The 57,671-nt window shown below is 46.2% G+C and carries 57 protein-coding genes and 2 tRNA genes (1 of these 59 running past the window's edge); 23 read left to right on the top strand and 36 right to left on the bottom strand.

What is annotated here, in order from left to right; all coding sequences use genetic code 11:
• The 3 genes from PSI17_RS17400 to PSI17_RS05275 all read left to right on the top strand — a co-directional run.
• On the top strand, positions 1–170 hold a 170-nt coding region (locus PSI17_RS17400), incomplete at its 5' end, for a DUF7823 domain-containing protein (RefSeq protein WP_443256002.1).
• Positions 171–385: 215 nt separating this feature from the next.
• Positions 386–622 carry a TA system antitoxin ParD family protein gene (locus tag PSI17_RS05270; protein WP_273550970.1) on the top strand — a complete coding sequence of 79 codons (237 nt, stop codon included), beginning with the start codon at positions 386–388 and terminating at the stop codon, positions 620–622.
• On the top strand, positions 591–926 hold the full coding sequence (locus tag PSI17_RS05275; RefSeq protein ID WP_273550971.1) for a type II toxin-antitoxin system RelE/ParE family toxin: 336 nt from the start codon (positions 591–593) through the stop codon (positions 924–926). The genes PSI17_RS05270 and PSI17_RS05275 overlap by 32 nt, the downstream gene beginning before the upstream one ends.
• 186 nt (positions 927–1,112) lie before the next feature.
• On the opposite strand, the gene PSI17_RS05280 is transcribed toward PSI17_RS05275, so the two are convergent.
• Positions 1,113–2,018 carry an Rpn family recombination-promoting nuclease/putative transposase gene (locus PSI17_RS05280; RefSeq protein WP_273550972.1) on the bottom strand — a complete coding sequence of 302 codons (906 nt, stop codon included), beginning with the start codon at positions 2,016–2,018 and terminating at the stop codon, positions 1,113–1,115.
• Positions 2,019–2,306: 288 nt separating this feature from the next.
• On the opposite strand from PSI17_RS05280, the gene PSI17_RS05285 reads away from it, so the two are divergent.
• Positions 2,307–2,543 carry a toxin-antitoxin system HicB family antitoxin gene (locus tag PSI17_RS05285; protein ID WP_273550973.1) on the top strand — a complete coding sequence of 79 codons (237 nt, stop codon included), beginning with the start codon at positions 2,307–2,309 and terminating at the stop codon, positions 2,541–2,543.
• 58 nt (positions 2,544–2,601) lie between these two features.
• On the opposite strand, the gene PSI17_RS05290 is transcribed toward PSI17_RS05285, so the two are convergent.
• Positions 2,602–3,462 carry a DMT family transporter gene (locus PSI17_RS05290; protein WP_273550974.1) on the bottom strand — a complete coding sequence of 287 codons (861 nt, stop codon included), beginning with the start codon at positions 3,460–3,462 and terminating at the stop codon, positions 2,602–2,604.
• A 208-nt stretch (positions 3,463–3,670) separates the two neighbouring features.
• On the opposite strand from PSI17_RS05290, the gene nhaA reads away from it, so the two are divergent.
• Together nhaA and nhaR are read left to right on the top strand one after the other, a co-directional pair.
• The gene (gene nhaA / locus PSI17_RS05295; RefSeq protein WP_273550975.1) at positions 3,671–4,849 is read left to right on the top strand and encodes a Na+/H+ antiporter NhaA; all 1,179 of its coding nucleotides are present in this window, start codon (positions 3,671–3,673) and stop codon (positions 4,847–4,849) included.
• A gap of 275 nt (positions 4,850–5,124) precedes the next feature.
• Positions 5,125–6,051 carry a transcriptional activator NhaR gene (nhaR, locus tag PSI17_RS05300; RefSeq protein WP_273550976.1) on the top strand — a complete coding sequence of 309 codons (927 nt, stop codon included), beginning with the start codon at positions 5,125–5,127 and terminating at the stop codon, positions 6,049–6,051.
• Between the two features lie 75 nt (positions 6,052–6,126).
• Here nhaR and rpsT read toward each other — a convergent pair whose 3' ends face one another.
• Positions 6,127–6,387, bottom strand: a complete 261-nt coding sequence (rpsT, locus tag PSI17_RS05305; protein WP_047961479.1) for a 30S ribosomal protein S20 — start codon at positions 6,385–6,387, stop codon at positions 6,127–6,129.
• 348 nt (positions 6,388–6,735) lie between these two features.
• Between rpsT and ribF the strand changes: the two genes are divergently transcribed.
• From ribF to ispH, 5 genes are all read left to right on the top strand, one after another.
• Positions 6,736–7,680, top strand: coding sequence for a bifunctional riboflavin kinase/FAD synthetase (gene ribF, locus PSI17_RS05310; protein WP_273550977.1), 945 nt, complete (start codon positions 6,736–6,738; stop codon positions 7,678–7,680).
• Positions 7,681–7,706: 26 nt separating this feature from the next.
• Positions 7,707–10,520: an isoleucine--tRNA ligase gene (gene ileS / locus PSI17_RS05315; RefSeq protein WP_273550978.1), complete on the top strand. Its 2,814-nt coding sequence runs from the start codon at positions 7,707–7,709 to the stop codon at positions 10,518–10,520.
• Positions 10,520–11,032, top strand: coding sequence for a signal peptidase II (gene lspA, locus PSI17_RS05320; protein WP_273550979.1), 513 nt, complete (start codon positions 10,520–10,522; stop codon positions 11,030–11,032). The genes ileS and lspA overlap by 1 nt, the downstream gene beginning before the upstream one ends.
• Before the next feature lie 125 nt (positions 11,033–11,157).
• Positions 11,158–11,628 carry an FKBP-type peptidyl-prolyl cis-trans isomerase gene (gene fkpB, locus PSI17_RS05325; RefSeq protein ID WP_273550980.1) on the top strand — a complete coding sequence of 157 codons (471 nt, stop codon included), beginning with the start codon at positions 11,158–11,160 and terminating at the stop codon, positions 11,626–11,628.
• On the top strand, positions 11,609–12,562 hold the full coding sequence (gene ispH, locus PSI17_RS05330) for a 4-hydroxy-3-methylbut-2-enyl diphosphate reductase (protein WP_273550981.1): 954 nt from the start codon (positions 11,609–11,611) through the stop codon (positions 12,560–12,562). The genes fkpB and ispH overlap by 20 nt, the downstream gene beginning before the upstream one ends.
• Positions 12,563–12,688: 126 nt before the next feature.
• Here the strand turns inward: ispH and PSI17_RS05335 are convergent, their stop codons facing one another.
• Both PSI17_RS05335 and PSI17_RS05340 read right to left on the bottom strand, forming a co-directional pair.
• Entirely contained in the window at positions 12,689–13,351 is a 663-nt protein-coding gene (locus PSI17_RS05335) for a hypothetical protein (protein ID WP_273550982.1), read from the bottom strand.
• Between the two features lie 281 nt (positions 13,352–13,632).
• Positions 13,633–14,274, bottom strand: coding sequence for an alanyl-tRNA editing protein (locus PSI17_RS05340; RefSeq protein ID WP_273550983.1), 642 nt, complete (start codon positions 14,272–14,274; stop codon positions 13,633–13,635).
• A gap of 95 nt (positions 14,275–14,369) precedes the next feature.
• On the opposite strand from PSI17_RS05340, the gene PSI17_RS05345 reads away from it, so the two are divergent.
• The 4 genes from PSI17_RS05345 to carB all read left to right on the top strand — a co-directional run bounded on the left by PSI17_RS05345 (position 14,370) and on the right by carB (position 21,197).
• The gene (locus PSI17_RS05345; RefSeq protein WP_273550984.1) at positions 14,370–15,302 is read left to right on the top strand and encodes a LysR family transcriptional regulator; all 933 of its coding nucleotides are present in this window, start codon (positions 14,370–14,372) and stop codon (positions 15,300–15,302) included.
• A gap of 195 nt (positions 15,303–15,497) precedes the next feature.
• Positions 15,498–16,319 carry a 4-hydroxy-tetrahydrodipicolinate reductase gene (dapB, locus tag PSI17_RS05350; protein ID WP_273550985.1) on the top strand — a complete coding sequence of 274 codons (822 nt, stop codon included), beginning with the start codon at positions 15,498–15,500 and terminating at the stop codon, positions 16,317–16,319.
• Positions 16,320–16,755: 436 nt separating this feature from the next.
• Complete coding sequence (gene carA, locus PSI17_RS05355; protein WP_273550986.1) at positions 16,756–17,955, top strand: glutamine-hydrolyzing carbamoyl-phosphate synthase small subunit; 1,200 nt, start codon at positions 16,756–16,758, stop codon at positions 17,953–17,955.
• 17 nt (positions 17,956–17,972) lie between these two features.
• Positions 17,973–21,197 (top strand): carbamoyl-phosphate synthase large subunit, encoded by a 3,225-nt coding sequence (gene carB, locus PSI17_RS05360; protein ID WP_273550987.1) that lies wholly within the window; start codon positions 17,973–17,975, stop codon positions 21,195–21,197.
• 59 nt (positions 21,198–21,256) lie between these two features.
• On the opposite strand, the gene PSI17_RS05365 is transcribed toward carB, so the two are convergent.
• The 17 genes from PSI17_RS05365 to PSI17_RS05445 form a co-directional block, all read right to left on the bottom strand.
• Positions 21,257–21,532, bottom strand: a complete 276-nt coding sequence (locus tag PSI17_RS05365; RefSeq protein ID WP_273550988.1) for a helix-turn-helix domain-containing protein — start codon at positions 21,530–21,532, stop codon at positions 21,257–21,259.
• 24 nt (positions 21,533–21,556) lie between these two features.
• Positions 21,557–22,396: an MrpH family fimbial adhesin gene (locus tag PSI17_RS05370; RefSeq protein ID WP_273550989.1), complete on the bottom strand. Its 840-nt coding sequence runs from the start codon at positions 22,394–22,396 to the stop codon at positions 21,557–21,559.
• Positions 22,397–22,460: 64 nt separating this feature from the next.
• Positions 22,461–23,024 (bottom strand): fimbrial protein, encoded by a 564-nt coding sequence (locus tag PSI17_RS05375; protein WP_273550990.1) that lies wholly within the window; start codon positions 23,022–23,024, stop codon positions 22,461–22,463.
• A gap of 115 nt (positions 23,025–23,139) precedes the next feature.
• Positions 23,140–23,910, bottom strand: coding sequence for a fimbria/pilus periplasmic chaperone (locus PSI17_RS05380; protein ID WP_273550991.1), 771 nt, complete (start codon positions 23,908–23,910; stop codon positions 23,140–23,142).
• A 130-nt stretch (positions 23,911–24,040) separates the two neighbouring features.
• Positions 24,041–26,722 (bottom strand): outer membrane usher protein, encoded by a 2,682-nt coding sequence (locus PSI17_RS05385; protein WP_273550992.1) that lies wholly within the window; start codon positions 26,720–26,722, stop codon positions 24,041–24,043.
• Positions 26,723–27,193: 471 nt separating this feature from the next.
• Positions 27,194–27,772: a fimbrial protein gene (locus PSI17_RS05390; protein WP_273550993.1), complete on the bottom strand. Its 579-nt coding sequence runs from the start codon at positions 27,770–27,772 to the stop codon at positions 27,194–27,196.
• A gap of 725 nt (positions 27,773–28,497) precedes the next feature.
• Positions 28,498–29,214, bottom strand: coding sequence for a purine-nucleoside phosphorylase (gene deoD / locus PSI17_RS05395; RefSeq protein ID WP_273550994.1), 717 nt, complete (start codon positions 29,212–29,214; stop codon positions 28,498–28,500).
• A gap of 86 nt (positions 29,215–29,300) precedes the next feature.
• Complete coding sequence (gene deoB / locus PSI17_RS05400) at positions 29,301–30,524, bottom strand: phosphopentomutase (protein ID WP_273550995.1); 1,224 nt, start codon at positions 30,522–30,524, stop codon at positions 29,301–29,303.
• Positions 30,525–30,602: 78 nt separating this feature from the next.
• Positions 30,603–31,970 carry a thymidine phosphorylase gene (deoA, locus tag PSI17_RS05405; RefSeq protein WP_273550996.1) on the bottom strand — a complete coding sequence of 456 codons (1,368 nt, stop codon included), beginning with the start codon at positions 31,968–31,970 and terminating at the stop codon, positions 30,603–30,605.
• A gap of 98 nt (positions 31,971–32,068) precedes the next feature.
• Positions 32,069–32,848, bottom strand: a complete 780-nt coding sequence (gene deoC, locus PSI17_RS05410; RefSeq protein WP_273550997.1) for a deoxyribose-phosphate aldolase — start codon at positions 32,846–32,848, stop codon at positions 32,069–32,071.
• Positions 32,849–32,953: 105 nt separating this feature from the next.
• Positions 32,954–34,219, bottom strand: a complete 1,266-nt coding sequence (locus tag PSI17_RS05415; RefSeq protein ID WP_273551025.1) for a NupC/NupG family nucleoside CNT transporter — start codon at positions 34,217–34,219, stop codon at positions 32,954–32,956.
• A gap of 340 nt (positions 34,220–34,559) precedes the next feature.
• Entirely contained in the window at positions 34,560–35,330 is a 771-nt protein-coding gene (locus PSI17_RS05420; RefSeq protein WP_273550998.1) for a TatD family hydrolase, read from the bottom strand.
• A complete protein-coding gene (locus PSI17_RS05425) occupies positions 35,331–36,518 on the bottom strand; it encodes a patatin-like phospholipase family protein (RefSeq protein WP_273550999.1) in 1,188 nt (395 codons plus the stop codon).
• A gap of 395 nt (positions 36,519–36,913) precedes the next feature.
• Entirely contained in the window at positions 36,914–37,315 is a 402-nt protein-coding gene (locus tag PSI17_RS05430) for a BON domain-containing protein (RefSeq protein ID WP_273551000.1), read from the bottom strand.
• A 196-nt stretch (positions 37,316–37,511) separates the two neighbouring features.
• Positions 37,512–39,101 carry a peptide chain release factor 3 gene (gene prfC, locus PSI17_RS05435; protein ID WP_273551001.1) on the bottom strand — a complete coding sequence of 530 codons (1,590 nt, stop codon included), beginning with the start codon at positions 39,099–39,101 and terminating at the stop codon, positions 37,512–37,514.
• 269 nt (positions 39,102–39,370) lie between these two features.
• A complete protein-coding gene (gene rimI, locus PSI17_RS05440) occupies positions 39,371–39,826 on the bottom strand; it encodes a ribosomal protein S18-alanine N-acetyltransferase (RefSeq protein ID WP_273551002.1) in 456 nt (151 codons plus the stop codon).
• Positions 39,795–40,205 carry a DNA polymerase III subunit psi gene (locus PSI17_RS05445; RefSeq protein ID WP_045968666.1) on the bottom strand — a complete coding sequence of 137 codons (411 nt, stop codon included), beginning with the start codon at positions 40,203–40,205 and terminating at the stop codon, positions 39,795–39,797. The genes rimI and PSI17_RS05445 overlap by 32 nt, the downstream gene beginning before the upstream one ends.
• Before the next feature lie 136 nt (positions 40,206–40,341).
• On the opposite strand from PSI17_RS05445, the gene rsmC reads away from it, so the two are divergent.
• Entirely contained in the window at positions 40,342–41,355 is a 1,014-nt protein-coding gene (gene rsmC, locus PSI17_RS05450; protein ID WP_273551003.1) for a 16S rRNA (guanine(1207)-N(2))-methyltransferase RsmC, read from the top strand.
• Between the two features lie 9 nt (positions 41,356–41,364).
• Here rsmC and PSI17_RS05455 read toward each other — a convergent pair whose 3' ends face one another.
• The gene (locus PSI17_RS05455; RefSeq protein WP_273551004.1) at positions 41,365–41,526 is read right to left on the bottom strand and encodes a hypothetical protein; all 162 of its coding nucleotides are present in this window, start codon (positions 41,524–41,526) and stop codon (positions 41,365–41,367) included.
• Positions 41,527–41,581: 55 nt separating this feature from the next.
• Here PSI17_RS05455 and PSI17_RS05460 point away from each other — a divergent pair.
• Together PSI17_RS05460 and PSI17_RS05465 are read left to right on the top strand one after the other, a co-directional pair.
• A tRNA-Leu gene (locus PSI17_RS05460) sits at positions 41,582–41,668 on the top strand.
• A gap of 46 nt (positions 41,669–41,714) precedes the next feature.
• Positions 41,715–41,801, top strand: a tRNA-Leu gene (locus tag PSI17_RS05465).
• Between the two features lie 102 nt (positions 41,802–41,903).
• On the opposite strand, the gene PSI17_RS05470 is transcribed toward PSI17_RS05465, so the two are convergent.
• The 5 genes from PSI17_RS05470 to PSI17_RS05490 form a co-directional block, all read right to left on the bottom strand.
• Entirely contained in the window at positions 41,904–42,185 is a 282-nt protein-coding gene (locus tag PSI17_RS05470; RefSeq protein ID WP_273551005.1) for a DUF1435 family protein, read from the bottom strand.
• 136 nt (positions 42,186–42,321) lie between these two features.
• A complete protein-coding gene (gene phoA / locus PSI17_RS05475; protein WP_273551006.1) occupies positions 42,322–43,758 on the bottom strand; it encodes an alkaline phosphatase in 1,437 nt (478 codons plus the stop codon).
• Between the two features lie 154 nt (positions 43,759–43,912).
• Positions 43,913–45,406, bottom strand: coding sequence for an aldehyde dehydrogenase family protein (locus tag PSI17_RS05480; RefSeq protein ID WP_273551007.1), 1,494 nt, complete (start codon positions 45,404–45,406; stop codon positions 43,913–43,915).
• A 15-nt stretch (positions 45,407–45,421) separates the two neighbouring features.
• Positions 45,422–45,802 (bottom strand): cupin domain-containing protein, encoded by a 381-nt coding sequence (locus PSI17_RS05485; RefSeq protein ID WP_273551008.1) that lies wholly within the window; start codon positions 45,800–45,802, stop codon positions 45,422–45,424.
• Positions 45,803–45,836: 34 nt separating this feature from the next.
• Positions 45,837–47,138: an NAD(P)/FAD-dependent oxidoreductase gene (locus PSI17_RS05490; RefSeq protein WP_273551009.1), complete on the bottom strand. Its 1,302-nt coding sequence runs from the start codon at positions 47,136–47,138 to the stop codon at positions 45,837–45,839.
• A 305-nt stretch (positions 47,139–47,443) separates the two neighbouring features.
• On the opposite strand from PSI17_RS05490, the gene uriH reads away from it, so the two are divergent.
• The gene (gene uriH, locus PSI17_RS05495) at positions 47,444–48,394 is read left to right on the top strand and encodes a uridine-preferring nucleoside hydrolase UriH (RefSeq protein ID WP_273551010.1); all 951 of its coding nucleotides are present in this window, start codon (positions 47,444–47,446) and stop codon (positions 48,392–48,394) included.
• Positions 48,395–48,469: 75 nt separating this feature from the next.
• On the opposite strand, the gene PSI17_RS05500 is transcribed toward uriH, so the two are convergent.
• Both PSI17_RS05500 and PSI17_RS05505 read right to left on the bottom strand, forming a co-directional pair.
• On the bottom strand, positions 48,470–49,258 hold the full coding sequence (locus PSI17_RS05500) for a sulfite exporter TauE/SafE family protein (protein ID WP_273551026.1): 789 nt from the start codon (positions 49,256–49,258) through the stop codon (positions 48,470–48,472).
• Between the two features lie 224 nt (positions 49,259–49,482).
• On the bottom strand, positions 49,483–49,653 hold the full coding sequence (locus PSI17_RS05505) for a helix-turn-helix domain-containing protein (protein ID WP_337927203.1): 171 nt from the start codon (positions 49,651–49,653) through the stop codon (positions 49,483–49,485).
• Between the two features lie 219 nt (positions 49,654–49,872).
• Here PSI17_RS05505 and PSI17_RS05510 point away from each other — a divergent pair, with 219 nt between their 5' ends.
• Entirely contained in the window at positions 49,873–50,085 is a 213-nt protein-coding gene (locus PSI17_RS05510; RefSeq protein WP_273551012.1) for a helix-turn-helix domain-containing protein, read from the top strand.
• Positions 50,086–50,123: 38 nt separating this feature from the next.
• On the opposite strand, the gene sugE is transcribed toward PSI17_RS05510, so the two are convergent.
• Positions 50,124–50,438, bottom strand: coding sequence for a quaternary ammonium compound efflux SMR transporter SugE (gene sugE / locus PSI17_RS05515; RefSeq protein ID WP_273551013.1), 315 nt, complete (start codon positions 50,436–50,438; stop codon positions 50,124–50,126).
• 217 nt (positions 50,439–50,655) lie between these two features.
• Positions 50,656–51,222 (bottom strand): elongation factor P, encoded by a 567-nt coding sequence (efp, locus tag PSI17_RS05520; protein ID WP_273551014.1) that lies wholly within the window; start codon positions 51,220–51,222, stop codon positions 50,656–50,658.
• A gap of 41 nt (positions 51,223–51,263) precedes the next feature.
• Between efp and epmB the strand changes: the two genes are divergently transcribed.
• Positions 51,264–52,283, top strand: coding sequence for an EF-P beta-lysylation protein EpmB (epmB, locus tag PSI17_RS05525; protein ID WP_273551015.1), 1,020 nt, complete (start codon positions 51,264–51,266; stop codon positions 52,281–52,283).
• 141 nt (positions 52,284–52,424) lie between these two features.
• Here the strand turns inward: epmB and PSI17_RS05530 are convergent, their stop codons facing one another.
• The 4 genes from PSI17_RS05530 to PSI17_RS05545 all read right to left on the bottom strand — a co-directional run bounded on the left by PSI17_RS05530 (position 52,425) and on the right by PSI17_RS05545 (position 55,582).
• Positions 52,425–52,766, bottom strand: coding sequence for a DUF4156 domain-containing protein (locus PSI17_RS05530; protein ID WP_273551016.1), 342 nt, complete (start codon positions 52,764–52,766; stop codon positions 52,425–52,427).
• Between the two features lie 104 nt (positions 52,767–52,870).
• Entirely contained in the window at positions 52,871–54,517 is a 1,647-nt protein-coding gene (gene groL / locus PSI17_RS05535) for a chaperonin GroEL (RefSeq protein ID WP_273551017.1), read from the bottom strand.
• Between the two features lie 61 nt (positions 54,518–54,578).
• Entirely contained in the window at positions 54,579–54,872 is a 294-nt protein-coding gene (locus tag PSI17_RS05540) for a co-chaperone GroES (RefSeq protein ID WP_273551018.1), read from the bottom strand.
• Positions 54,873–55,048: 176 nt separating this feature from the next.
• The gene (locus PSI17_RS05545; protein WP_273551019.1) at positions 55,049–55,582 is read right to left on the bottom strand and encodes an FxsA family protein; all 534 of its coding nucleotides are present in this window, start codon (positions 55,580–55,582) and stop codon (positions 55,049–55,051) included.
• A gap of 399 nt (positions 55,583–55,981) precedes the next feature.
• Between PSI17_RS05545 and aspA the strand changes: the two genes are divergently transcribed.
• Both aspA and PSI17_RS05555 read left to right on the top strand, forming a co-directional pair.
• On the top strand, positions 55,982–57,406 hold the full coding sequence (gene aspA, locus PSI17_RS05550) for an aspartate ammonia-lyase (RefSeq protein ID WP_273551020.1): 1,425 nt from the start codon (positions 55,982–55,984) through the stop codon (positions 57,404–57,406).
• Positions 57,407–57,546: 140 nt separating this feature from the next.
• Positions 57,547–57,671, top strand: partial view of an anaerobic C4-dicarboxylate transporter gene (locus tag PSI17_RS05555; protein ID WP_273551021.1) — the 5' portion only. Its footprint extends 1,177 nt past the window's final position; the window shows 125 of its 1,302 coding nt (coding positions 1–125); it begins with the start codon at positions 57,547–57,549; its stop codon lies beyond the right edge, outside the window.

Genomic DNA, 57,671 nt, shown 5'->3' on the forward strand with positions numbered 1-57,671 from the left:
CTGTTGGTGGAGTGCCTTATCATCTTGGTAGTAGTGCAGCTGGTAGCTTCATTGGTGAGCAACAATATGAATTCGTCGGATCTTATAATAACGCCAGTGCCCAAGAACTGGGTGCCCTATTGAAACAAAACGTAGGCAAAACACTGCATTTTATTTTCCACTGGAAATAAATTCCCCAAACCCACCCCCTGAATTTAAGGCTGCACTTCGGTGTGCCCTTTTTGATGCGCAAATGCAAGTGGTTCTGGCATAGCGCACAACCCTATTCTTATTTAATGCAACAAAAGATTGTGTTATTCGACAAAATGGCGCATGTTATACCTGCGCTTCCGAAAGCGTATGCGTTTCGCACCGCATGTAACACAAACATCGAGAGGCTACGCAAATGGCTATTAGTATACGTTTAGATGATGACTTCGTGAGTGATGTAAAGGTTCACGCAGAAGCGTCAAGCAGGAGTGTACCAAAGCAGATTGAGCATTGGGCAAAAATAGGCCGCATCGCCGAAGAGAACCCGGATTTGCCATACTCCTTTATCCTTGATTCGTTACTGGCGAAAAGCGAAGTCAATAATGGTAAGGTGTCGCGTTATGTCAGAAGGACAAAAAAGTCCCAAGATTGATGTTGATGTTTATGAAACAAGGCGTTTCTCCAAAGCGTTATCTAAGTTACCTGAAAATCTTCTTGCCGTAGTGGAAGATGAGATAGAGAAAATTATTGACGACCCCGAAATTGGCGAACAGAAGAAAGGCGATTTAAGTTTTCTTCGCGTTCACAAATTTCAGTTGAACAACCAGCTAACCTTGCTTGGATATCATTGGGTTGAAGAAAAGATAGAGCTATACCTGTTAAATTTTGCTTCTCATGAAAATTTTTATCAGGAACAAAAACGACACAGGAAAGACGATTTAAAGTTTATTAAATAGTCTATAAGGCAGCACTTCGGTGTGGCCTTTTTGATACGCAGGTTGCAGGGTTTGAAGTGCCCCCCAATAGTTGGACAACCAAACCAATATTGGGGGTCTTTTATGTCAAAATACAGCAGAACACTCAAAATCGCTATTACACATGCCGGCATCTTCCAACATGTGCAGGTGACGCGGGAAAATAAATCAGTGCCGTAATGCGTCAATCTGCTCCCGGCTCAACCCTGTACTGCGGATAATAATCTCCACACTGACACCGTTTTGTAAAAATGCACGCGCGGTTTCCAATTTAGCTTCTTTACGACCTTCTTCACGGCCTTCTCTGCGACCTTCTTGTTTCAATTCTTCTGCAATGGTCATCACCATATTTTTGTCCTCCGGCAATTGGTTAGCCATATGATGGATTATTTGAGTGAAATTCTGTGCATGGCCATTATGCAACAAGTAGCGAAGCAGAACTTCAAGTTGCTCTTTTTTATTATATCCCGTGTCCAGTATCACAATCAGCCCGTTGATCCATGCCTGCATATCACGCTCGCGGATATGTTTCTGAACCCACTCTAACATGGCAACTTCTTTAGGATGGGTCAAGATCTCTTCATCGCTGCGCACACTCAGATCCACTAACGGAAACGGCTGGCTATACAAACGTGCTGCCTGCTCCGGTTGGTCAAAACAATCCAGCCACTGCATTGAATAAGGATAAGGCTGGATTTTTCCATGATAAAACAGCATCGGCACAACCAACGGCAATTTTTTATGCCCGTTTTTCAGGTGACTTGCCATGACTGACACCGAATATTGCATCAACCGCCATGCCATCATCGGGTCGGGGGTTGACTGATGCTCAATCAGGCAATAAATATATCCCTCGCCCTGCACTGTTTCAACCGAGTACAGAACATCCGTATACAGCTTACTTAACTTTTCGTCGATAAAACTTCCCGGCTCTAATCGTAGGGTCGGGAAATGGCATAATGACCGGACATCTTCCGGCAGGTATAACGATAAAAATGCTTTGGCTGTATTAGGTTGTGTTAAAACATACTTAAATAACTCATCATGATTCGGCCTTTCTTCCGTGCTTTCCACTCACTTTTTCCCTGTTTCGCTGTGTTGTCCAAAAATGCTCCTGACCCGAGTTATGATGGCTAAAATGGAACGCAAGTTAAACACAAAAATAGCGCAAAATTGATGCAATAGCGGATTTTGCGGAAGGATTAACAATCTTTTTGCAATGGATGTATATCCAGTATTTGTTTTGCGGGTGGCTTCGCAAAGGCGGTTATTGAGGATGGAAAGTTGTAAACACTGCTTTCGAGGGGTTAATCTCTCCATGACGAGGATAAATTTTTGGATGTGACCGGGTATTGTGATTTTGTGGCTGATAGTATTGAAGGGCTTGAAAAAGAAGGGCAAATTTCTCTGGCTGAATATGTGGAGACTTGCACGGAGGAAGGGATTAAGCCATTCAAAAATGAAGAAAAATTGAAATCTTTCACTCTACGTTATCCTGGTTGGCTGGAGGCGCGTCTAAACGCCATCACTACCGCCAATTCCATATCAAAAAACCAGTTTATCTTGCAGTTATTGGAAAAAGAACTGGCTCCACGCTAATTGATTTTGTATCAGTGCAAATGGAGGACAGGCATTCCCCCATGTTTAATTATATCGCTTAAGCACCAGTAAATGACCCTAACCTCGTCCCAATAACCCCAGCCACAATCACAACACACGCCAGCAACCGCAGCTTGCTGAACGGTTCCCGCAAGACAACGACAGACAATAACATCGCAAATAACACGCTGGTTTCACGCAAGGCGGCAACCAAAACAATCGGGGCATGGCTCATCGCCCAAATCACAATGCCATAACTCAGTAACTGCATCAGCCCGCCCAGTAATCCTTGTTGCCAATATTGGCAAAGCGCCCTGCCGGCACGATGCCAATATTTGTAATACATCAGCGCGCCCATGACCCAACCATTTATCGCAAACAACCATAAGATATAGGTCAAAGGCTCCTCGCTGGTGCGGGAGCCTGCGCCATCGGCTAAGGTATAACCCGCAGTAAATACGGAGGTTGTGATAGCGGCAAGCAACGTCTTGCGATCTAATTGCCAGGATTTCTTCCCTTGTGGAAAGGCAATCAACATAATCCCCACGATAATGAGCCCCACGCCCAACATGGCAAGCGGCGGTAACATTTCCCGCAAGATAAGCCAGCTCAATAACGCCGTGATTAATGGCGCACAACCTCTGGCAATGGGATATACCTGCCCTAAGTCTCCCGTCGTGTAAGAGCGGCTTAAAAACAGACAATAAGCCGTATGTAAGACCGCAGATAATATTAACCACGGCAGAGAGGAGAGTGTCGGCAATCCAACCCAAAACAGCCCCAATGTCGCAATAAGCCCGGCAAAGAAGACAATGATCGCAATGCCCAAGAACCGATCAGCGCTAACCTTAACTAAGGCATTCCAACTGGCATGCAGCAAAGCCGCGCCAAGGACAAACAGGAAAAGTAACGTTGTCATAGGTGATTTTATTGATATCGTTGGCTTAAATAATGGTTAAAAATTATTCTGTCATGCAGTGATAGCTTATCAATATTGCGAAAAACATTATTTCATCGCGTTACAACTCGGATAAAACGATTGATGAAGCACAAATAAACCACTTTCTCCGAAGTCATAACTGTCATAACATTCATGACCTTGAACAATTTCCTAGGTTAATTTATCCATGACAGCAATTATTCGCCAATTCTTGAAATTAGAGGCTGCCGGAGGCCTCCTTCTCATTGCCGCCGCCGTTATTGCACTGATTATGGCAAATACGCCATTGCAGGCGCTTTATCATCAATTTCTCAATCTTCCGGTTGCGATGCAATTCGCTGCATTGGAAATCAACAAGCCATTATTATTATGGATAAATGACGGATTAATGGCGGTATTTTTTCTCATTGTCGGGCTGGAAGTGAAACGGGAACTAATAGAAGGCTCGCTTGCCGGTCGTGACAAAGCCATTTTTCCGGCTATTGCCGCGCTGGGAGGAATGTTAGTGCCTGCCCTGATTTATCTGCTGTTTAATGGCAGAGATGAAATCACACAGCAAGGTTGGGCAATTCCCTGTGCAACCGATATCGCTTTTGCACTGGGGGTTATGGCGTTGCTGGGGAAACGGGTTCCCACTGCATTAAAAGTCTTTTTGCTGGCGCTGGCGATTATTGATGATTTAGGGGTCATCATAATTATTGCTTTGTTTTATACCAAAACAGTGTCTTTGGCTGCATCAGGCATGGCAATCATTATGATTGGGCTGTTGATCTGGATGAATAGGAAGGGGATCGCTAAAACATCCGCTTATCTGATTGTGGGTGTTGTTTTATGGGTATGTATCTTGAAATCGGGTGTTCATGCCACATTAGCCGGTGTTATCGTTGGATTCTTGATCCCGCTGCGTGACAAAAAAGGTCAGTCCCCCTCCGAAACGCTGGAGCATGAACTGCATTCGTGGGTCGCCTATTTCATCCTGCCACTGTTTGCCTTTGCCAATGCCGGGGTTTCCTTGCAGGGCGTCACATTAGACGGCTTAACCAGTATGTTGCCGGTAGGCATTGCCCTTGGCCTGTTGATTGGCAAGCCATTGGGGATTTTCCTGTTTAGCTGGGTTTCGGTAAAACTGGGCGTGGCGAAATTGCCGGGAAACATTAGCATGCAGCAAATCTTCGCGGTTTCCGTACTGTGTGGGATCGGTTTTACTATGTCTATTTTTATCTCTGCACTGGCATTTGAAGGCCTCAATGACACCTTCAGCACCTACTCCCGCTTGGGCATCTTGGTGGGGTCTACTACTGCGGCTGTCGTCGGTTATGGCTTACTGAACAGACGATTGCCAAAGATGATGACCAAAGAAAAGTAGCGCAGAAAAAAGCGTAGCCAAAAGCCAATGAATAGACTAATTTAAGCACAAAATCAGAAAGAATTTCCGAATTAATTCATCCGGTTAAATAGCGTTTCAACATGATAGGCGTAAATCTTGTCCCACGCGGCGCGCGGGGCAGGGTTACAGGCTCTCACTATTATGAAAATTTATTTAATATCAATAGAAAAATAGGAAAACGCCATAATCTGGCGGCCTGAAATGTATGGTCACGGCTGTTGTACAGATGTGAGGCAATACACAAGGATAAATATATGCGGGTTTCACATTTAAATTTTAACCATCTCTATTATTTTTGGCACGTTTGCAAGGAAGGCTCTGTGGTGGGTGCCGCAGAAGCGCTCTACCTGACCCCACAAACCATTACCGGGCAGATAAAAGCGTTGGAAGAGCGTATGGGGGGAAAATTATTCAAGCGTCAGGGAAGAGGTTTGGTGCCCTCAGAACTGGGGCAGTTGATTTTCCGCTATGCGGATAAAATGTTTACCCTCAGTCAGGAAATGCTGGACATCGTGACTTACAGCCGGGAAGCCAACCTGCTGTTTGATGTGGGTGTTGCTGATGCGCTGTCCAAACGTTTGGTCAGCAAGGTGCTGGAAACGACCGTTGTGGAGCATGAGAAAATCCACTTGCGTTGTTTTGAATCGACCCATGAAATGCTGCTTGAGCAACTGAGCCAGCATAAACTGGATATGATCCTATCCGATTGTCCGGTGGATTCTTCTCAACAGGAAGGGTTGTTTTCAGTGAAACTGGGGGAATGCAATATCAGTTTTTACTGCCGCCAGCCGATCCCGGAAATGCCCTTTCCAGAATGTCTGGAAGAGCGCCGTTTATTAATTCCTGGCCGCCGCTCGATGCTGGGCAGAAAGCTCCTGACATGGATACGCAATAAAAACCTGCAAGTTGAAGTACTGGGCGAATTTGATGACGCCGCCCTGATGAAAGCGTTTGGTCTGTATCACAATGCCATTTTCATTGCGCCTTCTTTCTATGCCAATGATATTTTTGCTGACAGCGATATTATTGAGATAGGCCGGTTGGATACGGTACAGGAAGAGTATTACGTTATCTTTGCCGAGCGCATGATCCAGCATCCGGCAGTCCAGCGCGTGTGTAACAAAGATTTTTCTGCTTTATTCAGTTCGCCACCCAAAAGCCGTCCTGAAAAATTACGGTAAAATCAGCAAATTAAAACCGACAGGTACAAAAAAACCGGCTTAAAGCCGGTTTTTTTAGCATAACCAAAACAATGATTACATTGCTTTAATTTGCGCTGCCAGTGCAGATTTATGACGTGCTGCTTTGTTTTTGTGGATCAGACCCTTACAGGCGTGACGATCAACAATAGGTTGCATGTCATTGAATGCTTTCTGTGCAGCTTCTTTATCGCCAGAAGCGATAGCCGCGTATACTTTCTTGATAAAAGTACGCACCATAGAACGACGGCTTGCGTTGTGCTGACGGCGTTTCTCAGACTGTACGGCGCGTTTCTTAGCTGATTTGATATTAGCCAAGGTCCAACTCCCAAATATATTCTATCGTGGACAATTCAAAGGCCGAGGAATATGCCTGTTCAGCCTTCTTTTGTCAATGGATTTGTGCAAATAAGCGTCGTTGTACGGCGACGCTGGTTACGTTGTGATGGGGCAGGATTTTATCAGCTTACCGAGAGGGAATATAGTCTTTCGCAATAAAAAACTGAATGAATCCCAGAGAAATGCGATAAATTAAATATTTTTCGGGCGTCTGGCCTATTTTTATTGTATGAATCAGGTTATTAATTAAAACCCTTTGTGATCGTGGGTTAACCTTGTGCGTTGTACAAGGTATAATCCGGCAATTTCCACGGTATTGAGCCAGCTATGGAGCTAATTCGCGGTATACACAATATCCGGGCGCGTCACCATGGTTGCGTGCTGACGATTGGTAATTTTGATGGTGTCCATCGCGGGCATCAGGCCTTATTAAAATACGTAAAGCAAGAAGGGCAGCGTCTCGGGTTACCGACGATGGTCATGATTTTCGAACCGCAGCCACTGGAAGTTTTTGTGGCGGATAAAGCGCCAGCCCGCCTGACAAGGCTAAGGGATAAAATAAAGTATCTGGCCCAAAATGGCGTTGATTATCTGTTATGTGTGAAATTTGACAAACATTTTGCCGCTAACTCACCCGCAGCCTTTGTTTCACAGTTGCTCGTTGAAAAACTGGGTGTTAAGTTTCTGGCAATCGGGGACGATTTCCGTTTTGGCAAAAATCGCCTTGGCGATTTCCACTACTTGCAGCAAGCAGGTAAACAATACGGTTTTGATGTCGCCAGCACCGACAGCTTTTGTGACAGTGGTCTTCGGATCAGCAGTACAGCTATTCGTCAGGCACTGCAAAGTGATGATCTGGCTTTGGCCGAAATATTACTGGGGCATCCTTACAGCATCAGTGGCAGAGTCGTTCACGGTAAAGAATTGGGACGCACCATCGGTTTCCCCACGGCTAACTTACCGTTGAAACGTCTGGTGGCACCGGTTCAGGGCGTTTATGCTGTTGAAGTCCTTGGATTGGGTGATAAGCCCCTGCCGGGTGTTGCGAACATAGGCAATCGCCCTACCGTTGCGGGCCAAGGCCTGCAACTTGAAGTGCATTTGATTGATACCCAAATGGATCTGTATGGGCGTCATATCGATGTAATATTACGCAAAAAATTGCGTAATGAGCAGCGATTTGCGTCGCTTGATGCGCTTAAACAGCAAATCGCAAATGATGTGGTTGCTGCGAGAAACTATTTCTTGCAGCGATCCGAGTTATGTATCTAGCGGAAAATTGGAACTGAGAATCTATAATGAGTGACTACAAAAATACCCTGAATTTACCGGAAACAGGGTTCCCCATGCGCGGGGATTTAGCCAAGCGCGAACCAGATATGTTGAGTCGTTGGTACAAGGAAGGGTTGTATCAGGCCATCAGGAAAGCAAAATCTGGCAAGAAAACGTTTATTCTGCATGATGGCCCTCCCTATGCAAATGGCGATATTCATATTGGTCACTCAGTTAATAAAATTCTCAAAGATATTGTTATTAAGTCCAAAGGGCTATCAGGCTTCGATTCACCTTATATTCCCGGTTGGGACTGCCACGGTTTGCCCATTGAGCTTAAGGTTGAGCAGATTATCGGCAAGCCGGGGGAAAAATTTTCCGCCGCCCAATTCCGTGCTGAGTGCCGCAAATATGCCATGACTCAGGTCGAAGCACAGAAAACGGACTTCAAACGTCTGGGGGTACTGGGCGATTGGGATAAACCTTACCTGACCATGGACTTCAAAACGGAAGCTGACATCATTCGGGCACTGGGCCGCATTATCGACAATGGGCATTTGCTGAAAGGCGTAAAACCCGTTCACTGGTGCACGGATTGTGGTTCCTCCCTCGCCGAAGCAGAAGTGGAATACTACGATAAAACCTCCCCGTCCATCGATGTGCGCTTTGCAGCGGTTGATGCCGGTGCCGTGTACGCCAAATTCGGTGTACAACCACAAGGGTTGCCGGTTTCTCTGATCATCTGGACCACCACGCCGTGGACATTACCGGCAAACCGTGCCATTTCCTTGGGTGCGGAAATCACCTACCAGTTGATCAAAATTGACAACGAGTGCCTGATTCTGGCGGCGGAACTGGTCGAAAGTGTGATGCAGCGTGCCGGTATCACGGCATGGGCGGTCTTGGGTGATTGTGCTGGCGACGCACTGGAACTGATGCGCTTCAACCACCCATTCATGGGCTTCGATGTGCCTGCCATCCTCGGTGATCACGTCACACTGGAAGCCGGTACAGGTGCCGTACATACTGCGGGGGGTCACGGCCCTGACGATTACTCCATCAGCTTAAAATATGGCCTTGAAATCGCCAATCCGGTAGGGCCGAACGGCTGCTTTATCTCTGGCACTTATCCTTCCCTGGATGGACAATTTGTCTTCAAAGCGAACGACATCATCGTTGAGTTGCTGAAAGAGAAAGGCGCACTGCTGAATCTGGCAAAAATCCAGCACAGCTATCCTTGCTGCTGGCGCCACAAAAAACCCATTATCTTCCGTGCAACGCCACAGTGGTTCATCAGCATGGATAAAAACGGCTTGCGCGAACAGTCCCTGAAAGAGATCAAGGATGTGCAGTGGATACCCGGCTGGGGACAGGCGCGTATCGAATCAATGGTAGAAAACCGCCCGGACTGGTGTATCTCCCGCCAGCGTACATGGGGCGTGCCGATGTCGCTGTTTATTCATAAAGAGACCCAAGAGCCACACCCGCGTACTGTTGAGTTGATCGAAGAAGTGGCCAGGCGCGTCGAAGTTGATGGCATTCAGGCATGGTGGGATCTGGACGCAACTGAACTGCTGGGTGATGAGGCTGCTGATTACATCAAGGCATCGGATACGCTGGATGTCTGGTTTGATTCAGGCAGTACCCACTCTTCAGTGGTGGATGCACGCCCGGAATTCAACGGCCATTCAGCCGATATCTATCTGGAAGGTTCTGACCAACACCGTGGCTGGTTCATGTCTTCACTGATGCTGTCCACGGCGATCAAAGGCGAAGCGCCTTACCGTCAGGTACTGACTCATGGTTTCACCGTTGATGAACAAGGGCGTAAAATGTCCAAGTCCATCGGTAATACCGTCAGTCCGCAGGATGTGATGAACAAGCTGGGCGCAGATATCCTGCGTTTATGGGTGGCATCTACCGACTATACTGGCGAAATCGCGGTTTCTGACGAGATCCTGAAACGTTCCGCTGACGCTTACCGCCGTATCCGCAACACTGCACGCTTCCTGCTGGCAAACCTGAATGGCTTTAACCCAGAAGAGCATAGGGTAAAAGCGGAAGACATGGTTGTTCTGGATCGCTGGGCAGTCGGCCGCGCACAGGCAGCACAGGCTGATATCCTGAAATACTATGACGAGTATGATTTCCACTCCGTGGTGCAACGTTTGATGCAGTTCTGTTCCGTGGAAATGGGTTCGTTCTATCTGGATATCATTAAAGATCGCCAGTACACCGCGAAAAGTGACAGCCTTGCCCGCCGTAGCTGCCAAACTGCCTTGTTCCATATCTCAGAAGCGCTGGTTCGCTGGATGGCGCCGATTCTGTCGTTCACGGCAGATGAAATCTGGCATGAACTGCCGGGTAAACGTGCGCAATATGTCTTCACCGAAGAGTGGTATGACGGGCTGTTTGGTCTGGCAGATGGCGAAGATATGAACGATACTTTCTGGGCTGACCTGCTGACAGTACGTGGCGAAGTGAATAAAGTCCTGGAACAGGCGCGTGCTGACAAGCACATCCGCAGTTCACTGGAAGCGGCTGTCACGCTCTATGCGGATGACGCACTGGCAGAAAAACTGGGCAAACTGTCTGACGAACTGCGTTTTGTTCTACTGACTTCTCAGGTTGACGTGGCTGCTTATGCCGCTGCCGATGAGAATGCACAACAAAGCGAACTTGCTGGCCTGAAAATAGCCTTCCGCAAAGCGGACGGAGAAAAATGTCCACGTTGCTGGCACTATGCTAAAAACGTGGGGCTGGTGGCGGAACATGCAGAACTTTGCGGCCGCTGTGTGACTAACATTGCCGGGAACGGTGAAGAGCGTAAATTTGCCTGATGAGTAAACCCATTTGTTCCACCGGACTTCGCTGGCTTTGGCTGGTTGTTGTGGTATTAATACTGGATTTGGGCAGCAAACACTTAGTGTTGCAGCACTTCACCTTGTATGAATCAACGCCATTAATACCTTATTTCAACCTGACTTATGCCCAGAACTTGGGGGCAGCTTTTAGTTTTCTGGCCGATAAAGGTGGCTGGCAGCGTTGGTTCTTTGCATTAGTGGCAATTGCTATTACGGTTGTCCTGCTGACGATGATGTATCGTTCCAATGCCAGGCAAAAGTTGGGCAATATTGCCTACGCCTTAGTGATTGGTGGGGCATTGGGGAATTTGTTCGATAGGCTGGTGCATGGCTTTGTTGTCGATTTCATCGACTTTTATGTCGGTGAGTGGCATTTTCCTACCTTTAATATTGCAGATTCTGCAATTTGCATCGGGGCAGCGCTCATTATCATAGAGAGCCTTATCAGCCCTGATGACAAAGATAAGAAAGCTGCCACGAAAGCGTAATTGAACATTGAGTCATTGGAAGCATGATAATAAACCAGCCCCTATTGTATTGAGGGGCTGGTAACGTCATCGATACCCAATAGCGGTATACTTGCAATCATTTTTAAGTAAAAGGTTTGAGCAACATGTCAATGCAGGTGCAAGCGCACAGTGCAGTTTTATTACATTTCACATTAAAGCTGGATGATGGCTCGACGGCAGACTCGACTTACAGTCAAGACAAACCCGCATTATTCCGCCTCGGTGATGGTAGTCTCTCTGCCCCGCTGGAAGAACAGCTTCTTGGTTTGAAAGCCGGTGATAAACATCAGTTTACGCTGGCCGGAGAAGCCATTTTTGGCAAATATAATCCTGATTTAGTCCAATACTTCACGCCCCGTGATTTTTCCGACGCCGGCATCCCAGAAGTGGGAACCATTATGTTATTTACAGCCATGAATGGCAGTGAAATGCCCGGATTTATCAAAGAAGTGGCTGAAGGTTCCGTTACTGTTGATTTTAACCATCCACTGGCTGAACAAAACATCACTTTTGAGATCGAAGTGTTGGAAATTGACCCTCAGTTGGAGGAAACCCATGCAAATATTACTGGCTAACCCGCGTGGTTTCTGTGCTGGTGTTGATCGCGCTATCAGCATCGTAGAACGCGCACTGGAATTGTACGGTGCGCCTATTTATGTTCGCCATGAAGTCGTCCATAACCGCTATGTGGTTGATAACCTGAGGAAGCGGGGGGCTATCTTCATTGAAGATATTTCAGAAGTGCCCGATGGTGCCATTTTGATCTTCTCTGCGCATGGTGTTTCCCAAGCCATTCGTGCAGAAGCCCGCTCCCGTCATTTAACCATGCTGTTTGATGCGACCTGCCCGCTGGTGACCAAAGTGCATATGGAAGTGGCAAGGGCAAGTCGCAAGGGTAAAGAAGCCATCTTGATTGGTCACGCTGGTCACCCCGAAGTAGAAGGTACGATGGGGCAATACAATAATCCTGAAGGTGGCATGTATCTGGTGGAATCACCGGCAGATGTGTGGAAACTGCAAGTCAAGGATGAGAATAACCTCTGTTTTATGACCCAAACGACACTTTCTGTTGATGATACTTCTGAAGTGATTGATGCACTTAATGCAAGATTCCCCAAGATTGTCGGCCCACGTAAAGATGATATCTGTTATGCCACGACTAACCGTCAGGAAGCAGTGCGTGATTTGGCATTGGGGGCTGATGTTGTTTTGGTTGTCGGCTCGAAAAACTCCTCGAACTCAAATCGTTTGGCTGAACTGGCACAACGGGTCGGAAAACCGGCTTATTTGATTGATTCTGCTGAGGATATCCAAGAAACGTGGATCACCAGTGTGAGCGCAGTGGGTGTCACAGCGGGCGCATCTGCGCCTGATATTTTAGTACAACAGGTGATTGAGCGCCTGAAAACGTTCGGTGCAGAAACGGTGAACGAACTGCATGGCCGGGAAGAAAATATTGTTTTCGAAGTACCAAAAGAGTTGCGCCTTGAGGTGAAAGAGGTCAATTAGCTTAAAAGCGCCATTTTAGCTCATATAAAATCAAACTCGGCTTTTTCGGGCTGGTTTAACCCTGATGCGATCACGATAAAAAGCCGAGTATCTTGCGATACCTTGAGTGCCCAATCAAAAAATACCTTAACAGCCACTATATCGAAAACGACCATTATTTAAGTGCCATTGATTACTTTCAGCAGGATTCAGATACAAATTGTTGCTACCCTCTAATCGAGTAAATCCCATATTGAGAGATATTGGTATTGATGAGTTGTCTAGTGGCGCAAGTCTTAACTTCCCCTCCATGTTTAATCCCAGTGATTGGTTTACCGCATACTCCACAAGTAAAACACCACAATTTCGAATACCACAATGAGTTACCAAGTAATTGATTTTTGGTGCATCAGCAGGTTTATTTTTATCAGGTTCATCTTTATAGGTAAACTGTAAAGCACCGACAGGCACACCTCTGAAATAAGCAACAAAAAACAATAAATTTTTTTTATCCATATATTTTATATAGCTATCCATACAACAAAGCATATTATGTGCATCATCATACCTTTTATTCCACTTTGTTTGTTCATCATCAGGTGCCTCCAAAGGGTTCTCATATCTCCACCCCCGACTATTAATCACAATTATATCAGTGAGAGGCAATGCTTCCTCTGCGCTCACCTTCTTGATGGTTATAAATATTCTGGCATCAAATATTGCCTTATTGATATCCGAAACAGACTTAGCGTGGGTTAAAGAACCAGAAAATGAAGGCGAATTAATATTAAACGATTTTGATCTTAACATGATTTATGTACCCAGAATTTTATTTATTTTATGGGTTTGCCAACATCATAATAAATAACTATATTTATTAAATAAATCAAACAGCCATTTATTTATCGTGTAAATCCAAGTAAATAAACTTTCATAATAGTAATACACTTAAATGATGAAACTTCCTTACTCTTCGCGGCGTGAGGAGTTAAGGAAGTGATCTACGATTTTTAAATCGTCATTTACATTTAAAAGATTAATTTCAATTAAGATAAAATGAGATAAGAGAATAATTTATCATCATAATCAAATTACGCTGGAAATACTACTTCATATTTCACTGATAACTGACCTTTCTTTTCCTGTATCGCCTGTATCCGCAGTCCGTGGATTTGCCTTAATGACGCCACGTGTGTTCCACCACAGGGATAAGGGATAAACGTGCCAAAACTGACTTGTCTAAACCCATCATCACGCACAGTGATTTGGCAAGGTAAGTTTTCATCAATACATTGGTCACATCTTTTCTGGAGATCTTCAACTGAAAAGGCTTGTGCACAAGACCCTGACTTAAAGGTAACACGACTTTCTCCGGGCCAATGGTGTGCCCTGATAGGATGCCAACCCAGCAGCTCGACAATATGACCGATAAGATGCCCCGCAGAATGTAATTGTGAATGTAACTGGCGGCGTTTCTCATCAACGCGGGCCAAGGCAACGCCAGTCGTTACCGGATGGGTTGTGTAATGGATTATTCTATTATCTTCTAACGTGACATGAGTGACTTCCACATCATTAAGCCAGCCGGTATCACTGGGTTGGCCTCCTCCTTGCGGATGAAATGGCGTGGCTTTTAATTGGATCGCATAACGTTCATCATCACAGAGGGCGCAATCCAGGATTTCAACTTCCCTTGACAGGCAAGTGCTGGATAAATAGAGACGTTCAGACATGATTAATATTCCCTGGTATCAGCAAATTTATCCCTGATTGTATTAAATAGGCTTAACAGTGATAATCCATCCAAAAATCAAATAACTTTTGACTTATGAGCACAAATAACACGATAACCTTACTGCGCGAGATGGCTATTTTCGCAAAAGTGGTTGAGACGGGCAGCTTCTCTGAAACAGCGCGCCAGCTTGCCGCGACGCCTTCCGCCATTAGTCGCTCGGTGGCTAAATTGGAAAAAGCACTTGGCACCCGTCTCTTACAGAGAACAACACGTAAGCTGCGCTTGAGTGATAGTGGTCAGGAAATTTACAAGCGCTGCCTGGAGATGGTCAATGCGGCTCAGGAGGTCATGGCGGTATCAGGGGCTATCAACCATGAACCACAAGGGATCATACGGGTCAGTGTGCCCAAAGCCGTCGGGCGTTTTGTTATTCATCCTCATATACCGGCATTTCTTGCCCAATACCCCAAAGTCGATGTGAACTTACGGCTTGATGATCGGTATGTCGATTTGATAGACGATCAGATTGATCTCGCCATCCGAATTACCGATCAACCGCCTCCGGGTCATATGGGACGACGCTTATTGAATATCTGGCATATGCTATGTGCAACCCCTGAATACCTTGCACAACATGGCATTCCACAACACCCGCACGACCTGAAAAATCATGGCTGCATCTACCTTGGAGAAGAACCCGGTGATTCGCGCTGGAAATTTAGTCAGGGTAACAAGATTGCCACCGTCAATATTCATGGGCGTTATGCCGCCAACCATACCGAAGTCAGGCTTGATGCGGTACTGCAACATATTGGAATTGGCAGTTTACCTTACTTTACGGCTAAGCCGGCTTTACAGCAGGGGCGGCTGGTTCAAGTGCTGCCTGACTGGAATTTTAAGGCCAACTATACTGGTGAGCTTTGGATACTCTACCCCCCAACGCGACATTTACCGCCAAAACTGAGCGTATTCATCGAGTTTTTGGCTCAATGCCTGCGTAAAGAAGCCATCTCAGATAAAGTTTAGTTTTTTTTATAACTGCCAGCCTGTTTCCTGTTTTTCTTATTGTCAGGCTATAAATCTGGCACAGCCACGCCTTGCCAGTTAAGCTGTAGAACGCGGTCTCCTTAAAACAGTTTCCTTAAAACAGTTTCCTTAAAACAATTTCCTTAAAAAATTGCCTTTATTACTCAATGAAAAATGATTCACAGAGAGGGCCTTATGGCTGAGACAGATATTCGCGTTGCTATCGTGGGCGCTGGCGGACGCATGGGACGCAATCTTATTCAGGCCGTCCAGTTGTTGGATGGCGTTACACTTGGCGCGGCATTAGAACGTTCCGGCTCTTCATTAGTGGGCGCTGATGCCGGCGAGCTGGCAGGAATGGGTAACAACGGTGTCATTATCCATGATGACCTGCATCAGGTCATTGAACACTTTGATGTGCTGGTCGATTTTACCCGCCCGGAAGGGACATTAGCCTACCTCTCTCTATGTCGGCAACATCGCAAATCCATGGTGATTGGTACAACCGGTTTTGATGATGCTGGTAAACAAGCCATTGCACAAGCCTCCCTCGATATCCCCATTGTTTTTGCGGCGAATTTTAGTGTCGGCGTCAATCTGGTGTTAAAACTGCTGGAAAAAGCCGCCACGGTGATGGGGGAATATACCGATATCGAAATTATTGAAGCACACCATCGCCATAAAGTGGATGCACCGTCAGGAACCGCATTGGCAATGGGAGAATCCATCGCCGGTGCACTAGGCCGTGATCTCCAGACCTGCGCAGTTTACACCCGTGAAGGCCATACCGGAGAGCGCGATCCGAAAAGCATTGGATTTGCCACGATACGGGCAGGAGATATCGTGGGAGAGCATACCGCGATCTTTGCCGATATTGGTGAGCGTGTAGAGATAAGTCACAAGGCTTCAAGCCGCATGACCTTTGCTAATGGTGCCATTAAGGCAGCAATATGGTTAACAGGGAAAAACCGTGGTCTTTACAATATGAAAGATGTATTGAACCTTGATAAAATTTGATTTTAAAAAACAATAACACATTGTAATTACGCAATTATTTTATACATAATTGCGTAATAATGACATAAACATCATTTATTACTTAATCACTGAATTAATCACTGTTTTTACAAAAAAAACTTAACCTTATTGCTGTCTTTTTTCCATAAACACCAAAAAAATCCTCTTTTTTCCTGTTTTTAAGTTTTCCTCACCGTAATCGATTATTCATACCCACTTTTCTTCTGTTTTTCAGCGGCATTAACTCAATACAAGCGCGAGAGTTGTAAAAAAAACAATAAAAATGCCATTTTTTGTAGACAACCCTCCCGCTCATCATTAGAATGCGCGCAATTTGCCAAAATTTTGCTACAAATCATGATTGGCGTTGATTTTATGGATTAAGTCTGAATTAATATGCATTGGATGCAACTGATTATTCATTCTGGAGGGTGTTTTGATTAAGTCAGCTATATTGGTTCTGGAAGATGGAACCCAATTCCACGGTCGCGCCATTGGTGCAGAAGGTGTGGCTGTTGGAGAAGTGGTCTTCAATACCTCAATAACCGGATATCAAGAAATACTTACCGACCCTTCCTATTCCCGCCAAATTGTAACTCTCACTTATCCCCATATTGGTAATGTCGGCATCAATGCCGCTGATGAAGAATCCCCCGCCATTCAAGCCCAAGGCTTAGTCATTCGCGATTTACCCTTAGTGACCAGCAACTTCCGCAGTGAAGAAAACCTGTCTGATTACCTGAAACGTCACCATATTGTCGCCATTGCGGATATCGATACACGTAAGTTAACCCGCTTGTTGAGAGAAAAAGGCGCCCAGAACGGCTGTATCATTGCCGGTAATACTGTTACTGGTAATACTGCTGCCGGTAATACGGGTAATGAAGCCGATGCCCAAGTTGCGCTGGAAAAAGCAAACGCCTTTCCTGGCCTGAAAGGCATGGATTTAGCGAAAGAAGTCACGACAGCACAATCTTACCAATGGCTGCAAGGGAGCTGGGCATTGGCGGATGGGCTACCAGAAACGCGTAAAGCGCAAGAACTGCCTTACCACATCGTGGCCTATGATTTTGGCGTGAAGCGCAACATTCTGCGTATGCTGGTGGATCGCGGCTGCCGCGTGACCGTTGTACCGGCAACAACCCCCGCAGATGAAGTGTTGAAAATGGCACCCGATGGCATTTTCCTCTCCAACGGGCCGGGTGATCCAGCGCCATGCGACTATGCCATTGACGCCATCAAGACCTTCCTGAATACCGACATTCCGGTCTTTGGTATCTGTCTGGGACACCAGTTGCTGGCGCTGGCCAGTGGTGCAAAAACCGTGAAAATGAAGTTTGGTCACCACGGCGGAAACCATCCGGTCAAAGATCTGGATCGCAATGTTGTCATGATCACGGCACAGAACCACGGTTTTGCCGTTGATGAAAGCTCGCTGCCCGCCAACCTGCGCGTAACGCATAAGTCTCTGTTTGATGGCACATTGCAAGGCATCCACCGTACTGACAAGCCCGCATTCAGCTTTCAGGGACACCCCGAAGCCAGCCCCGGCCCACATGAAGCCGCATCACTGTTCGATCACTTTATCGAGTTAATTGAGCAATATCGCCAGACAAACGTTGAGAACACCAAATAATCAGGAGAAGAAGAAAAATGGCAAAACGTACTGATATTAAAAGTATCCTGATCTTAGGTGCCGGCCCAATTGTTATCGGTCAGGCTTGTGAATTTGACTACTCCGGCGCACAAGCTTGTAAGGCGCTGCGGGAAGAAGGGTATCGTGTCATTCTGGTCAACTCGAACCCGGCAACGATCATGACCGATCCTGAAATGGCCGATGCGACCTATATCGAGCCAATTCATTGGGAAGTCGTCCGCAAAATCATTGAAAAAGAGCGTCCAGATGCCGTCCTGCCGACAATGGGCGGGCAAACAGCACTCAACTGTGCATTAGAACTGGAACGTCAGGGCGTACTGAAAGAATTTGGCGTGACCATGATTGGTGCAACGGCTGATGCCATTGATAAAGCCGAAGATCGCCGGCGTTTTGATCAGGCGATGAAAAAGATCGGCTTGGACACCGCGCGTTCTGGTATTGCCCATTCGATGGAAGAAGCGCTGGCCGTCGCGGAAGACGTGGGTTTCCCCTGCATTATTCGCCCCTCTTTCACCATGGGCGGAACCGGTGGCGGCATTGCCTACAACCGTGAAGAGTTCGAAGAAATCTGTGAACGCGGATTAGACCTCTCTCCAACCAATGAATTACTGATCGATGAATCCCTGATTGGCTGGAAAGAGTACGAAATGGAAGTGGTGCGGGATAAAAATGATAACTGCATTATCGTCTGCGCAATTGAAAACTTCGATCCCATGGGTATCCATACCGGCGACTCCATCACCGTCGCCCCGGCACAGACACTGACCGACAAAGAATATCAAATCATGCGTAACGCTTCGATGGCGGTATTGCGTGAGATTGGCGTCGAAACCGGGGGGTCAAACGTTCAGTTTGCCGTGAACCCGAAAAATGGCCGCCTGATCGTCATTGAAATGAACCCACGCGTTTCCCGTTCTTCGGCGCTGGCATCCAAGGCAACCGGTTTTCCCATCGCGAAAATCGCGGCAAAACTGGCCATCGGTTATACCCTCGATGAATTGATGAACGATATCACGGGCGGACGGACGCCGGCGTCTTTCGAGCCTTCCATCGATTATGTGGTAACGAAAATTCCTCGCTTCAACTTCGAGAAATTTGCCGGCAGCAATGACCGCCTGACCACCCAGATGAAATCGGTGGGTGAAGTGATGGCAATCGGCCGTACTTTCCAGGAGTCCATGCAGAAAGCCCTGCGTGGCCTGGAAGTCGGCGTGACCGGATTTGACCCCGAAGTCAATCTGGATGATCCACAATCCCTGACCAAAATCCGCAGTGAACTGAAAAATGCCGGTGCCGAGCGTATTTGGTATATCGCGGATGCTTTCCGCGCTGGCATGTCCGTTGATGGCGTCTTCAACCTGACCAACATCGACCGCTGGTTTTTGGTACAAATTGAAGAATTGATCCGTCTGGAAGAACAAGTGGCAGAGCAAGGTGTTAACGGCCTGACTGCTGATTTCTTGCGTCACCTTAAACGCAAGGGTTTTGCCGATGCACATCTGGCAAAACTGGTGGGGATCTCCGGCAAAGAGATCCGTAAGCTACGCTCTGACTACAACTTATATCCCGTTTACAAGCGTGTTGATACCTGTGCGGCGGAATTTGCCACCGATACCGCTTACATGTACTCCACCTACGAAGACGAATGTGAAGCCAACCCGACCAGTGACAAACCGAAAATCATGGTATTGGGCGGAGGCCCGAACCGTATCGGGCAAGGCATTGAGTTCGATTACTGCTGCGTGCACGCCTCTCTGGCTTTACGTGAAGATGGTTTTGAAACCATCATGGTGAACTGTAACCCAGAAACGGTTTCCACCGATTATGACACGTCCGATCGTCTCTATTTTGAGCCGGTCACACTGGAAGACGTGCTGGAAATCGTGCGTGTTGAACAGCCAAAAGGGGTTATCGTTCAGTATGGCGGCCAGACGCCACTGAAACTGGCGCGTGAACTGGAAGCGGCGGGGGTTCCGATTATCGGCACCAGCCCTGATGCCATTGACCGTGCAGAAGACCGTGAACGTTTCCAGCAAGCGGTTAATCGCCTTGGCCTGAAACAGCCGGCCAATGCCACCGTTTCCACTATCGAGCAGGCGGTTGAAAAAGGGAATGAGATTGGTTATCCGCTGGTTGTTCGCCCATCTTATGTACTGGGCGGGCGTGCAATGGAAATCGTCTACGACGAGTCAGATTTGCGCCGTTACTTCCAGACTGCGTTTAGCGTATCCAACGATGCGCCCGTCCTGCTGGATCGTTTCCTTGATGACGCGGTTGAAGTCGATGTGGATGCCATCTGTGATGGTGAACGCGTCCTGATTGGCGGCATCATGGAGCATATCGAACAAGCAGGCGTGCATTCTGGTGACTCCGCCTGTTCCTTGCCGGCTTATACCCTGAGCAAAGAGATTCAGGATGTGATGCGCCAGCAAGTGGAAAAACTGGCTTTTGAACTGCGTGTCCGTGGTCTGATGAACGTCCAGTTTGCAGTGAAAAACAACGAAGTCTATCTGATTGAGGTGAACCCACGCGCAGCCCGTACCGTGCCATTTGTTTCCAAGGCAACCGGTCGGCCGCTGGCGAAAATAGCGGCGCGTGTGATGGCAGGCCAGTCTCTGCTTGAGCAAGGCGCAATGGAAGAAATCATTCCGCCTTACTACTCCGTGAAAGAAGTCGTGTTGCCATTCAATAAATTCCCCGGCGTTGACCCGATTCTGGGGCCAGAAATGCGTTCTACCGGTGAAGTCATGGGCGTTGGCCGTACCTTTGCCGAAGCCTTTTCAAAAGCGATGCTGGGCAGTAATTCAACCCTACGCAAGAAAAGCCGGGCGCTCTTGTCTGTCCGTGAAGGCGATAAAGAGCGGGTGGTCGATTTAGCCGCGAAGTTGCTTAAGCATGGTTTTGCACTGGATGCGACACACGGTACAGCGATTGTATTGGGTGAAGCCGGGATCAACCCGCGTTTGGTGAATAAAGTTCATGAAGGACGTCCGCACATTCAGGACAGAATCAAAAATGGTGAGTATGACTATATCGTCAATACCACCGCAGGTCGTCAGGCGATCGAAGATTCAAAACTGCTGCGCCGCAGTGCACTGCAATATAAAGTGCACTATGACACCACCCTGAACGGCGGTTTTGCCACCACCATGGCACTCAGCGCTGATCCGACTGAGCAGGTGATTTCTGTTCAGGAAATGCACGCCAAGATTGGCAAATAGAGATGTCTAAAATCATTTGACCAAAAAATACCGCCCTTTTGTTGGCGGTATTTTTTTGATTATGAACCCAATACGGTTTCCGCGACACAGGCATATTGATTATTCATATTAACCTGAGGGGGCGTAAAACAATCCTTCAAAAACCAGGCGGCGGGCGTTTCCAGGGCAATAGAAATAGCCACCAAATGATCCAAGCTGATCCGGTTGGTTCCGCGTTCATAACGTGACAATTGCTGATGGCTCACGCCAATTTTGTCCGCCAGCTCCGCTGCGGTCACGCCAATTTCTCTTCTTTTTATTTGGATTCGTTTTCCTACCAGCATACTGACTTGCATAATATGGTTACTCTCGGTTTATAGTTATAAATAAGTTAAATGAACGACAGCAACACCTTCATATTTACCGGCTTTGGGTAATATTGGCGTGTGCAATATTGAAGTCAGCTCGAACTTCTTCTCCTCATACTTCTCTTTAACCTCAATCCTCACACCATTTTCTGTATTTTTTCCATTAATCAACAAGGTCGCATATATTTGCTTATCAGGATCAAGATAAATTCTTTCTCTCTCATTAGTTACTGTGGTTCGCAATGTAATACTACTGCTAGAAAGGGCACAGCTAACTGAACCGATAATTGTGCGGGTCGCATTATTCACTTCCTTGGCGGTTAATTCCCCATAAGCAATTTCAGAAGGTAAATCGAGCTTACAAGTTTGATTTGGCGGCGGCATTTTGTTGCAAGTGGAATTCGGAAATTGTTGCGCATAACCATATCCCGAAGAGATATGATTTGTATAAAACAAACCGATACAATCCGCATCTTTGGTCATGATAGTAAAGGTAACCTGTTTAGGAATGCCAAATTTGCGCTTATAGGCTCGCATCACGTCAGCAGTTGTCCGGTAATTTTCTGCGTCGTTCAAACATACTCTTGCCTCTTCGCAGGAACCTTGCATTCCCGGCCGATTATTATTCTTATACAGAACATCTGGGCCGACATAACATGGTTTATTTCTATAGCAGGGATTCGGTATCCCTTCTTCCTCTGTCCAAGCAATAATTTCCATGGTCGTGACCGCTTGGTTACCTGATGGCACTGTATCAACCGGCATCACATAAGCCCCGGCATAAACATAGGTGGTACTGGCTAAACACAACAGGACAGCCAGCTTCAACAACGATTTCTTAATAGAGCGCATAACTTATTTTCCAATAACATCAAACTTTGACGAAAGATCGTGGAGGAAAAACCAGTCAGCCTGACTAGTCGTAATTAACTTCAAACGTCGCGATTGCCGTAAATTGACCAACACCCATCGTTTTATCTTGGATCACGCGGGGGGCAGCTTGTATATACGCCCGGAATGGGATCACATTCTCAGTGCTATTGGTTAATAACGGGAATTCACTGGTTTTATTAAATGGCATCGGCGTACCATCGAGTTTTTCCATTCCAATGGCAATACCACGAAGGTTTCCATTGGTTCTCACCGCTAGCAGCCCCGGCAGCTCTGGGCTTGGTTCTCCCAAGAATTTGATTTTCAGGCGCTTTATCATACGAGGATCACAATCCTCTAAGTACAGATGAAATCTTTGCCCTTCTGTCCGGTGTTTCAGATAAAGATCGTTGTTAAGGACATTGCCAAAATCCACTTCGATGTTGCGATCTTTTGTCTTAATCGAACAAGTCGGAGCAAGTACAGTTAGCGTAATCCTGACATTCTTAAGCAGACTACCTTGTGCATAGGCACTTTGCTGGTGACCCATGCCAAACAAAAATAGCATTGGCAATACATATCGGGATAACCTGATGCTCAACGGATTCATTATTATTTACCCTACACTTATCCAATCTATTGCCGAAAAAACGCACCCCATTCCGGCTAATTCTGTGCGGATACCCCGCCAATGTTTCGGTTAATGGCGTATCCGCACAATGCAATCAGCTTTCACCCGTCACCGCTTTGGTTACTGTGCAAGTATTGCTACTACTATTGTTACCACAGTTGAATATTAACTGTGGGCGTCCACCATAATCATTAACATAGGTCAAGACGGGGGCATTCCCGAATGAATTGACTGTTCCACCCAGTTTTTCACTGCTTCTGGGTGCCAGCATCACCGGCTGAAAATCCTCTGCACTTTTACCATTCACCTTGTTCGATGCTTCTGAAATAGTGACGTAATACGGTGTCGGGTTATGCACCACATATTGATTACCTTCACGGGTTAACGTGAGTTTTTCCTGCCACGGGTTATCAAGATCAATACGGCGTGCAATCACCGCTTCCGGGCGATAGAACAGTTTGACCCGCGTTTGCAAGGCGATTTGCAGCACATTCGCTTTTTCACTGCGGGGGGGAATTTCACGTATGTTGAAATAGAACAAGCTTTCCCGATCTTGTGGCAATTGGGCTATCGTCGGCAGGGCCTGAATTTTGACTTGGCTCTTTGCGCCAGCTTCAACTCGCTGTACGGGCGGAACCACCACCAGTGGGCCATTGATCTTGGTTCCCTTCTCATCTTCAAGCCATGCCTGCGCCAGATAGGGCAAATCAAGATGCTGATTTTCAATGTTCAGGCTGACGGATTTGGTATTGCCATTAAAGATCACGCGAGTGCGATCCAAGGCTATCGCGGCCATGGCCTGATGAACTGACATCAAGCCAGTGACCATCATGGCGGTTATCATTAGAATATTTTTCAGTTTCATAGTGTCATTTGCTCATGCTCAAAAGAGACTTATGTTGATATTGCTGCTACTCGCAAGTCGCGGCATTTTTCAAATCAAACAAATATAATACGTTATTAAATAATGAATTTTTGGATCATTTATTTACAATTTACTGACTATCACCTGTTAAAAACTGGCAAGGCAGTAAAAGCGAAGTTAAAGATCCTGCGGTTATTTCATCTGGCACGGTAATCTCACACCGGGCGCGTCCGTCCCAATGCACGTTCAGTTTTTCCCCCGGATTGATGCCACTCAGATAAGCATGTCCATCATCACTGACAATCCCGATTTCACGTTGCGCCGCATTGACCACAGACGCACCAAAAGGCGGGGATGAACCATCGGGTAACCGAATATTCGTCATTGCTTTCATGCCTGACATGACCTGGAATTTACGATAACCAATTGCGCCTTCCGTTAATGTTGCCTGTTGAACGGAACGCAGTGCCTCGACATCATCGGGTAAGTTATCTAAGTCAATATTCGCACTGTTGCGATAGTAGCTGTTCACATCGACCAGCACCGCTTTACCAAAGTAGTTGGTATGTACCGCGGAACCGAATCCCCGGATAGGAACATTGCTCACCCCTTCGGTATCGACCATCAGGCGGGTTGCACCCGGCAGGTTGGTACGGTGCAGGGCAGCCCCTGTTGTCGTGACCGTCACCCCACCTTGCAGGCCAAGTGCTGCCGTCGTATTGCCGCCATTCTGGTGGCTGGCACTGGCAGTGAGTAACACCTTGTCACCATAATGGTTGTAATAGCCGTCAGTGGATGCCCTGCCGTCGATATTCGTCCCGGCTGAAATACGATAGTTATTGCGATCATCAATACGATCAAAATAGCCCACGGTATGGGCATTCCCCTGACGATTCAGCATACCGTTGTAACTGAGCGTGCCACGCTCACCCCACGGAATAGAAAGGTTCAGGTACATGCCGTCATCTTTTTTATTGTCAAAATTGTTACGGTAAGCCGACAAGCTGACGTTAATATTTTTATAACGCCCAATATCCAAGTATTTGGATAACGAGAGGTTATAGCGATCGTTGGTTGGCCGGTTCCAGTAAGTTTGATGGCTATAGTCAAAATGGGTGTTAAGGCCGATATCCGTAAATTGTTTACTGAACGTAATGGTATACATCTCTTTACCGCTATCGGAAAAAACGTTGCGATAACGGCGATCAATATACTGCCCCATATTCATGAAGTTGCGCTCAGAAAAGCGATATCCGGCAAAGGTCACCTGACTATTATATTGATCAAAACGTTTCGAATAACTGAGACGATAAGATCCGCCTGTCAGGGTTTTGTTTTCGCCCGGTAATTTTGCCCTTGATTCCGTCACATCAAACGACAGTGCACCAAACATCATCAGGTCGCGGCCGACCCCCAGTGACAGGGCGTTATAGTCCCCCGCCGCCAACAAGCCGCCATACAGCGACCAACCATTGTTAATTCCCCACGAGAATTCCCCCAGACCGAATGCCGGGCCTTCACGACGGTGCCGGTCATTCGTGGATTGACCGGCAACAAATTTGTACTGTATGCGACCGGGGCGTGTCAGATAAGGGATGGTCGCGGTATTGACCTGAAATTCCTGTATGCCGCCGTCTTGCTCTTCGACCCTGACATCCAGTGTTCCTGCGACCGCATCACTCAGATCCTGAATACGGAAAGGGCCGGAAGCGACCTGAGTTTCATACAGTACCCTTCCCTGCTGGCTCACCGTCACCTTGGCATTCGTCCGTGCTACGCCGGTGACTTCCGGTGCATATCCACGTAAATTCGGTGGCAACATATTTTCATCCGTCACCAAACTGGCACCCGTGTAACGGAAACTATCGAAAAGGCTGGAATTGAGGTAATCCTCACCCAGTGTCAATTTCGCTTCCAGCCGTGGGATCGCACGATACACATAGTAGCGACTCCAATCCCAGTCACGTTCTCTTCCAGCAGAATCCCCGGATTTATCATTATCCTGAGTTTTGAAACGATGATACCTGGCTTGCCAATCAGCCCGAAAACGCCACGCCCCGAGATTCATGCCGGCGGTTCCGATTGCACTGACCTGTTGGTTACTACTGCCGTGATTCGGTTTGGTGGTTTGTGCGTTAACGTTATAGTCAAACAGTAATCCGGGGACACCATTGTCCCAACGTGAAGGAGGGTCCCAGTCCGGCAAATCATATTCCAGATAAATTTTAGGGACGATTAAATACAGCGTATAAGTCGTCAGGTCACCTCGGGTTGACAAACCCGGCAAGGTATTGAGATCAAGGCACTGACCTTCATTCTGCCAACCTAACTTTTCTACCCATTGCTGTTTCAGGGCGATTTGTTTGACTAATTCAGGGGACACACAGGCTTCACTGCCCGTTGGATCATCAGGCGGTGCAATAAAATCAATAGAATACGTATCCAAAAGTTCATTCTGATTCACCCGGACACCCATCATATAGTTGCCCGGCATGATATAACCTGCCCGGGCAAATTTATCCAAATCAATATTGGTACGCTCACTGACATCCAGTGCCCCAATATTAAATTCGATTGATGATCGGGAATGTGCGGCCTGAATGCCGGATAAGGCAAACAGTACGAGAACTGAAAGAGGTTTAACGCCGAAGATTAAGTGTTCTGTTTTTGTTTTATTCGCTATCTTCTTTTTATTACTTGCACTATTTTTATTGAAGGTATTGTCTCTCTTACGGTTTGCTTTTTTATGACTGATTGTTTTTCTATTACCAAATAAAAAATCATGACTCATAAAATCTGAAAATAAAGCCATAGCATCCTCTGAACAATGAATCGTTAATAATCCAGTTTGAATTTAGCGCTATTTGATACGGCGAAGTCTGTAAGCGCACAGGAGTTCTTACCTCATACATGGCGTCATTAAAGTTCATCGATCTCAATTGAGGACTCTGACCGATACTGGAGTTGCAGAGATAACCGCATGTCCTGCCTATCCGTAATATGTTACGTTCTCTGTTTATGTTTCATAGAGTAAATAAGAAAGGGTATTTCAATTGACTGCCATTGGGATTATTTTGTTAATGACACAATCTGTTTATTCGATCATGAATAATATTGACCTGCATCAATAAAATAGATCTTATTACAGACTATTGTAGTCATACTTTACTAACACGTTCTATCCCAGAAATACCCTAAATATATTATCAGGAGGGTCAAGGCAAATGGTTAAAATGAACTTCCTGATATTCAAGCATTAAAAATGATCAGCTTGATTGCAATATTATTGGTAGTTTAAAACAAAGTTTGCGATAGCAGTAAAATCACCCGCTTTCACACCACCTTGACTATTCAGACCTTTCAGGTGCGCAGCAAAGTTCAGATCATTGTTGCCTAAATGCAGGGACATGTTGTCTGACGCAGTGCCCAATGGAATGACTTTGTTACCGTGGTTAGTAATTGCGATTGCGGCACCTTGTGCTGTACCTTCAATCGCCAGCAAGCCTTTCTCATCAGCTTCTGGGCCAGTAAAAGTGGTTTTCACACTTTTCTGAGTTTCAAAAGTACAACCCACTAATTCAATTTTGAAAGGAGTTGAAGCTGAACGGCCACCATCTTTCAGAGCAACATTCGAAACGGCACCCATATCAACTTCAACATTGGTGTTTCTGATTGAGCAAGGTGCATCAATGATAGAACCGGTGAATTTAACGGTACCGCTACCTTGGTTAACTACTTTTGTCTCTTGTGCTTGGTTAACTACTTTTGTCTCTTGTGGTCGAGTTTGGTCATCCGCGTTTGCCGCACCCGCAGTTAAAGCTACACCAAAACCCAGAACCAGCGCCAATTTGTTAAGTTTCATAATTAACTTATTCCTTTAATCGTAAAATCGATATTAATAACCAAAAGGGAGCCGAAGCCCAGAAATTAATTTCTGACACTTAGGCAAAGGATTATTTAGTTTTTTGACATAAATCATGTGCTATCAAAATAAACCAAATCGGCAATATCATTCTACAGAATAAACCTTAAGTCAAATTTCAGCGGATAAAACTGCGTATGTTCATTAACATCATATAAAATATGAGTTTTTTAAAAAAGTGCTGATTATGAGTAGGATATTTTACTAATAATCTTTTAATTTTAGATTATTTCCCTGAGTTATATCGAAAAATGTTTAGCAGTTCAGCATCTTAATTGGCGTTGCTTTATTGCTCTATTTTATTTTCCTGAAAGGCAGGCGTATTTTATTATCCTGTTATCACCATCACATTTGGTTTTTATTATCATTAAAATTACCTGTTTCAGTATAAAACCAATGTTTTCATCCAAATAAAATAGCTACCAAGCTAATTATCACCTCGAAATATCACTTAAAATAATCGTTCAAATTGTGTTAAGTATATTTTTTATTTTTATTCATTCTCTAATCAAATTAGAAAAAAAAGAGGTCTATTAAATAAATAACCAAGACCTATTCTTTATAATAGCGATAAATTTGGATGCGATATAAACAAAAAAAACCCTTTCCAATAATGGAAAGGGCTGATGATTTTTTAATGAAACACCAAAACTATTGACGCTTTTTTAATTATCACCCATCAAAATGGATTCAAGCGCAATGTCGATCATGTCATTAAATGTATGTTGACGTTCTTCGGCAGTGGTTTGTTCGCCAGTACGAATATGGTCAGAAACAGTGCAAATCGTCAATGCCTTGGCACCAAATTCAGCAGCAACACCGTAAATACCTGCGGCTTCCATTTCAACACCCAGAATGCCGTATTTTTCCATGACGTCAAACATCTGAGGGTCTGGCGTATAAAACAGATCGATAGAGAAGATATTACCGACACGCACGTTAACATTCTTCGCTTTAGCCGCATCCACCGCATGACGAACCAGCTCAAAGTCAGCAATAGCCGCGAAGTCGTGATCTTTAAAACGCTGGCGGTTTACTTTGGAATCGGTACACGCTCCCATGCCAATCACAACATCACGAATTTTAACGTCTTTGCTGACCGCACCACAGGAACCGATACGGATGATTTTTTTCACACCAAATTCCGTGATCAGCTCTTTGGCATAGATAGAGCAAGACGGAATACCCATTCCGTGGCCCATGACCGAGATGCGACGACCTTTGTAAGTTCCGGTGAAACCGAGCATACCGCGAACATTGTTAACCTGACGGGCATCGTCCAAGAACGTTTCCGCGATGTATTTTGCACGTAATGGGTCGCCTGGCATCAAAACAACATCAGCAAAATCGCCCATCTCAGCATTAATATGTGGGGTGGCCATAATTTATTTCCTTGTTTTTATTACGAATCACAATAGATGAAAATGAATAGACGGAAACGGGGAAACCTGTTGGTTTCCCCCAGAAATTAAAACATCACTTTACCGTAATCCATCGGTGTCAGATCGAAATATTTCGCGACGGTCTGACCCATGTCGGCAAACGTTTCACGATGCCCTAATGAACCGGATTTAACTTTCGGCCCGTAAACCAGTACCGGGATATGTTCACGCGTGTGATCGGTACCCGGCCAAGTTGGGTCACAACCATGATCAGCCGTTAAGATCAGAATGTCGTCTTCTTTAACCAGCTCCAGCATTTCTGGCAACCGGCGGTCAAATAACTCCAGCGCGGCCGCATAACCGGCAACATCACGGCGGTGACCGTAAGAAGAGTCAAAATCAACAAAGTTGGTAAATACGATGGTGTTATCCCCGGCCTGTGCCATTTCAATCAATGAAGCATCAAACAGGGCATCAATGCCCGTCGCCTTGACCTTTTTGGTGATCCCGACATTCGCATAGATATCGGCAATTTTGCCGATGGAAACCACTTCCCCCTGCTTTTCATCGACCAGTTTTTTCAGGACGGTCGGGGCTGGCGGTTCAACGGCCAAATCATGCCGGTTGCCGGTACGCTGGAAATTCCCGGCCTGATCACCCACAAACGGGCGGGCAATCACGCGGCCAATGTTATACTCACCGATATTCAGCTCTTCACGCGCGATTTCGCACAACTCATACAGACGATCCAAGCCAAAAGTTTCTTCATGGCAAGCGATCTGGAAAACAGAATCCGCAGAGGTATAGAAAATCGGCTTACCGGTTTTCATGTGTTCTTCACCCAGTTTGTCCAGAATCACTGTACCGGAAGAGTGACAGTTACCCAGATAACCCGGCAGATTTGCCCGTTCGACAAGTTTATCCAGCAATGCCTGCGGGAAGCTGTTCTCTTCGTCACGGAAATAACCCCAGTCAAACAGAACCGGAACACCCGCAATTTCCCAGTGGCCTGACGGCGTGTCTTTACCAGAAGAAAGTTCACTCGCATAACCATAAGCGCCAATAATTTCGGCCTCTTTATCCAGGCCAATCGGGAAAGTACCACAAGATTCTTCTGTTGCTTTGCCCAATCCCAACCGGCTCAGGTTTGGCAGGTGGAGTGGCCCTTTACGGCCGATATCAGCCTCACCACGGGCACATTGTTCTGCAATATGTCCTAATGTGTTAGATCCCTTGTCGCCAAACTTTTCTGCGTCAGCGCTTGCACCGATACCAAAGGAATCCAATACCATGATGAATGTACGTTTCATAATTTTCTCCTGCGTCAATTCACGCGTTCAATGCGGAAACTGCCAGCTAATTAAAATCGGTTTCAATGCTTGTATGTTTTATCCACTGATATGACGATAAACCATCGGTGTGGTGGCTTGCGTTTCGCTTTCTTTAAAAACGGTTTCTTTAAAAGCGGTTTCTTCAAAAACAAAAGCCCTGCGCACGGCTTCTGCGGCCTCGTGCCAGTCATGCTCATTGCGGGCATGAATCATTGCCAAGGGTGTATCCGCATTCACTTTTGTGCCCAATGCAACGATCTCACTCAGCCCCACACTGTAATTAATCGTATCTGTCGCCTTACGCCGTCCCCCGCCCAATGCAACAACAGACATCCCCAAGGCACGGGTATCCATTCCTGCAACGATGCCCGTTTTTTCCGCGAGCTGCCCGGCCAATACCGGCTTGCTGAATTCCGCAGTCGGGAGATAACGCACGTAGTTTTCGACAAAATCAGTCGGCCCTCCCTGGGCGGCGACCATGCGGCCAAATATTTCCGCCGCTTTGCCACTGTCCAGTACTGCCTGTAACTTACGGTATGCCTCGTCACGATCGATAGCCAAATGACCCGAAACCAGCATTTCAGCAGACAACGCCATCGTGACTTCAAATAGCCGGGGGTTACGGTATTCCCCCGTCAAGAATTGGACGGCTTCACGCACTTCCAACGCATTGCCCGCACTGGATGCCAACACTTGATTCATATCCGTCAAAAGTGCCGTAGTCTTGCACCCCGCACCATTGGCGACTTCAACAATGGCTTCGGCCAGCTGTTCCGATTGTTGATAGGTCGGCATCAACGCCCCGGAACCCACTTTCACATCCATGACCAACGCATCCAGCCCTTCGGCCAGTTTTTTACCCAAAATAGAGGCGGTAATCAAGGGGATGGAATCCACGGTTGCCGTAATATCGCGCGTCGCATAAAAGCGTTTGTCCGCCGGTGCCAGTGCGCTGGTTTGCCCGATAATGGCAATGCCCACATTGCGGATCATATCGCGGAAATGGTGCTCATCGGGAAAGATGTCAAAACCGGGAATGGACTCCAGTTTATCCAGCGTTCCTCCGGTATGCCCCAAGCCACGTCCCGATATCATCGGCACATATCCTCCACAAGCCGCCACCATGGGGCCAAGCATCAGGGAGGTCACATCCCCTACGCCGCCTGTCGAGTGTTTATCAACAATCGGGCCGGGTAAATTTAATTTTTTCCAATCTAAAACGGTCCCCGAATCACGCATCGCCAGTGTCAGTGCGACACGTTCTTCCATCGTCATATCATGGAAATAGATTGTCATTGCCAGTGCGGCAATTTGCCCTTCGGAAACGGTATTATCGCGGACGCCGTTGATAAAGAAGCGTATCTCTTCTTCATGCAATGGATGACCATCACGTTTTTTGCGGATAATTTCCTGTGCCAGAAACAAAGCTACCTCCCAATCATCATTATCTGAAAAGAACGGCAGTGATGCACACTATCTTAGCCACACTATCTTAGTATGCATGCAATCAGTCATTATTGATCTCAATAACCACTACGGTGTTTTTGGCTTTGGTATCCGAGCGTGGTCAGTAAACTGCCCAACAAACTGGAGGCACCAAAACGGAAATGGCGGGGATCAACCCAGTTGTCTCCCATGATGCGTTCCGCCAGCGCCAGATATTGTGCCGCTTCTTCGGCGGTACGCACGCCACCCGCCGGTTTAAAACCGACGCTATCAGCGACGCCCATATCCCGGATCACGCTCAACATAATCTCAGCACTTTCCAGCGTCGCATTAACAGGCACTTTACCGGTTGACGTTTTGATAAAATCGGCACCCGCCTTGATGGCGATTTCCGATGCTTTGCGAATCAACGCCGCGTCTTTTAGTTCACCGGTTTCAATAATAACTTTGAGCCAGACGCCCGATTCAGCACAGGCCGTTTTACAGGTGCTAACCAAGTCAAAACCAATTTGCTCATTACCGGCCATCAATGCGCGATAAGGGAAAACCACATCCACTTCATCAGCACCATAGGCGATGGCCGCACGGGTTTCAGCCAGTGCAATGCCGATATCATCATTGCCATGCGGGAAGTTGGTCACCGTCGCAATGCGAATATCAGGGGTTCCCTGTTCACGTAATACCTTACGTGCCACGGGAATAAAACGCGGGTAGATACAGATAGCCGCGGTCTGTCCGGCCGGGCTGTTGGCCTGATGACAAAGCGCTGTCACTTTCTCATCGGTATCATCATCATTCAGTGTCGTTAAATCCATCAGACTCAGCGCACGCTGAGCGGTGGTGGTTAAATCGGTCATAAAACTCTCCAACGGTATTATTATCGTGACTGAATCAGTTTAGGAAAAACAAAAGCAGGTGAGAAATCTCACCTGCACTCAATTTGATACCTGCTTCCCGGCGTTTTACAACGAGAGGAAGAATCCGGCAATGGTTGCACTCATCAAGTTAGAGAGTGAACCGGCCAAGACAGCTTTCAAGCCGAAACGGGCAATGTCACCGCGACGGTTTGGTGCCATCCCTCCCAAGCCACCCAGCAGGATCGCCACAGAAGACAGGTTGGCAAAACCACACAGGGCAAAAGAAATGATAGCTTTAGTATGGTCAGAAAGCACTTGCAGACCCGCAGCCTGAACGACATCATCGGCTTTCAGGTACTCACCAAAGTTCATGAATGCCACGAATTCATTGACCACTAATTTCTGACCGATGAAAGAACCCGCGATGGTGGCTTCATTCCACGGAATACCGATCAGGTAAGCGATAGGTGCGAAAACCCAACCTAAAACCAGTTCCATCGATAATTGCGGATAATCAAACCAGCCGCCGATACCGCCTAACATCCCGTTCAGCAAAGCAATCAATGCGGTGAATGCCAACAGCATTGCGCCGACGTTCAAGGCCAACTGCATACCGGCTGACGCACCCGATGCCGCCGCATCAATCACGTTAGCAGGACGATCTTCCGCCGCAACCAACGACATCGCATCAACGGTATCCTGCGTTTTTTCTGTTTCCGGCACCATCAGTTTTGCAAACAGCAAACCACCGGGTGCGGCCATAAATGAAGCCGCAATCAGGTATTCCAATGGCACGCCCATTTGCGCGTAACCCGCCAGCACGGACCCCGCAACCGAAGCCAGGCCACCACACATCACGGCGAATAACTCAGACTGGGTCATAGTCGCAATATACGGGCGTACAACCAGAGGCGCTTCGGTGTGACCGACGAAAATATTCGCCGTTGCAGACAAAGATTCAGTCCGTGAGGTGCCCAATAATTTTTGCAGTCCGCCACCCAATATTTTGATGACAAGCTGCATAATGCCCATGTAATACAACACCGCAATCAGTGATGAGAAGAAGACAATCACTGGCAGCACACGCAGGGCAAAAACAAAGCCGCCACCGCCGAACAATTCAAACATTTTGTCGGAAACCAGGCCGCCAAAAATAAAATCAGTTCCTTTTTGTCCATATCCAATCACATTGGAAACGCCTGCCGAAATTCCCTCCAGAACGTCTTTACCGGCTGGTACATAAAGTACAAATGCCCCAACAGCAATCTGAATCAGAAAGGCGCCTAGGACGGTACGGATGTTAATAGCTCGATAGTTACTGGAGAAGAGTACTGCGATAAAAATCAGCACTACCATCCCGATCAGGCTCATGAGGAGTTGCATTGGAAGAATCCCTGTTCACTGAATAAATAATAAGAAAATATGTCAGCTATCCTATAAGTTCCTACTGACATTGTGTGCGAGCCGATTATACCTAGGACTAAAAAAGAACAAGCAATTAACATCACAAATTACTACAGCAAAAAGTAACATAAAAACAAAAAATGAGACCTTCGTCACAGAAAACCATTTTGTTTCGGGGGGATTAATTAATTTAACGGAGAAAAAGGTAAAAAAGAGGATAAACAGGCGAGGAATGTAAGTTAAACATTATTAATGTTTATTATTCCCTTATCTTTCAAATGACTCGCTAAGACCGATGTGATGTCACTCAACCCAATGCAAATAGCGTGACACTATTTTGATAAATTTGATTGGCAATTTCATCTGGCGCTTCTTGACGCAACTCACACAACGCAGAGAAAATCAGTGCAACTCTTTCGGGTCGGTTTGGCTGTCCCTGAAACCCCGACAACGGCATATCAGGCGAATCCGTTTCCAAGACTAAAGATGACAGCGGCAATTGTGCAATGGTATGGCGTGTCTTTTGTGCCCTGTCGTAGGTTATTGTTCCCCCGACACCGATGTAAAAACCCAAGCGAATAAAGGCTTGGGCTTGGGATAGACTCCCCGCAAAACCATGAATAACCCCGCTTCGTGGTAGCTTGTGTTTTCTCAATATTGCCGCCAATTGATCATGGCTTTTTCTGGAATGGAGTATCACCGGCAGATCATGTTGTTTCGCGAGTTTTAACTGCGCTGCCAACAGGCTTTTCTGCTTATCAAACTGCGGATCTGGCATATAAAGGTCAAGGCCAATTTCGCCTACCGCGACACATTTAGCCTCTTTTTCTTGTAGTTTCTGCGCCAACTCATCTAAATGTGCCTCTTGGTGTTCGGCAATATAGCGTGGATGCAAACCCAATGCGGCATAAATTGGGGAATAAGTCTCAGCCAGCGCAGAGACTCGCTGGAAATTCATTTGGCTTATCGCGGGAACGATCATCTTTTCCACGCCCATTTGTCTGGCTTGTTGCAGGCTGGCTATTTCATCCCCCGCAAAAGGAAAGAAGTCAAAATGGCAATGGGTATCAATAAACATCTAATTATCCGGGTTATCCAAATTATTCATCATGATAGTGTCTGTCGTTTGCCCGTTTTCCATCACATCGTTTTCCATCACATCAAGTGTGGAGGACTCCGCTATTGATCCCACGATTGATCCCACGATTGATTCCACTATCGGGTGATGATTGCCGTGGTTCAGAAAATGGTTTCTGCGAAAACAATGGTGATTGACGCTATCAGCATTTAACCCCGGACGGCATACCCCATAACTTTTACGTTCAGCATCGCCAAATTTTCCGCCAACAAACGTGTGCCCAATCGTTGCCAGAAAATATCGTCCGCAACGCCGTCCCAAATGATAATCCTGATTTAGTGAACTCAGCCGGCTTCCCAATGCCATGGCAGCCAATGGTGCCGGCGGATAGATTTCGAAGATTTGCACATCACCCGGCGGATTTTCGATAAACTTCTGTGTCTTACGGTAACTTCGTGCATGGAGGTTGAGCATTTTGACCATCTTTTGCAGGCTACTGGCCTCTAACCAGCGCTCCATGCGCTTGAACCACTGACGCGTATAGTAGAGTTGTGAAGGGACTGTCCGGATCACAACGATAGCCTCCGCGCCGCGGCGATAAGCCTCCTGTACGGGGATCGCATCACAAATCCCCCCATCTTGATAAACAATATCACCCAGCGTAACCCCATTACGGTAAAACCCCGGAATGGCACTTGAGGCTTTGATAATATCCATCCAATTTTTTTCATCCGGATGCAGGTAGCTCGCTTCAAAATTATCAGCACGGCAAGCGCACATGTAGAATTCACGTCCTGCATCAAACTGACGCATTGCAGCAGAAATATTGAGAGGCAACTGCTCGGAGATGGTATCAATATACCAATCTAAATCGATCAAATGCCCACCGCGCACAAAACGCAATGGATTAAAAAAAGCCGGGTCGGTTGTATAACGGTTAATGACCTTGCGCGCATATCCCTTCTGACCGCAAATATAGGCAGAAAGGTTTTGCGCTCCCGCCGATGTTCCAAGGAACAGTTCGAATGGATTAAAGCCAAGCCGGAGAAATTCATCCAAAACACCGGCGGTAAAAATACCTCGCTGACCACCACCTTCACAAACGAGTGCAATTTTCCCAAGTTTTATCGGTGACTTATAGGCTAAAGGTTCTATATTACCCAATGTTATTGGAATATGTTTCCCCACTCTTCTCTCCCTTTGAACGTTAATGACACCACCATGCCATAACACATTAGCTGAATATCTATCAGTATATCGTTACTCAAACAACTTGCTTGTAACATTTTTATAAAAAAATGCCCCAATTAAGCATCAATCGTTAAATCGATATGAAAATGGCAAATTGCCAGCGAATAACCTTCCGGTGAGATAATCTCATCGCTTAACAAGAGGTTATTGGAGGAAAAGAAATAAAAAGAGTGGCTCTATTTATCAGCCACTCTATTCACAATATTGGTTATTTTTAAGCTGGTAAAACGCAAACCACTTATTATCTCCCCGTAACACGGAGAGATAATAAATGTATCTTGCCTGAATTTATATTCAATCCGACGAGTATATAGCTGTTTTTTACTTCAAGATCACGGCTTAATTTCCAGGGTATTTTTCACTGATTTAACCCCCTTCACACCATGAACAATCTTAGCTATTTTCGCCGCTTGATGTTTGTTTTTGACCAAACCGGAAAGGTGGACAATACCTTTTTCCGTTTTCACCGAAATGTGATGACTATTGATGCCCTTATGTTCCAGCAAGGCGGCTTTCACTTTCGCCGTAATGGCACTGTCGTCTAAATAAACATCGGCACTTTTCAAAGAGCTATCAATTTTTTTCCCTGCAACATCCAGAGAGTTATCGATTTTTTGTCCCGTACTCTCCGGGGTTTTTCCCGAAGAAATATCGGCTGCCAGAGCAGTACTACTGATCAATACCGAGCCTAGGACAACAGCCAGTAGTGAATGGGTAAATTTGATATTTTTCATCCTACCACCTTCTTAACTTAAGTTTGAACGTTTACCAAGGCAGTATGTCAATTAGGCAGTGGTGATAAAATGAGATTTACAAAAAATAACGTAAATTTTCACTAAACCAGAGAATTATTCTGTTAATTAACTAAAAAAGAATAAATATATAGAATAAATAATAAGGGCCAGCAGGAGAGCTGGCCCAGAAGGGGGATTAGTGTTCCCGCGTCTTGCGGAAAGAAACGTCAGGATAGCGCTCACTGGTCAGGTTTAAGTTGACCATGGTTGGTGCAATATACGTTAAGTTATCACCACCATCGAGAGCCAGATTCAGCTCATTTTTGCGTTTGAACTCTTCCAGTTTCTTCGCATCGCTGCACTCTACCCAGCGTGCCGTGGAGACGTTAACCGGTTCATACAACGCTTCAACGTTATATTCACTCTTCAAGCGGGCAACAACCACATCAAACTGGAGCACCCCTACCGCGCCGACAATCAGATCGTTATTGGACAACGGACGGAATACCTGTACAGCGCCTTCTTCTGACAATTGCACCAGACCTTTCAGCAATTGCTTCTGTTTCAGCGGATCACGCAGACGAATACGGCGGAACAATTCAGGGGCAAAATTAGGGATGCCGGTAAATTTCAGCTCTTCGCCTTGGGTAAAGGTATCGCCAATCTGAATGGTGCCATGATTGTGCAGACCGATAATATCCCCCGGATAGGCATGCTCGACATGAGAACGATCGCCGGCCATAAAGGTCAGTGCATCAGAAATGACAACATCTTTCTTAATGCGGACTTGGCGCAGTTTCATGCCTTTTTCATATTTACCGGAAACGACGCGCATAAATGCGACGCGGTCGCGGTGTTTCGGGTCCATATTCGCCTGAATTTTGAAAACAAAGCCGGTGAACTTTTCTTCACCCGCGGCCACTTTACGGGCATCAGCCTGACGGGGCATTGGGGTCGGCGCCCATTTAACCAAGCCATCCAGCATATGATCAACCCCAAAGTTGCCCAATGCAGTACCGAAAAAGACCGGCGTCAATTCTCCCTGTAAAAAGGCTTCCTGATCAAATTCATGGGAGGCACCTTTGACGAGTTCCAGCTCTTCGCGCAATTGATTCGCCAGTTCTTCGCCCACTGCCGCATCGAGTTCAGGGTTATCCAATCCCTTGATGGCACGAACTTCCTGAATGGTATGCCCTTGACCAGACTGGTACAAATAAGTTTCATCAAGATAGAGGTGATAAACGCCCTTGAAGGATTTACCACAGCCGATTGGCCATGTAATCGGGCTACAGGCAATGTTCAGCTCATTTTCTACTTCATCCATCAGCTCCATGGGATCACGAATATCACGGTCGAGCTTGTTCATGAAGGTCAGGATTGGCGTATCACGCAGACGAGTCACTTCCATCAGTTTGCGGGTGCGATCCTCTACCCCTTTTGCTGCATCAATCACCATCAGACAGCAGTCAACGGCGGTCAAAGTGCGGTAAGTATCTTCCGAGAAGTCCTCATGCCCCGGCGTATCCAATAAGTTAACCAGACAGTCAGCATAAGGAAACTGCATCACGGAAGTGGTAATGGAAATACCACGCTGTTTTTCCATCTCCATCCAGTCTGATTTCGCGTGTTGGTTAGAGCCTCGGCCTTTTACCGTACCCGCTTTCTGGATCGCCTGTCCGAACAATAATACTTTTTCGGTAATCGTGGTTTTACCCGCATCCGGGTGGGAAATGATTGCAAAAGTACGCCGTTTCGCGACTTCATGCAGAAATGGGGAATTTGACATCAATTGGGATCTTCTAGTCTGTACACGGATTGATATCGTTCGGGAAGCACCCCCTGACAGCGCTTCGCTTTCAAATCCGTCGTGTTAATCGTGATTGACGCTTATTTTGGCTGAACTTGAGGCTATAAACAATCAATGATTGTCAGGCTCATTGCCCAAATCGATTTCAACAACGCCGAACACAGTACAAAATCAAATTAACCCCGTGAACTCATTGATATTCAATTTGTTTTATCACCCCTATGCGTTCCCCAAACGAAGGCGCAATTTTATCTGTCTCCACCAAACAACGGCAACGCCATAATAATGGCATCTTCCTTGCCTGCCGCCGTCGGGTAATAATGCTTGCGGATAGACACTTCATTGAAACCCATGTCTTCGTATAAACGAATGGCGGATTGATTCGAGCGCCGTACCTCAAGCCACAACGTATTGATCTGTTTTTCAGGCAATATATTGATAAGATGCACCATCAAGGCCCTGCCATATCCCCGTGATTGATGCTCAGGATGAATAGCGATATTAAAAAGTGTCGCTTCGTCCATGACATATTGCGTTATCGCAAAACCGATAACTTGGTCACCCTGCGTTATCTTATAGTTGAGATAACGCTCTCCCTGATTGGAGTAAAAGGTTTTTTCACTCCACGGAAACGCATGGCTGGCCTGTTCTATTTGAAATGCAGCGGCAAGATCAACGGGAGTTAATAGAGAAATATTCTTCATAATGGTAAATTTGTTGCCAAAGAGCGCGTTTTGCATTCCCATCAAGAGATAAGTCATTTAATGCTGGGCTTCTCAAAGAAATCCCTTGTATTGATAAGGTAATATCAACCCCTAACAGCCAGCTTGGACAGTGGATTGATTCCGAAAGTAGCTCAACATCTTTTGTCGTGATGCAATATACCGATGAGGCATCGATCCCCATGGCTGTAAAAATATCAGCGAATAATGAGTGACTTAAGTCAATGTGATCATGGCTAATGATCAATAGACGGGTTGAATCAGGGATGAGGACAGATAATTCACCTTGCAAAGCCAAAGGGCTACGCAAAACCCATTGGGTGATCCCCAGTTGGGAGAGTAATCTGTCACGCTTCGTCATCGTGTTTTATTCCATCTGTCATAAAAATAACAAGTAATATATCAGAGGGCTTATCTTTGCGCCAATTAGCATGGCTTCTCAGCTCTGCCCACTGATGGTTATACTTGGCTAAAGATTTATAAGGAGCTATACAGAGATGTCAGTATTAACCCCGGCCAGCGAAGTTATCCTGCGCCATCATGAGCAATTCCGCTCTCATCACCTGCTCTTTGCCGGTGATCTTCAAGACAATCTGGCAACAGAAATCGAAGCTGCCAGTGTGCGGGTGCATACCAACCAATATCACCACTGGCAATCTCTGATCCGTCAGCTTGGTGATCATGCCCACTTCGGCCTTGTCGCCGATAACGCATTTATCAGCGGATGTGATACGCTGATTTATTACTGGCCAAAAAGCAAAAATGAAGCGCGTTTCCAGCTACGCAGTCTGTTTTCTGTTCTGCCACCCGGCACTGATATCTTTATTGTCGGAGAAAACCGCAGTGGTGTTCGCAGTGTTGATAAATTAATGGAAGATATCGCGACTTTTCGTAAAATTGATACCGCACGCCGTTGTAGCCTGTTTTATGGTCAATTGACAGATCAGGTTCAGTTTGATCAAAACAATTGGTGGAACAGCTATCAAGTGGAAGATGTCACCATCAATACCCTGCCCGGCGTCTTTAGCCAAGATGATTTGGATGTCGGCAGCCGCCTGCTGCTTTCTACGTTTAATGCCCCCATCGCTGGCAGCCTGTTGGATATGGCTTGTGGTGCCGGCGTATTGGCTGCGGTATTGGGTAAAAAGAACCCGGATTTGTCCCTGACACTGAGTGATGTCAATGCTGCCGCCATCTTATCGAGTAAAGCGACGCTGAACGCCAATAAGCTGCAAGGTAATGTGGTCACCAGTAATGTGTATTCTGCCATCGAAGAAAAATTCGACTGGATTATTTCTAATCCTCCTTTCCATGATGGCTTGAAAACTAACTTGGCGGCGGCCGATGATATGATCCGTATGGCACCCAACCATCTGAAATACGGCGGTAAATTGCGGATTGTTGCCAATGCTTTCTTACCTTATCCTGCTCTGCTGGATAAGGCTTTTGGCAACCATCAAGTCATTGCGCAAACAGGCAAATTCAAAGTCTATCAAGCGACCAAAAGATAATTCAGACAGTCAGTGTCCCTGCTTTGCCTGCCCCCGTTGAACGGGCAGGCAATTGCTGTTTTTCAGCATTCCTACCTGCCCTCCCCAACGACACCTCTCCAGCCATATTGATATGCCGATTTTTACACCAGTCACACGTTCCCTCACTAAATAATGATTGACGCCAGCCATAAAATCTCTAGAATGCGCCCCCATGCTATTCGTTTAGGCGATAGTATCTGAATACGCGAGGGTGGCGGAATTGGTAGACGCGCTAGCTTCAGGTGTTAGTGTTCTAACGGACGTGGGGGTTCAAGTCCCCCCCTTCGCACCAAATCAGATAGCTATCAATTAAACAAATCAGATAAATGGCAGTACCTGCGAGGGTGGCGGAATTGGTAGACGCGCTAGCTTCAGGTGTTAGTGTCCTTACGGACGTGGGGGTTCAAGTCCCCCCCTTCGCACCACTGTTCCATTTTTCTTCTGTTTCCTTTCTTTTTTTTACTCAATTTTCCTTCTTTATTACCTGCTTTTTATTCAGCATTAGCTCAGTTTCGGCTTGATTCAACTCAAAAATACCCTAGATAGCCAAAGCTGCCAAACAAACTGCACACAAAGGCAATACCGGCCGGAATTAACAGAAAATGACGCGTACTGCGATGCAACAAGAGCACAACGGTAAGCAACATCGCTCCCTGAATACTCACCTTAAATTGGGCGATTTCTGCCCCTGTGATGACTAATATTGATACAATTAATACCGATAAAATCACGCTAAATGCCAGCATTCCCCAGAATCCTGTCATCATTTGCCAACATGCCCATTTTAAATTCCGCCTTGCCGCCAGCATAACAACCCCTTAAATGATAATGATTACCAATATCATAATAATGATAGCAAATTAATTACAGGCTGAAAATAAATCGCAGAGAAATGAGCGGCCATAATAAAAAACGCGGGAATGGCAGCTTCCCGCGTTGTCAATATTATTTCAGATCCATGGCATCACGTAGGGTAAAGAACAGATCTGTCTGATCCGTCAAACCGACAACATTGGCAGCGTGCGGACCGTAAGCGGCAACACGTAGCTGTGTACCGGTATGTTCCTGTTTCTCCCCTTCCGAATTACCGTAATTGACGGTCATGACTGCACCCTCTTTGGTTATCAGTGATCGCGTCAAACCGGGTGATTTGACATCAGGCTCAATGATCTGACTGGCATGAGCATGATCCGCCGTCACAATGACGAGAGTGTCACCGTGCTCTTTAGCAAATCTAAGGCCGACTTGTACGGCCTTATCCAAGGCGACGGTTTCGCCAATCTGGGCACAAGGATTGGCATTATGATCCTGTTTATCAATCGAAGCACTTTCGACTTGCAGGAAAAAGCCATTTTTATTCTTTTTCAGTAAATCAATCGCTTTTTCTGTCATTTGTTCCAGCGTAGGGGCGTTGGGATCTAATTTAGCATTGACCGCGCATTTCACCGGCTTCTCATTGATATTACCGTGATAGACCGCTTTTGGCCCTTCCCAAGCGACATCCATATTTCCATCATGGAACAAGCCTAACAAAGGCTTTTGTTGATTCGCATTTTTGACGGCCGCTAATGACTGCGCATCTGTTATCCATTGGTATCCCTGTTCCAGCGCCTGTTGTTGCAGCGTCTTTCCTTTATTGGCACCGGATACCGATTGTTGGGTAAACGACTTGGCGCCACCACCCAAAGTGACATCAGCACGCGCTGCCAGCAATTGTTCGGTAATGGAGCCTTTACCGCCATTTTCTAAAGCATCCGTGGCGCATTTTTTCGCCGTTTCTTCTGGGCCATAACACTTGCGGTTCGTTACATGGGCATATAAAGCCGCGGGAGTGGCGTCCTGAATTTCAGCCGTGGTGATGTTTCCCGTTGCTTTACCCTTCTTTTTCGCCAACGCCAAAAGCGATTGATGAGATTTGCCAAAAACATCAATGCCCAACGCTCCGTTATAAGTTTTGACTCCCGTTGCCCAAGCCGTGGCGGAAGCCGCTGAATCTGTCACATAGTTGGGCTTATGCGTTTTCTTATCTAACGAGTAGTGTGTATATTGCCCGGTAAATGGCAGGGCATCGATTCCTTTAAAAAATCCGCCAGCCCCTTCGGCATAATTACGGGCAAGGGTAATTTCAGAATCACCCATGCCATCGCCGATAAAAAGGATCACATTCTTGGCTTTATTGTTGTTCAGAGCGGCCTTAAGCGCCTCAGTTTGATCTTGAATGAGGCGGCGGGCACCGCCAAATTCGGTAATATTGCCTTGTGCTGCACGCTGTTGCCCTATGATGTGGTTGGCATCACCGGCGGCCCATGCCGGAGCAATAACACCTGACATCAATACAGCAACCACCGCAGCAAGCCGATTTTTTTCATAATGACGCGACATAGGATTTTCCTTGCAATCAGAAGAATGGGATGAAAAATAATCATATTGAGTTGTCCATATAATAGAATAGCGATGTCATGTGACAGTTATTTGAACCTATGACGACATTCTTGTGACAACGATGTTGTTTTCCATCCCATTACTGACGCATCCATCAATAACGCATCATGACCGATTTCAGCTCCGTGTAATGTTCAATGAATGCACTGCCGAACTCACGCCCCATCCCTGAAGATTTACGGCCACCAAATGGAACAGCAGGATCGAGGAGTGTATGCATGTTAATCCAAACAATGCCGGCTTCAATGCGGGGAGTCATGCGCATTGCTTTGCCCAGATGATTAGTCCATAAACTGGCAGACAAACCAAATGGCGTTGAATTCATCATGGAAATTAATATTTCTTCATCATCGTAACTGAAGAAAGTCCCAATTGGCCCGAATGTCTCTTCTTTCATTAAGGTATCTTCAACACTCTTGGCTTTGATGATCGTTGGGGCGACAAAAAATCCCGGCCCTTCCAGTGCATGGCCGCCATAGACAATTTCACTGCCTTCCTGACGCGCTTTTTCAAACAGAGACAGAATTTTCTGGTAATGTTCTTTGTTGGCCAAAGGCCCCATTTCCGTTGATTCGTCAAGGGGAGAGCCGATTTTCATCGCCGATAAGCGTTCAGAAAGTAACGCCAGAACCGCATCCATGTGGGTGGATGGAATATAAAAACGTTCCGCCGCTGCACAGATTTGCCCCTGATACAGATATCCCGCTTCCAATATGCCATCAACCATTTTTTCAACGGTCATATCAGACAGAAAAGCGGCTGCGTTTTTGCCGCCGAGTTCCAGCGTTGTGCGCTTTAACCCCTGTTCCAAGGCCAATTTTCCCACGCTAATGCCTGTCGGAACGGAGCCGGTAAAAGTGACTTTGGCACATTGGGGATGATGAATCAGGGAAGAACCTATGCGGGCACCTGAACCATTGACGATATTGATCACCCCATCCGGAATACCCGCTTCTTTTGCCAGTTCAGCTACACGAAGCAGGGTTAAGGGAGTATATTCACTCGGCTTAAGGACTATTGTACAACCGCAGGCCAGTGCTGCCCCTAATTTCCAGATCGCAATCATGATGGAAAAATTCCACGGAATAATGCCAACCACGACGCCAATAGGCTCACGGTAAGTAAACGCAGAATATTTTTCCCCTTTAAGCGACGGCAATGAAACATTCAATGTTTCGCCAGTAATTTTGGTTGGCCATCCGGCAAAATAGCGTAAATAATCGGCGGATGCGCCCACCTCCAGCATACGGGATAATTGAATCGGTTTACCGGAGCATAAACTTTCCAGTTGAGCCAATTCCTCACCATTTTTTTGCAATAGATCAGCCAGTCGGTTCAGGCAATTCCCCCGTTCGGTCGGAGAAGTCTGTGCCCATGCGCCGTGAAAAGCGGCTGATGCCGCCTGCATTGCCTGATTAACTTCGGACTCCCCTGCTTGGTTGACCACCGCGATTGCGTCACCCGAAGCGGGATTAATGACCGGGAAAGTGTCACTTTCCTGACCAAGAACAGAGACGCCATTAATATAATGACCGTGAGAACGCTGCAAAAAAGTGGTCACTGATCCCAGCAAATTAACTTCACTCATTCTCTTTTCCCCTGCTTAGTCAGACAGTTGCCCATTGATACAGGCCATATAATGTTTGACGAAACGCTCGCTGGTGATTTCCCACAATACTTCCGTCCCTTTTGCCGCAAACCACGAGTCCCCTTGATGATATTCAACCATCACCCCGGTTTTAACATCGGTCAGTTTGACTGAACCTTCATGCACCGTTGCCATTTCATCAAAGGGATAGATCATTTTAAATTTTCCCTTAGTGCAGGCAAAAATACCGCAGGTCAGATTATCCGCTGGCTCGCCGTGGATCATCGCTCCGCTCGCCTGCGGATCGCCTTCCACCACAACAGAACCGAGGTGGGTGACACTGCCGATTGGCATTAATTCAGGTAGTGCTTTATCTAGCAACAATGGCTTTATCATGATGTTGACCCCTAATAGTTACCGTTCAAAAAAACTAACGACGCCCTTTCCAATAACCCGAAGTTTGGTGCCAAATCTTACCGGCCGAGAGCAGTACATTTCTCAGCGTGTCTTTCCCGATAATATTGGCGTGCGGAATCGAACTGAGTAGCGAATAACGCTCCGAGCCTTCGCTCATGCCCTCAGCCAGAATTTTGCAGATGATATGACTCGGCGTTACCCCAAAACCCGAATAACCTTGAACATAAAACACATTGTCGTGCTTAGGCAGAGAACCTATTTGCGGGAACAGATTCGCGCTGCAACATAATGGCCCGCCCCATGCCAGCTCTATCTTCACATCTTGCAAGTAAGGGAAGGTTTTGAGCATGAGATTGCGGTTCCATGCGGTCAAATCAGAAGGGATATACTCAATAAAATGTGTCGCCCCGCCATATAGCAGGCGATTTTCTTTGGTCACACGGTAGTAATCGATGACAGGGCTAATATCACCATATGCCCCGCGAATTGGGCTGATTCTTTCAATCAAATCGTCCGGCAGTGCTTCTGTCATTAATTGAAAAGCATAGGTATTGATTGTCCGTCTATAAATCGTCGGTTCGAGTTCATCCAAAAAGCCATTGCATGCCCACAACATTTTGCTGGCACGGACTGACCCCGTTGCTGTGCGTACTGTGACTCTGGGGCCATACTCTACGTCCACAACCTGACTGTTTTCAAAAATTTTGACACCATATTCAGTGGCAGCCTTGGCCTCGCCCAACAACAAATTGAGTGAGTGAACGTGTCCGCCCCCCATATGTTTTAAGGCGCTGGTATAACGATCTGAACCAATGACTTTTTTAACCTCTGCCCCCGTATAAAGCTCAATGTCTTCATCAGGGGAAGCCGCACGAAATTCCGGTAGCCAGCTATGCAGTGTTTTATCATGCCGTGAATTCATGCCAAGATAGGCATAGCCTTGGCAAAAATCGGCCTGAATATCATATTTGGCAATGCGATCACGGATAATTCCCGCTCCCAGACTGCTAATTTTAAATATGGTTTCCAGTCCTTTTTGGCCCACATGCCGTTTGATCTTATCCAGATCATGGCCAATGCCCGTCATCACCTGACCACCATTACGGCCTGTACCGCCATATCCCAACGTCCGGCCTTCCAGGACGGCAATATTGGTGATGCCTTTTTCAGCCAACTCTAAGGCCGTATTGATCCCAGAAAAACCACCACCAATGATAACGACATCAACATCCAGATCTTCGGTCAGCATTGGAAAACGAAGATCATATTTTTTAGTGACTGTGTAATATGTTAATGAGTCAAGTTTATTATTCATGTTATACCCCATGAGCATTTGTTATTCAGGTGCCTTAACAAAGCAATGAAAGAGCCAAAACATTAATAAGTGAATAAAAAGAGCGATCCCTGCTTTCCATCTCAGGCACCTATATGAATCATATGTACTTGAAATGCTCAAATCATTTGTTTCTTTCATGTTAATGAAATCACAATAATTAAAATATTTATTACTAAATTGTTACTTTTGTGTTTTTGTTTTGTGGTGTCTTGAGGGGCATTTTTTCCATTCGTGAATTATTCTGAGAGTAGATATTTACATCTGTATCTAAAAAAGGAATAAATATGCTACCCAAGAAAATTATCCTTGACTGCGACCCCGGGCATGATGATGCCATTGCTCTCCTGCTTGCCCACGGGGATCCCGCTATTGAACTGTTGGCTGTCACGACAGTGGTGGGTAATCAAACCCTGGATAAAGTCACCCGCAATGCCCTCTGCGTGGCACGCATCGCCAATATTCAAAATGTCCCTTTCGCAGCAGGCTGCCACCGCCCGCTTGTTCGGGAGATCAAGACAGCCCCAGACATTCATGGTGCAACGGGTCTGGACGGCCCCGTTCTTCCTGAGCCTAATATGAGACTGGATGCCCGCCATGCTGTTGATTTAATTATTGATGTGATAATGGAAAATCCCCTAAAAAGTGTGACTCTGGTTCCCACTGCGGGATTGACGAATATCGCGATGGCCGCACGTAAAGCGCCACAAATTGTCGAACGTGTGAAGGAGGTCGTACTGATGGGAGGCGGTTATCATAAAGGAAACCGAAGCGCAGTGGCAGAATTCAATATCGTGATTGATCCGGAAGCGGCACACATTGTTTTTAATGAAAAGTGGCCGCTGACGATGGTGGGTCTGGATCTCACTCATCAAGCGCAAGCAACCCCTGATATTCTCGCAGCAATCGCCCAGATTAAGACACGCCCCGCTCAGTTCGTTTTGGATGCCCTGAAATTTTACGGCAACAGGTATCGTGAGCATCAGGGATTTGATTATCCTCCGGTACATGATCCCTGTGCGGTAGCCTATGTGATCGATCCTGATGTCATGACGACCCAAAAAGTGCCGGTGAATATCGAGCTAACGGGAACCTTAACCACAGGCATGACCGTGGCAGATTTCCGTTTTCCTCCACCTGAAGATTGCCATACGCAAGTTGCTGTTAAATTGGATCATGCCAAATTCTGGCAATTAGTGATTAATGCGCTGAAAAATATTGGTGAAACTACTTGCTGATTTTATTAATTTTACTGAATTTCTTTTTTGGCCATTGAGGCGGAGAGACAACTTCAATGGTCAAGGAAGTGTTGGTCAAACTAACCGAATTCCCATTAACACCGCACTACATAAGATCAAGCATAATGTGACATATTGTAATACCTTGTCAGGCAAATGCTTCATCAAAGGCTTGGCAAAAGGGATCGTCAGTAAAGAGCCAACAAACAGTACCAATGCCAGTCCCCAATCGGTATACCCGCCATGGGCATAAGCAAAAGCAGATGAACCGGATAACATCATCGTGATAAACAGGGAAACACCCACCGCTTGTTTAATATTCATCTGCCCATAGCGTAACAGTAACGGTAATACCACTACGCCACCGCCAACCCCCGTCGCCCCAAGCACCAGTCCAGCCCCCGTACCCGGCAGCAAGAGAGGCTTGACCAGCCCGGATTGTCGTTGTGATTGGGTTTGATTCACGGGTAACTGTGGCTGACGTATTCGGTGATAAAAAAGATAAAGGGAAAATAAGATAGCCAATAAAACCAGTAAATTAATCCCCCATTCAAGTTGTACCCGGTTATGGCTTAAATGACTCAGCATGGTTACGCCATAACTGGCTAATACCGTTCCGGGTATCATGATCAGCAGAATAACCAAAGATTGGCGTAAGGGAATATTTCCCATCCGAAAGTGCATATACGAAGATGATATTTTCATCAGCATTGAAAGAAGATTCGCCGTTGCGACAGAAGCCAAGGCATCCAATCCAAAAAAATAGGTCAGGATCGGCAAAACAATGACTCCGCCACCCACGCCGGTCGTGCTGATCATCAAGCCAACCATCGCCCCAATGGCAAGTTCAGGGATCAATAACATCATTCGTTTCCCGCTGATATCTCATCACAGATCATTTTCTTACCAAGTTTCAGTAAGCGCTGCTCATAATATGACAAAAATAAATAACGTATTCAAAAATAGAATAGGGGTCTCAGCCTGATATTAAAGCCAAACGATACAGGAAAGTGATTTTTTTAGTCGCAGCTTGATTGGCTGCAACTTTGTGACTGAAAGAGAAAAGGTGAAAATATCGAGGGTGAGTTTTAATGGGGAGGATGTATTGCCCCAAAATCGAACAATTCATTAAGTTCAATTTGTAGCCCATTGGCTATCACATTAATAATTTCTAACGTAGGATTCCTGACACCGCGCTCAATGCCACTGACATAAGTGCGATCCAGTCCACATTTATCGGCAAAAGCCTCTTGTGACATCCCTGATTCTCTCCTGAGATACCGAATTCTTTGACCAAAAAGGGATCTGATGTTGTTCGATTTTTTCATCCGATAAGTATCGATTCATGTTACTTATCCGACCACGGACTATGAGTCACATTCCGGCGAGAATTATGCTAAAATGTGTGACTTATAGTCTACGGAATAGTAACTTAGTTTTTAATTGAAAAAACGGTTAGACAACTGGAGAAGTTCAGGATGGAAAAAAAAGACTGGCATTCTGCTGATATTATTGCTGAGTTGAAAAAGCGCGGGACAACCTTGTCAGAAGTATCGCGGACAGCAGGGCTGGCATCATCAACACTTGCCAATGCACTGCAACGACACTGGCCGAAAGGCGAGCGTCTCATTGCAGCAGCGCTGGGACGCATGCCAGAAGAAATATGGCCTTCACGTTATGAAAAGAAATAATGATAAACCCAGCACTCGCTGGGTTTATTTATCAACAATCAACTGGCTAACTTTAAGCCAATAATGCCTATCACAATCAAACCAAGGCTCAATATCCGGGCAAAGTTCGCAGATTCTCCCAGCACCATGATGCCGAAAATCGCGGTACCTACCGCACCAATACCTGTCCACACGGCATAGGCAGTGCCTGCCGGCAGATTTTTCATGGCATAGGCGAGTAGCCCCATACTGACAACCATCGCGCTGATCGTCATTAAACTCGGTATCAAACGTGAAAAACCGTGGGTATATTTCAGGCCGACTGCCCACACGACTTCCAACAAGCCTGCAATAAGAAGGATCAACCAAGGCATACCTTTCCCTTTAGATGATGACAAGCGGGGTCGTCCCCAATAAGATGGCGTTTATCCGGGTCGTCCAGGATAACGATAAGAGATGAAATGGGATTATAGCTATCCGATCTGATAGCGGCAATGAATGGCAATGAATAATAGTGACCGACGATTGACAACAAAAAAACCGCAACCCCTGTACAAAGAGGCGACGGTTTTTTTAGAATAACAAACGCGATTATTTCACGCGAGAAACGTATTCGTTAGAACGGGTATCAACTTTGATAACTTCGCCGATTTGTACAAACAAAGGAACCTTAACAACAGCGCCAGTACTTAACGTTGCAGGTTTACCGCCAGTACCGGCAGTATCACCTTTCAGGCCTGGATCCGTCTCAACGATTTCCAGTTCAACAAAGTTTGGTGGAGTGACAGAGATAGGACGGCCATCCCACAGAGTCAGAATACATTCTGCCTGATCGATCAGCCATTTTGCATTGTCACCAACAGCTTTCGCATCCGCAGCTAACTGCTCGAAAGTTTCGTTGTTCATGAAATGCCAGAATTCACCGTCGTTGTACAAATAAGTCAGGTTGACATCCATGACATCTGCACTTTCAACCGAATCGGTTGATTTAAATGTTTTTTCCAGCAGTTTACCGGAAATCAGTTTACGAATACGGACGCGGGCAAATGCCTGTCCTTTACCTGGTTTAACAAATTCACTGTCAAGAATAGCGCACGGCTCGCCATCTAACATGATTTTAAGACCTGAACGGAATTCATTGGTACTATAAGTAGCCATGGAGATCCTCTAATTTTTAACAAAATGGCTTAGCCAAAAAAATGGCACACATTATAACCCATATTCACCCTGTCAGAGAAGTCTGGCTAAAACAACTTGCGGATGTTATTACTGATCCCAATGAGTTGTTACAACTATTGTCGCTAAATACGCATGCGATGCTGAAAGAAGGCAATGAAGCAAAGCGTTTGTTTCCCCTGCGTGTGCCAAGAGCGTTTGTAACACGAATGAAAAAAGGCGATCCCCGTGATCCTCTTCTATTACAAGTCCTGACCTCACGGGAAGAGTTTGTTACGTCCCCTGATTTTTCCACCGATCCGTTGGATGAACAACGCAGTGTCGTTCCGGGTCTACTGCATAAGTATCGCAATCGGGCGCTACTCTTGGTCAAAGGGGGCTGTGCGGTCAATTGTCGTTATTGTTTCCGTCGCCATTTCCCTTATGAGGACAATCAAGGGAACAAAAAAAACTGGCAGCTTGCCCTGGATTATATTGAACAACACCCTGAGCTTGACGAAATTATCTTCTCTGGTGGCGATCCGCTAATGGCGAAGGATCATGAGCTGGACTGGTTAATCAGTCGTATTGAGTCCATCCCACACATTAAGCGGTTACGGATACACACCCGTTTGCCGGTTGTGATCCCCGATCGAATCACGCTTTCACTGTGCAATCGTTTAGCACAAACCTGTTTACAGGTGATCATGGTGACCCATATCAACCATGCAAATGAAATTGATGATGCGTTTCGCAACAGTATGATGCGGTTAAAACAAGCTGGAGTGACACTGTTGAATCAAAGTGTGATGTTACGTGATATCAATGATAATGCCGATACGCTGGCTGATTTAAGTCATGCTTTATTCGACGCGGGTATCCTGCCTTATTACATTCACGTTCTGGATAAAGTTCAAGGCGCCGCACATTTTCTCGTGGAGGATGAACAAGCGAAAGCTATCATGCGGGCGTTATTGACTAAAGTATCCGGTTATCTGGTTCCAAACCTGACAAGAGAAATTGGTGGAGAACCAAGCAAAACCCCCCTGGATTTAGGGCGTTAATCCGACGCTATCATCACTAAAACTCTTTCAAATGGGCAGTGCACAGAAACCGAATCATACGTCACTGATGTTTCGGAATATGCTTTCTGGGCATTGCCCAAACCTTTCTCATTAATTCCATTGATTTCAGGTCGTTAATGCTTAAGGACACTGATAGACCTGACCCACCATTTTGCTATCAAGGGGAACAAAACTCGCCAATAATCCTTCCGACGGGCTGTTGATACCATAGATAACATTGCCGCCCATTTCAGCCGCTTTATTGCGTAAGTCATTGGCAGCACTGCGCATAGAACTGCTCTCATTACTAACGCCATTGAGCCAGTTGGATTGCGTCCCAACAACTTCCCCTAACCGCTGGCATTCACTGCTTGGTTGCGTGTCTACAAAACGCACATTGGTGCCAGCAGAAGTTAATTGATGAGTTGTCGTACACCCTGCCAATAATAATATTGACGCACCAAACAAGATCTTAATCCGCATAACTTCCCTCATTGATTAAAATAAAAAGGCGAGCAGAAAAAACGGCTCGCCTTCAATGTCTTATCCTAGTGGATGGAAGAATTCCATCAGTAGGATGAACAGCATTACATCATGCCGCCCATACCACCCATGCCGCCCATGCCACCAGCTGCGCCTAAGTCAGCTTTGTCATCTTTAGGCAGGTCAGTCACCATCGCTTCAGTGGTGATCATCAGGCCAGCGATAGACGCTGCGAATTGCAGTGCAGAACGGGTGACTTTAGTTGGGTCCAAGATACCCATGCCGATCATATCGCCGTACTGTTCTGTTGCCGCGTTATAACCGTAGTTGTCTTTACCCGCTTTCACGTTGTTGACAACAACAGATGGCTCTTCACCTGCGTTTTCTACGATCTGACGCATTGGTGCTTCCATTGCACGCAGTGCAACGCGAATACCGACGTTCTGATCTTCGTTGTCGCCAGTCAGGTTAGAGATAGTGCTGGCAACACGAACCAGAGCCACACCACCACCAGCAACAACACCTTCTTCGACAGCCGCACGAGTTGCGTGCAGTGCATCATCAACGCGAGCGCGTTTTTCTTTCATTTCAACTTCAGTTGCAGCACCGACTTTGATGACAGCAACACCGCCTGCCAGTTTAGCGACACGCTCTTGCAGTTTTTCACGGTCATAGTCAGAAGTTGATTCTTCGATTTGCTGACGGATTTGAGTCACACGTGCAGCAATTGCGCCCTCTTCACCTACGCCATCAATGATAGTCGTGGTGTCTTTGTTGATAACGATACGTTTCGCCTGACCCAGATCTTCCAGCGTCGCTTTTTCCAGCTCCAGACCAATCTCTTCAGAGATAACAGTACCGTTGGTCAGAGTAGCGATATCTTGCAGCATAGCTTTACGGCGATCACCGAAGCCCGGTGCCTTAACCGCAGCCACTTTCACGATACCACGCATGTTGTTAACAACCAGTGTTGCCAGCGCTTCGCCTTCAACATCTTCCGCAATGATGATCAAAGGCTTGCTTGCTTTAGCGACACCTTCCAGCACGGGTAACAGTTCACGGATGTTGGAAATTTTCTTGTCAACCAGCAGGATGTATGGGTTTTCCAGTTCAACAGAACCCGCTTCCGGTTTATTGATGAAATAAGGAGACAGGTAACCACGGTCGAACTGCATACCTTCAACAACATCCAGTTCGTCTTCCAGTCCAGTACCTTCTTCAACGGTGATGACACCTTCTTTGCCAACTTTGTCCATCGCTTGTGCGATCAGTTTGCCTACCGTTTCGTCGGAGTTTGCAGAGATAGTACCAACCTGCGCAATAGCAGTGGAATCTGAGCAAGGTACTGACAGCTTTTTCAGCTCGTCAACGGCTGCAATCACAGCTTTATCAATACCACGTTTCAGATCCATTGGGTTCATGCCGGCAGCAACAGCTTTCAGACCTTCGGTGACAATCGCGTGAGCCAGTACGGTTGCTGTAGTAGTACCATCACCTGCTGCATCATTGGCTTTAGAAGCAACTTCTTTAACCATCTGAGCACCCATGTTCTCGAATTTGTCTTCCAATTCGATTTCACGTGCTACAGATACACCGTCTTTAGTGATGACAGGCGCACCAAAAGATTTATCCAAAATAACGTTACGGCCTTTAGGACCCAAGGTCACTTTAACCGCATCAGCCAATACATTCACACCGCGGAGCATTTTGCTGCGAGCATCATTACCAAATTTTACGTCTTTAGCTGCCATTGTGTCTTTCCTTTAAATTCGTTCAATTATTAAGAAGATCCCAGCGTAATAAGATTCTTAATTACGCTTCAACAATTGCCAGAATGTCGCTTTCAGACATGATCAACACTTCTTTATTATCGACCTTTTCTGTTTTAACGCCGTAACCTTCATTAAAAATGACGGTATCACCCACTTTTACGTCCAGCGCCTTCACTTCCCCACTTTCGAGGATGCGACCATTGCCGACTGCCACGATTTTCCCACGGGTAGATTTGCCCGCAGCAGAGCCAGTCAGAACAATTCCGCCGGCGGATTTTGATTCAACTTCTGTACGCTCGACAATAACGCGGTCATGTAATGGACGAATTTTCATTGATAGATCTCCTATAAATAAAGTCCATATCAGGTAAGAGGATTGATACCAGAACCCAACAGAACCAGTACCATGATGCTACAAATTGGGGCTTGGGATCATGACTTCAAGGGTGGGCAACAAAAAATATTTTACTTTTTTCTTACCCACTGGGATTTCAGCCGACACAGCGGGCATCATTTCTTCGCGTGCTTACTGTCAGGCTCACCATGATTTTTTTGCTCAGCGGATTTTTGCTCATCTACTGTATAAGCCGGATCATCTTGTCTGCGTTCATATTCTCCCTCAAACGTCTGCCCATTCTGACCATCACCGCCGCCGTGATTACCGGAACCATAAAACGTATTTGGGCGATAGAGCTTAATATGAGGCAATAATTTCGCTGTCAGGCGTTTTTGTACCGGAGACAATAACAACAGTAAGCCGAGAAAATCGGTGAAAAAACCGGGCAGTATCAGCAAAAAACCGGCGATGACCAGAGACACACTTTTAATCGCCTCTTCGGCAGGATTCTCACCGGCTGCGAGTTTTTGCTGCATGGACATAAAATTCTTGATGCCTTGATTACGCACAAGAGAGACACCAAGACAAGAAGTAAGAACCACCAGCAGCAGAGTCAACAAAACCCCAATTTCAGCGGCAATCCGAACAAACAGGACAGACTCGATGTAAACCAGAAGGCAGATAAGGATAAGCGGGAGCCAACGCACGTGGTTCTCCTTTCATTATTATTGAAAGTTCACACTATTTGATCATTCACACCATGTTGATCATTCACACCATGCGTGTGACACCGATATCGGGTTAGATCACATAATATGGTGTTAGATAACACATGTGGGGATCATCGTGACCGTTTTCAATACTTCGAACACTTAACTTTCTCCTACCGTAATCGTGACCTTAGTCACACATATGTTATTTCATCAATAAAATAGCACTATAAAGTGATCCAGGTTCAAGGCATTTTTCACAAATCCACCTATGATCGCGCCAGCAATTTCATGATAACTATTTAATATCAGGGAAATTGTTGTCGGCAACATTATTTCTCAACAAACACACGAATAGAACAGTAAAAAACACGTATCCAATTTAAGAAGGTTCTCATGTCAAACAACATTCGTATCGAAGAAGACCTGTTAGGTAAACGAGAAGTGCCTGCTGAAGCCTACTACGGTATTCACACTCTACGTGCGATTGAAAACTTTTATATCAGTGACCGTACTATCAATGATGTGCCTGAATTCATCCGGGGCATGGTGATGGTGAAGAAAGCTGCGGCACTGGCAAACAAAGAACTCCATACGATTTCTGCCAAAGTGGCAGACATTATTGTCAAAGCCTGTGATGAAGTCCTCACTAAAGGCAAATGTATGGATCAATTCCCTGTTGATGTCTTTCAGGGTGGCGCAGGTACTTCATTAAACATGAATACCAATGAGGTACTGGCAAATATCGGCCTGGAATTGATGGGGCATCAAAAAGGTGAATATGAGTACCTGAATCCGAACGATCACCTGAACAAAAGCCAGTCAACCAATGATGCTTATCCTACTGGCTTCCGTATTGCTGTTTATAACGCCCTGATGCACTTAATTGATTCCATTGAATTGCTGAAAGAAGGCTTCGATAAAAAAGGCGTCGAATTCGATGATATCCTAAAAATGGGTCGTACCCAGTTGCAAGATGCGGTTCCCATGACACTGGGCCAAGAATTCCGTGCTTTTTCCATCCTGTTGAAAGAAGAGATCAAAAGCATCACCCGCACCGCAGAACTGCTGCTGGAAGTCAACCTTGGCGCTACCGCTATCGGTACTGGCTTGAACACTGCCCCGGGTTACCAAAAGCTGGTCGTTGAAAAATTGGCCGAAGTGACAGGTTTGCCTTGCCAACCCGCAGAAGATTTGATAGAAGCCACTTCTGACTGCGGCGCTTATGTTATGGTTCACAGTGCGTTGAAGCGTCTGGCGGTTAAGATGTCCAAGATTTGTAACGACTTACGCCTGCTTTCTTCCGGCCCCCGCGCTGGTCTGAATGAAATCAATCTGCCGGAATTGCAGGCAGGTTCGTCCATTATGCCAGCCAAGGTTAACCCCGTTGTGCCAGAAGTCGTTAATCAGGTTTGCTTCAAAGTCATTGGTAACGATACCTGTATCACGATGGCAGCAGAAGCAGGTCAGTTGCAGCTTAACGTCATGGAACCGGCGATTGGTCAGGCGATGTTTGAATCCATGTCTATCCTGAACAGTGCCTGTCGTAATCTGGTGGAAAAATGTATCAACGGCATTACGGCCAATCGGGAAGTCTGTGAAAGTTTCGTCTTCAACTCTATCGGGATCGTCACTTACCTGAACCCATTTATTGGCCATCATAATGGCGATATCGTGGGCAAGATCTGTGCTGAAACCGGTAAAAGTGTCCGTGAAGTCGTGCTTGAGCGCGGTTTGCTGACTGAAGCTGAATTAGATGATATTTTCTCTGTTGAGAACCTAAAACATCCGACTTATAAAGCAAAACGTTTTGATGACTGATTAAATGATTATAATAACGAGTTCGTCTTAATTATTAAGGCACGCTATTCCAACCGGAAGCGTGCCTTTTTAATTTGCAGCAAACACAAAATATTAACCATGGATTTTCATAAAACCAAATAAGTGAAGGAGTATTTAACATGTTAGCCGTAGAATTGATTATTGTTCTGCTGGCCATTTTTCTAGGGGCACGGTTAGGGGGAATAGGTATCGGTTTTGCTGGTGGGATTGGGGTTTTAGTCCTCGCCGCCATCGGTGTTAAACC

This window comes from Xenorhabdus sp. IM139775 (genome assembly GCF_028598745.1).
GTDB lineage: Bacteria > Pseudomonadota > Gammaproteobacteria > Enterobacterales > Enterobacteriaceae > Xenorhabdus.

What these genes read in the sequence shown, in the direction of transcription:
- PSI17_RS05270 (WP_273550970.1), top strand. Translation starts at nt 386, where the DNA reads ATGGCTATTAGTATACGTTTAGATGATGACTTCGTGAGTGATGTAAAG.
- PSI17_RS05275 (WP_273550971.1), top strand. Translation starts at nt 591, where the DNA reads ATGTCAGAAGGACAAAAAAGTCCCAAGATTGATGTTGATGTTTATGAA.
- PSI17_RS05290 (WP_273550974.1), bottom strand. Translation starts at nt 3,462, where the DNA reads ATGACAACGTTACTTTTCCTGTTTGTCCTTGGCGCGGCTTTGCTGCAT.
- nhaA (WP_273550975.1), top strand. Translation starts at nt 3,671, where the DNA reads ATGACAGCAATTATTCGCCAATTCTTGAAATTAGAGGCTGCCGGAGGC.
- nhaR (WP_273550976.1), top strand. Translation starts at nt 5,125, where the DNA reads ATGCGGGTTTCACATTTAAATTTTAACCATCTCTATTATTTTTGGCAC.
- ribF (WP_273550977.1), top strand. Translation starts at nt 6,736, where the DNA reads ATGGAGCTAATTCGCGGTATACACAATATCCGGGCGCGTCACCATGGT.
- ileS (WP_273550978.1), top strand. Translation starts at nt 7,707, where the DNA reads ATGAGTGACTACAAAAATACCCTGAATTTACCGGAAACAGGGTTCCCC.
- lspA (WP_273550979.1), top strand. Translation starts at nt 10,520, where the DNA reads ATGAGTAAACCCATTTGTTCCACCGGACTTCGCTGGCTTTGGCTGGTT.
- fkpB (WP_273550980.1), top strand. Translation starts at nt 11,158, where the DNA reads ATGTCAATGCAGGTGCAAGCGCACAGTGCAGTTTTATTACATTTCACA.
- ispH (WP_273550981.1), top strand. Translation starts at nt 11,609, where the DNA reads ATGCAAATATTACTGGCTAACCCGCGTGGTTTCTGTGCTGGTGTTGAT.
- PSI17_RS05335 (WP_273550982.1), bottom strand. Translation starts at nt 13,351, where the DNA reads ATGTTAAGATCAAAATCGTTTAATATTAATTCGCCTTCATTTTCTGGT.
- PSI17_RS05340 (WP_273550983.1), bottom strand. Translation starts at nt 14,274, where the DNA reads ATGTCTGAACGTCTCTATTTATCCAGCACTTGCCTGTCAAGGGAAGTT.
- PSI17_RS05345 (WP_273550984.1), top strand. Translation starts at nt 14,370, where the DNA reads ATGAGCACAAATAACACGATAACCTTACTGCGCGAGATGGCTATTTTC.
- dapB (WP_273550985.1), top strand. Translation starts at nt 15,498, where the DNA reads ATGGCTGAGACAGATATTCGCGTTGCTATCGTGGGCGCTGGCGGACGC.
- carB (WP_273550987.1), top strand. Translation starts at nt 17,973, where the DNA reads ATGGCAAAACGTACTGATATTAAAAGTATCCTGATCTTAGGTGCCGGC.
- PSI17_RS05365 (WP_273550988.1), bottom strand. Translation starts at nt 21,532, where the DNA reads ATGCAAGTCAGTATGCTGGTAGGAAAACGAATCCAAATAAAAAGAAGA.
- PSI17_RS05370 (WP_273550989.1), bottom strand. Translation starts at nt 22,396, where the DNA reads ATGCGCTCTATTAAGAAATCGTTGTTGAAGCTGGCTGTCCTGTTGTGT.
- PSI17_RS05375 (WP_273550990.1), bottom strand. Translation starts at nt 23,024, where the DNA reads ATGAATCCGTTGAGCATCAGGTTATCCCGATATGTATTGCCAATGCTA.
- PSI17_RS05380 (WP_273550991.1), bottom strand. Translation starts at nt 23,910, where the DNA reads ATGAAACTGAAAAATATTCTAATGATAACCGCCATGATGGTCACTGGC.
- PSI17_RS05385 (WP_273550992.1), bottom strand. Translation starts at nt 26,722, where the DNA reads ATGGCTTTATTTTCAGATTTTATGAGTCATGATTTTTTATTTGGTAAT.
- PSI17_RS05390 (WP_273550993.1), bottom strand. Translation starts at nt 27,772, where the DNA reads ATGAAACTTAACAAATTGGCGCTGGTTCTGGGTTTTGGTGTAGCTTTA.
- deoD (WP_273550994.1), bottom strand. Translation starts at nt 29,214, where the DNA reads ATGGCCACCCCACATATTAATGCTGAGATGGGCGATTTTGCTGATGTT.
- deoB (WP_273550995.1), bottom strand. Translation starts at nt 30,524, where the DNA reads ATGAAACGTACATTCATCATGGTATTGGATTCCTTTGGTATCGGTGCA.
- deoC (WP_273550997.1), bottom strand. Translation starts at nt 32,848, where the DNA reads ATGACCGATTTAACCACCACCGCTCAGCGTGCGCTGAGTCTGATGGAT.
- PSI17_RS05415 (WP_273551025.1), bottom strand. Translation starts at nt 34,219, where the DNA reads ATGAGCCTGATCGGGATGGTAGTGCTGATTTTTATCGCAGTACTCTTC.
- PSI17_RS05420 (WP_273550998.1), bottom strand. Translation starts at nt 35,330, where the DNA reads ATGTTTATTGATACCCATTGCCATTTTGACTTCTTTCCTTTTGCGGGG.
- PSI17_RS05430 (WP_273551000.1), bottom strand. Translation starts at nt 37,315, where the DNA reads ATGAAAAATATCAAATTTACCCATTCACTACTGGCTGTTGTCCTAGGC.
- prfC (WP_273551001.1), bottom strand. Translation starts at nt 39,101, where the DNA reads ATGTCAAATTCCCCATTTCTGCATGAAGTCGCGAAACGGCGTACTTTT.
- rimI (WP_273551002.1), bottom strand. Translation starts at nt 39,826, where the DNA reads ATGAAGAATATTTCTCTATTAACTCCCGTTGATCTTGCCGCTGCATTT.
- PSI17_RS05445 (WP_045968666.1), bottom strand. Translation starts at nt 40,205, where the DNA reads ATGACGAAGCGTGACAGATTACTCTCCCAACTGGGGATCACCCAATGG.
- rsmC (WP_273551003.1), top strand. Translation starts at nt 40,342, where the DNA reads ATGTCAGTATTAACCCCGGCCAGCGAAGTTATCCTGCGCCATCATGAG.
- PSI17_RS05455 (WP_273551004.1), bottom strand. Translation starts at nt 41,526, where the DNA reads ATGGCTGGCGTCAATCATTATTTAGTGAGGGAACGTGTGACTGGTGTA.
- PSI17_RS05470 (WP_273551005.1), bottom strand. Translation starts at nt 42,185, where the DNA reads ATGCTGGCGGCAAGGCGGAATTTAAAATGGGCATGTTGGCAAATGATG.
- phoA (WP_273551006.1), bottom strand. Translation starts at nt 43,758, where the DNA reads ATGTCGCGTCATTATGAAAAAAATCGGCTTGCTGCGGTGGTTGCTGTA.
- PSI17_RS05480 (WP_273551007.1), bottom strand. Translation starts at nt 45,406, where the DNA reads ATGAGTGAAGTTAATTTGCTGGGATCAGTGACCACTTTTTTGCAGCGT.
- PSI17_RS05485 (WP_273551008.1), bottom strand. Translation starts at nt 45,802, where the DNA reads ATGATAAAGCCATTGTTGCTAGATAAAGCACTACCTGAATTAATGCCA.
- PSI17_RS05490 (WP_273551009.1), bottom strand. Translation starts at nt 47,138, where the DNA reads ATGAATAATAAACTTGACTCATTAACATATTACACAGTCACTAAAAAA.
- uriH (WP_273551010.1), top strand. Translation starts at nt 47,444, where the DNA reads ATGCTACCCAAGAAAATTATCCTTGACTGCGACCCCGGGCATGATGAT.
- PSI17_RS05500 (WP_273551026.1), bottom strand. Translation starts at nt 49,258, where the DNA reads ATGTTATTGATCCCTGAACTTGCCATTGGGGCGATGGTTGGCTTGATG.
- PSI17_RS05505 (WP_337927203.1), bottom strand. Translation starts at nt 49,653, where the DNA reads ATGTCACAAGAGGCTTTTGCCGATAAATGTGGACTGGATCGCACTTAT.
- PSI17_RS05510 (WP_273551012.1), top strand. Translation starts at nt 49,873, where the DNA reads ATGGAAAAAAAAGACTGGCATTCTGCTGATATTATTGCTGAGTTGAAA.
- sugE (WP_273551013.1), bottom strand. Translation starts at nt 50,438, where the DNA reads ATGCCTTGGTTGATCCTTCTTATTGCAGGCTTGTTGGAAGTCGTGTGG.
- efp (WP_273551014.1), bottom strand. Translation starts at nt 51,222, where the DNA reads ATGGCTACTTATAGTACCAATGAATTCCGTTCAGGTCTTAAAATCATG.
- epmB (WP_273551015.1), top strand. Translation starts at nt 51,264, where the DNA reads ATGGCACACATTATAACCCATATTCACCCTGTCAGAGAAGTCTGGCTA.
- PSI17_RS05530 (WP_273551016.1), bottom strand. Translation starts at nt 52,766, where the DNA reads ATGCGGATTAAGATCTTGTTTGGTGCGTCAATATTATTATTGGCAGGG.
- groL (WP_273551017.1), bottom strand. Translation starts at nt 54,517, where the DNA reads ATGGCAGCTAAAGACGTAAAATTTGGTAATGATGCTCGCAGCAAAATG.
- PSI17_RS05540 (WP_273551018.1), bottom strand. Translation starts at nt 54,872, where the DNA reads ATGAAAATTCGTCCATTACATGACCGCGTTATTGTCGAGCGTACAGAA.
- aspA (WP_273551020.1), top strand. Translation starts at nt 55,982, where the DNA reads ATGTCAAACAACATTCGTATCGAAGAAGACCTGTTAGGTAAACGAGAA.